This window comes from Paenibacillus agri, from assembly GCF_013359945.1.
Taxonomy (GTDB): Bacteria; Bacillota; Bacilli; order Paenibacillales; family Paenibacillaceae; genus Paenibacillus_AQ; species Paenibacillus_AQ agri.
Genome location: NZ_JABWCS010000205.1, coordinates 1 through 57,671 on the forward strand (window position 1 = coordinate 1; position 57,671 = coordinate 57,671).

A 57,671-nucleotide genomic window follows, 5' to 3' on the forward strand; every position below is an offset into this window, starting at 1 on the left:
AGTTGATGCTTACGAAGATAGCTTTGACTTCGTCAAAGCCAAGTTGATGCTTACGAAGATAGCTTTGACTTCGTCAAAGCCAAGTTGATGCTTACGAAGATAGCTTTGACTTCGTCAAAGCTTTAAGGTGGTGAAATCATGGCAAGAAGCATGCTTGATATTAAACGTCAAATCAAAAGCGTTAAGAACACCAGACAGATTACCAAAGCGATGGAGATGGTAGCTGCCTCCAAGCTCAGAAAAGCGCAGGAGAAAGCCGAGGCTGCTCGTCCTTATTCAGAGAAGCTGAAAGAGGTCGTTACGAGTATCGCTTCCGGTTCGGATGGTATTCAGCATCCCATGCTGATCTCCCGTCCTGTTAAGAAGACAGGATACCTAATCGTTACTTCGGACAGAGGTCTGGCTGGTGGATACAACGCCAATATTTTGCGTAAGGTGACTATGCTCATCGCAGAACGCCACAAGTCGAAAGACGAGTATGTGTTGTTTGTTATTGGCCGCAAAGGCCGTGACTTCCTGCGCCGCCGTGAGTACCCGATTATCGAGACGGTGACTGAGCTTTCTGATACACCGAAGTTTGCGGACATCAAGTCCATTGCCAACTCGTCTGTTCAGAAGTTCGTAGATGGTGACTTTGACGAGCTGTATGTATGCTACAACCGTTTCGTTAATGCCATCACTCAGGTTCCGACCGTTGATCGGTTGCTGCCGATGGAAACAGTGAGCGAGAAAAAGAGTCATGAAGCCAGTGCGAACTATGAATACGAGCCTTCTCCTATGGGCGTTTTGGAAGTGCTGCTTCCGAAGTATGCCGAGACTCTGATTTATAGCGCAATACTGGATGGCAAAGCCAGTGAGCTGGGTGCGAAGATGACAGCGATGGGCAATGCAACGAAGAATGCGTCGAAGATGATCGGGGATCTTACCCTTACGTACAACCGTGCTCGTCAAGCGGCAATTACACAGGAAATTACCGAGATCGTAGCCGGGGCAAACGCGCAGTCTTAAAATATATAGAGTGTTAAGTAGTACTTAACATTAGCTTATATTTTACGAGAATCGGGTGCCGTATAAGCGATACGCGGTATCGCTGCCTTTTAGAGCGTAAGTTCTGTAAGGACGGCACTGTCGTTTCTCCTTAATGTAATAGCTTTCGAGGAGGGAAACTAAGATGAACAAAGGACGCGTTGTAAGCATTATGGGTCCGGTTGTGGATATTGAATTTGAACGCGGCCAATTGCCCGAGATATTCAACGCCATTAAAATTGTGACCAGCTTGGAGAATGACCGCAAGATCGATTTGACGCTTGAGGTTTCCAACCATCTGGGTGACAATCTGGTGCGTTGTATCGCCATGTCTACTACAGACGGGCTGGTACGCGGGCTGGAAGCTATCGACCAAGGAGGACCAATCTCGGTTCCTGTTGGCGAAGTGACACTGGGCCGTGTATTTAACGTACTCGGAAATCCGATTGATAACGGCGCAGAGATCGTAGCTGAGCAAAAGAACCCGATTCACCGTTTGGCTCCGACATTCGATGAATTGTCCACGCAAGCGGAAATTCTGGAAACTGGAATCAAGGTTATCGACTTGCTTGCTCCTTATGCTAAGGGCGGTAAGATCGGTCTGTTCGGTGGTGCCGGTGTAGGTAAGACCGTAACAATCCAGGAATTGATCAATAACATCGCTCAAGAACACGGTGGTATCTCCGTATTTGCGGGCGTGGGCGAGCGTACTCGTGAAGGGAACGACTTGTACCATGAAATGACGGACTCCGGCGTTATCAAGAAAACAGCGATGGTGTTCGGACAGATGAACGAGCCTCCGGGTGCACGTCTGCGCGTAGCACTGACTGGTCTGACCATGGCGGAATATTTCCGTGATGTGGAAGGCCGCGACACGCTGCTCTTTATCGACAACATCTTCCGCTTTACTCAAGCGGGTTCCGAAGTATCCGCCTTGCTCGGGCGTATGCCGTCCGCCGTTGGTTACCAGCCTACGCTGGCAACCGAAATGGGTCAATTGCAAGAGCGTATTACCTCGACGAAAAAAGGTTCCGTTACTTCCATTCAGGCTATCTACGTGCCTGCGGATGACTATACTGACCCGGCTCCAGCTACGGCGTTTGCCCACTTGGATGCTACAACGAACTTGGAGCGTAAAATCTCCGAGAAAGGGATTTTCCCAGCGGTTGATCCTTTGGCTTCCAGCTCCCGGATTCTTGCGCCTGAAGTTGTTGGCGATGAGCACTACAATGTGGCTCAAGGCGTGAAGCAGTTGCTTCAACGTTACAACGAGCTTCAAGACATCATTGCGATCCTCGGTATGGATGAGCTTAGCGAAGAAGACAAGGTGATTGTAGGCCGTGCTCGTAGAGTGGAACGCTTCTTGTCTCAGCCTTTCCACGTGGCCGAGCAGTTCACCGGCTTCAAAGGCAAATACGTGCCGATTAAAGAAACGGTTCGCAGCTTTAAAGAGATTCTGGACGGTAAGCATGACGATCTTCCGGAAGCCGCTTTCCTCTTTGTAGGTACGATTGAAGAAGCAGTCGAAAAAGCGAAATCATTGTAACCCTGAGCTGAGTTAAGGCTCTCGATGCAAGCTTTACTATGGTAAAGCTTTTAGGAGGAATGGAAGTGAACACTTTTCTATTGGAAATTGTCACGCCGGATCGTCTAGTCTACTCAAAACAGGTAAACAGCCTGACCGTACGTGGGGTAGAAGGCGAATTGGGTATTTTGCCCGGACACATTCCGCTTGTAACTCCACTCCAGGTTGCTCCGCTGTCTATTAAGGCGGATGGTGTGACGATCTCAATCGCCGTACACGGCGGTTTCGTTGAGGTGCACAAAGACAAGGTAACCGTGCTGGCTGAAAGTGCCGAGCTGCCTAAGGATATCGATGTTGAGCGCGCCGAGGCGGCTAGAGAACGGGCTCAGCGCCGTTTGCAGTCGCTTAGCAAGCAGGACGATATTGATCATCGCCGTGCGGAGTTGGCGCTGCAACGCGCCGTTACACGGATCAAAGTGTCCACTGGAAAAGGACAACAGTAGCAGTATGGCGGTCAAGCTTATGGGCTTGGCCGCCTTTTTGTATCTATCAGCTGGACAGCGAGTAAAATACTGGATTCAACTTGAGAGCATGATTTAAGGTCTTATGGAGGTTGTTAAAGTGAACATCTGGTGATATTCTAGGATATTGGAGCTATATTGTTTAAAAATTTGTAAAAGTACTGGATTCTTTTCACCTGCGCAAGTATGATATAAGAGTCGATTTCCGAGTAAGGTTACACGGGGGGTAAACATGAACGAAATGTTGACCGCGGATTTGTCTAGCGCAATCGGCCGCAGCGGTTTGGTCTCAATGGTTGTATCTTTGCTCTGCGTTGTATTATCTTGGTGGGCTTTGCAGAACCTTAAGCTCGATCTCATCATAAGATATCCCAAGAGCCCGCAAAGCAGGCTGCTGCATTTGTTGCTGGCGATTGTTCTGGGCCACTTCGTGGCTGGGTTCCTGCTGGATTATCTGGGCTGGAGCTCGCAGATCCGCCATATGTTTTAAGACGTAAGGGTTTGGTTATTAGTTCGTAGGTCAGAAGTTGCAGTGTGATATCGAATAATAACTTTTTATTATGTCAACACTGAATTTTAAGGGATGTACTCGAAAAACAGGATGAAATGACGGAATATGCGATAATATGACAGTGGCACTTAAATTAAGATGAAAACATTTATTTCGAGAAATAATGGACGCGGAGGGAAACCGAAATGAGCAAATTTATCGTCCGCGGTGGCAACAGATTGACCGGGAGCGTGAAAGTTAGCGGCGCAAAAAATTCCGTACTACCGATCATAGCCGCCTCTTTATTGGCAGAAGAAGGAGTTAGCGTCATTGTGGACGCACCTCCGCTTGACGATGTAATGACGATTAGCAAAGTGCTGGAATCTCTGGGTGCAGGGGTTACATACCAGAACGATATTATTGAGGTCGATGCCAGAAGTATCTCCTCGTGTGAAGCACCTTATGAATGGGTGCGCAAAATGCGTGCTTCTTTCCTAGTGATGGGGCCACTGTTGTCCCGATTGGGACGTACAAGAATCTCTTTGCCAGGCGGGTGCGCAATCGGTACTCGTCCCATTGATCAGCATTTAAAAGGATTTGAGGCGCTTGGTGCAGAGATCAGTCTCGGCCAAGGCTACATTGAAGCGAAAAGTAACGGAAGGCTGCGCGGAGCCAAGATTTATTTGGATGTAGCCAGCGTAGGCGCGACCGAAAACATAATGATGGCGGCAGCTCTTGCCGAAGGCGTGACCGTAATTGAGAATGCGGCCAAGGAACCTGAGATTGTTGACCTGGCCAACTATTTGAACGGAATGGGCGCTATCGTTCGCGGTGCAGGCACAGGCGTGATTCGCATTGAAGGTGTTGAGTCTCTGCATGGCGTGAAGCATCATGTTATTCCTGACCGTATCGAGGCAGGCACCTACATGGCTGCTGCAGCGATCACAGGCGGCGATGTTTATGTAGAAGGTGCCATTGCCGATCACCTGGGACCCGTGATTGCGAAGATGGAAGAAATGGGTGTAACCATTATTCCGGATGAGAACGGTGTGCGTGTCATCAGCGACAAGCCGCTGAAGGCTGTTGATCTGAAGACTCTGCCGTATCCTGGTTTCCCAACAGATATGCAATCACAAATGATGGCGTTGCTGCTTCGCTCTGAGGGAACCAGCGTGGTTACCGAAACTGTATTTGAGAACCGTTTCATGCATGTGGATGAATTCCACAACATGAATGCAGAGATCAAGATTGAAGGCCGCTCTGCAATCGTTACGGGCAACGCTCGCCTCGTAGGCGCCAAAGTCTGCGCTACTGATTTGCGTGCAGGAGCCGCGTTGATTCTGGCAGGTCTTGTGGCTGAAGGAACTACAGAGGTATCCGGAACACATCATATCGACCGTGGGTATGTTCATTTGGCGGAGAAGCTGTCGGGACTTGGTGCGGATATCTGGCGTATTTCCATGGAAGACGCTGCTGCCGAGAAAGAAGAAGCCGCTAAGTCTGAGGCTTCCAAAAGCGAGACTTTCAAGAATGAAGAAGTGAAGCCCCGTTTTCAAGTTCAACCGACCTGGGTATAATTCGCACTAATTTGCAAAGATAAGCCAAGTGGCGTTCCTGCCGCTTGGCTTTTTTTGTCCGACTCTCTTTCTCTCAATTCCTGTTCTAGCAGTTGGCCGAAACTCATATCTATAAGAATCAGCCAGTGAAGCACAGGAAGGAGCCATAGAGATGAAAGATTCCCGTTACACCCGGCGCTGGAAGAATCCGCGCCTCATTTTGCGGCGCGCGGCGCCGTATGCGAAGCGCCTAGCGCCAGCCGCTTGGCTGGCAGCGCCTCTCCTGGCGGCGCTGCTGCTGCCTCTGGCCGTGGTTACACCGCGGCACGGCCAAACCCCGCCGCCTGCACCGCCGCAGCACACAGCGGCTCCGGCGGCGCAGGCCCCGGCTGCGGAGAACGTCCCGCAGCCGCAAGTCTCTGTCTATTTGTCGCGCAGCGGACAAATAGAGACACTGCCGCTGGAAGACTACGTCAGCGGCGTGGTAGCCGCCGAGATGCCGGCGGACTTTGAGCTGGAAGCGCTCAAAGCGCAGGCCGTGGCGGCCCGCACCTTCATTGCCCGTCGCCTCGTAGCCGGCGACGTCAGCGGCGTGCCCGTACCGGGCGCGAATGTTACCGACACAGTGAGCCATCAGGCTTACGTGTCGTCCAAGAAGCTGAAGCAGGACTTTACGCCAGTTCAGCAGGAGAAAATCCACCGCGCGGTTCTGGAGACCCGTGGTGTGATTATGACGTATAACGGACAGCCGATCACAGCCTCTTTTTTTGCTTCCAGTGGAGGATATACCGAGAATTCAGAAGAGTATTGGAAGGGAACGGTGCCCTATTTGCGCAGCGTAGCCAGTCCATGGGATAAAGAGATTACCCCCAATTATGCAGTAACCTCAACGTTCACGGTTCAGGAGCTGATATCCAAGCTGGGAGCGGGTAAGGGAGCTGTCCCGGCAATCAAGGATCTATCGGCGTCTGTCAAGGATGGAACCACTTCCCCGTCAGCGTTGCCAATGGAAGTGTTGTCTCTTACAACAGGGCACCGGATCAAGGAGATTTCGATCGGCGGGCAGGTGTTCACTGGCCGGGAAGTACGAGAAAAGCTGGGACTAAGGTCCAGCCAGTTCACTTGGAAGCGCAAGGGAGACCAGATTCTGATCACTACCTATGGCAATGGACATGGTGTGGGTATGAGTCAGTGGGGGGCGAACGGGATGGCTAAAGAGGGTGGAACGGCGACCCGAATTCTCAAACACTACTATACGGGGATCAACTTTGCACAACTCTCAACTCTTTTGAAAAAATAACTTGAAAGATACGTATAAAAGCAGATTGCCCGGTAACACTGGTTACTGAGGTGATAAACTATGAATGAACAAGACAAAAACAAAACAAACCATGATGAATCTCTCAAAAATAAGCAGGGAGATTCAGGTGCGAAACCTTCTTCATGGAACAGACTGTTATCCAAGCGGTGGGTATTCCCGGCAGTCTACACGGCGGCAGCGGCAATCATACTAACCTTGGTGTGGGTCTATCAGGACGCGGGTACTAAACCGCTGACTCAGGACACCGCCGCCGTTGTCAACAAGGAAGCCGGAGCGGACGAAGCGATTGCAGCAAACGGAAATCCCGATGCCATGGAAGTTGTGGCTTCAGCTGAAGACATTGCCTGGCCGGTGAGTAATCCCGGCGAGATCGAAGTGGTCAAGCCGTATTATGACGAGAACGGGACCGAAGAGAATCACGTAGAGGCGATGGTGCAATATAACGACACCTTTACGCCTAATACGGGAATTGATATCGCCCGTGAAGACAACAAGCCGTTTGATGTCAAGGCCGCACTAAGCGGTAAAGTGACTCGGGTAGAGAATCATCCGGTGAACGGTACAGTAGTGGAAATTACTTCTGCTGGCAACTTGAAGACAGTATATCAAAGCCTGGGCGAAGCCAAGGTGAAGCAAGGCGATGAGGTCAAGCAAGGAGATACTCTTGCTCCTGCCGGACGCAATGAAGTCGAGAAAACGCTCGGCAATCATGTTCACTTTGAAGTGTACGAAGACGGCAAGCTTGTGAATCCTTCCGATTTGCTGCCAGAGCGCAAATAATTATTTTTTCGAAAGGCAGGGGGCCAGGTGCCCTCTGCTTTTTTGCGTACAGGACTTTACAAGCCCTACAGTGGCCCGGTAATCATTGCCTGCTGACACGGACAATCAGGAGCGATCGTGCACTGTTTTACGGTTGTCCACCAAATAAAATGAGCCTCTCAAGGCTTGTCATGTCCTGAAAGCGCGAATATATAGGCCCGCCACTCATATAATGTACCAAACTATCCACAGTTGGGAGGCGGGAGCGTGCACGACTACATCAAGGAACGTACGATCAAAATTGGACGCTGCATCGTGGAAACTAGGCACACGGTCCGAACCATAGCCAAAGAATTTGGCGTTTCCAAAAGCACGGTGCATAAAGACTTGACGGAGCGTCTGCCAGAGATCAACCCTGATCTGGCCGATCAGGTGAAGCACATTCTCGAATATCACAAATCTATCCGACATCTTCGGGGAGGAGAAGCCACAAAGATTAAATATAAAAAGACCACTGGAAAAAAGCGTGAGGTTGCTGTAGCGTCAAAGCCATAACATTTTCGGAATTTTAAGGAATATTTAAGTTTTAACGCATTGTATACATCCCCTAAAGTATGGTATTTTTAAATTTGGTACTATATATGTTGAACTAAGGAAATAAGTCCAATTGCCTACTTTTTTCGTAGGACCGAAAATGGGCGTATCATTCTTTGGTTTGGTCTATATAATTTCTAATTTATTCTAAAATAACACTTTGGGGGCTCTTTCATTATGCTTAGCAAGGATATCGGAATCGATCTCGGCACGGCCAATGTGCTCATTCATGTTAAAGGAAGGGGAGTCGTTCTGGATGAACCTTCTGTGGTCACGCTTGAAAGTGATACGAAGAAAGTCCTTGCGGTGGGAGAGCAAGCCCGGCGGATGGTTGGCCGCACTCCCGGGAATATCATGACGATCCGTCCACTTCGGGACGGGGTTATTGCCGATTTTGAAATTACGGAATTGATGCTCAAGTATTTCATCGACCGTGTGGGCGGTCGCAGTTGGTACGCACGGCCCCGCATTCTGATTTGCGCGCCTACGAACATTACCTCTGTTGAGCAGAAGTCTATTCGCGAGGCGGCGGAACGCAGTGGGGCCAAGGAAGTATTCATGGAAGAAGAGCCAAAGGCCGCAGCGATCGGTGCGGGAATGGATATTTATCAACCAAGTGGAAACATGGTCGTCGATATTGGCGGCGGAACGACGGATGTAGCCGTATTGTCCATGGGCGACGTCGTTACCGCCTCTTCGATTAAAGTTGCAGGGGACAAGTTCGACGATGCCATTTTAAAATATATTAAGCAAAAGTATAAGCTGTTGATCGGGGAGCGCACCGCGGAGGACATCAAGGTCTCCATTGGTACAGTACGACCAAGCGGCATGCAGGCGGAACTTGATATCCGCGGACGTGACATGGTTAGTGGACTGCCCCAAACCTTAACCATATCCTCCAGCGAGGTGCAGGAAGCCCTGTGGGACCCGGTTTCTTCTATAGTTGCTGCTGCCAAATCGGTGCTTGAACGTACACCTCCTGAGCTGTCAGCAGATATTATCGATCGTGGCGTTGTTCTGACCGGAGGCGGTGCGATGCTGAATGGATTGGACGAGCTGCTGTCAGAGCAATTGCACGTACCTGTCTGGATTGCCGAAGATCCTATGCATTGTGTTGTTAAAGGGACGGGAATCATGCTGGATCATTTGGACAAGGTCGTTAAGAAAAAGTTCTAGGCAGCCGATAATAAAGGATAGAAGAAGACCTAGGAAGGGGACATCCTTTAATGCTAAGAGGACTGTACACGGCTGCTGCCGGCATGGTTACACAACAACGCCGGCATGATACGGCAACGCAGAATATCGCAAACTTGAATACAACGGGGTACAAGCAGGTTGACAGTGTCAGCCATGCGTTTCCTGATGTGCTGATTTCCGCCATGAGTAATGGCGTGACAAAGCCGATCGGACGGGTCAACACAGGTGTATTTGCAGAACAATCGATTTCCCAATATTTGCAGGGGGATTTGATTGAAAGCGGCAAACCGGTTGATTTTGCACTGGACACGAATTTACAAGTTGCGGACCCCGTTACAGGCGAGAACATTACGTTTGACGGATCAGGCAAGTATACCAGTCCCCAAGGAGAGGTAATCTACCGTCCCCAAGCCTTTTTTACTGTACAGGATAATGACGGCAACAATCTCTATACACGCAACGGCAGCTTCACGGTTACTCCGACGGGTAATGTTCTTAGTGCAGGCGGGTTCAAGGTGCTGGACGAACAAGGCAACCCGCTGGTCTTGACAGAACCGCAGGACAACCTTAAAGTGGACGGGCAGGGCAATTTGCTGGACCCTAGAACAGGACAGCCTTCGGGGACGAAGATTGGCGTCAGTGTCATCACCAGACCCCAGGAGCTGGTGCGTGATGGTAATGGTGTATTTCATGCGGAGGATGTCAACACTGCCGGTATCCGGTTTGCGAACAATGGAGATAACCTGAAGGTTCGTCAGGGCTTTTTGGAGAACTCCAATGTGGATGCAACTCAGGTGACTGTAGATCTGAACGCTGCTTACCGGGCATATGAAGCGAATCAGAAGGTTATCCAGTTCTACGACAGCAGCCTGCAGAAGGCCGTTAATGAAGTTGGCAGGGTATAGGAGGATTGATTCATGAATAACTCAACAATCAGTGCAGCGGTCTCCATGTCCAGTCTTCAGAAACGTCTGGATGTTATTGCCGATAACGTCGCGAATGTAGATACAGTTGGTTACAAGGGCAGACAGGGCTCCTTTGAGGATGTATTGACCCGTGTACAACAGCAATCGCCCGATTATAACCAGCCGGGACGAAATACACCGCTTGGCTTCAATATTGGGTTTGGGGTGCGTATGTCTCAGGTTGCAAACAATTGGGAAGAAGGCCCCTTGAAAGAGACGGGGAATCCGACAGACTTGGCTCTTCAAGGGAACGGAGTATTCGGTATTCAGGTGAACGGAGATACTGTATATACACGCCAGGGTGATTTTCACTTTACCCCGGATATCAATAATGCGGCGAATATGCTGCTAGTGGACAATCAGGGTCATTCTGTATTAGACACACAGGGGAACCCGCTTACGGTGCCCGCTGGCGTTATTGCAGCGATTGACGAGACCGGACAGGTGCTTACTAAGCAGCGGGAAGATGGTCCTGTGACGGAGGGTCCGCGAATCATGATTGCAGAGCCATTCAGCAAGGATGCACTGCAAGCCATCGACGGCAGCTATTATAAATTAGCGGATGGCATCACAGCACAGCAGGCTTTTGTGCAGAGGGCTGCGAATGAGGCAGCGACAGTTGGGGTGCGCTCTGGCTGGCTGGAGCAATCCAACGTGGATCTCAGCAAGGAAATGACTGAGCTGATGAAGATTCAGCGCACGTACCAGCTGGCCGCCCGGGCCTTGTCCTCCAGTGACCAGATGCTTGGCCTGGCCAATAACATGCGTGGGTAGGTGAAGTAATGAGTCGTCAGAATCACGATAAGCAGGAAGAAGAACGTACACCGGTGAAGAAGCGGGGCGTGCGGAAGTGGACCATTATCCAGTGGTTTCTGATTCCATTGCTGCTGGTGGCTGCCCTTGCAGGAGGGCTGGTAGCCGGGTATGTTGTATTAGGCAAAAAAGAATTCAGTGATGTGCTGCAGTGGAGCACATGGAAGCATGTCTATGATCTGGTTTTTGCTCCGTGACCGGAGTAATGTGGGAACTCCCTTGTTGACAAGGGAGTTTTCTTTTTTATACTGGAAAATGTATAATGATGGGGGACTAAGTGAACAAAAAGGACCCTCTCCACCAGGCTGCCGCGTACGGTGGAGAAAGCCCCTTATCTGAACCTCCACTTCTGCAGGTGGTGAAGGATAATATAGTTTTTGCCGAAGCAGACTGAGTTTATGCAGTCCGGCCTAAGAAAGTATGATTTATGTACGAGGCTGCAGCTGCAAGCTAGTGTAAACACGCGGTACATCCGAAAGGAGTTTTGTCATAATGTTGAATGTTAATGAAATTCAGGAAATTATCCCCCACCGGCCTCCATTTCTGCTGGTGGACAGAATTACTGAGATAGAAATGGGCAAACGTGCAGTAGGCATCAAAAATGTAACGGTGAATGAACCTTTCTTTACAGGGCATTTTCCCGGATATCCTGTTATGCCAGGTGTGCTGATCACCGAGGCGCTGGCTCAAGTGGGCGCAGTGGCAATTTTGGGTGTTGAAGCTAACCGTGGCAAAATCGGCTTCTTGGCCGGGCTCGACGGCTTCCGCTTCCGCGGTCAGGTAGTTCCAGGTGATACCCTGGTGCTTGAAGTGGAGATTACCCGCCTGAAGGGAAGCATCGGAAAGGGACAGGCCACGGCAAAAGTGGATGGCAAGGTTGTTGCATCCGGAGAAATTATGTTTGCATTGAATTGATACCCTATAAATGATATATGGAGAAGGAGAGATTCATATGACCCAATTAAGCCCGAAAGCTGCAGAAACGCTAGAAAACTGGTTGCAAGATCCATCTGTGGATGAATCTACAAAGGCGGAGCTGCGTGCGCTGGAGAACGACCCACAGGAGCTTGAGGAACGTTTTTACAGAGATCTGGAATTTGGTACTGGCGGTCTGCGCGGCGTTATTGGTGCGGGTAGCAACCGGATTAACCGTTACACGGTAGGCAGAGCAACTCAAGGCTTCGCTCAGTATATCCTGGAGCAGCACACTGGAGAAGGCCGTCCTTCTGTCGTCATCGCCCATGATTCCCGTCGTTTCTCTCCGGAGTTTTCTTTAGAGACAGCACTGGTGCTGGCAGGCAACGGGATTGAAGCTTACTTGTACCCTTCCCTGCGTTCTACTCCGCAGCTGTCTTTCAGTGTTCGCCACTTACAGGCAACCGGCGGTGTAGTAATTACGGCTAGTCATAACCCTCCCGAATACAATGGTTATAAGGTATATAATTCTGAAGGCGGACAGCTTGTCCCGCATGAAGCGGAGAAGGTCATTTCCTACATAATGGAGGTAGACTCCTTCGATACTGTGAAACGTATTTCTCAAGAAGAGGCTGAGAGCCAAGGATTACTGCATTGGCTGGGTGAGGAGGAGGATGAAGCCTTCACCGATACCGTTGCTGCGGTCAGTGTAGCGCGTGAGGAGATTGCAGCCAAGCTTGGCCGTGATTTCAAAATCGTATACACACCTCTACATGGTACAGGCAATCATCCTGTTCGCCGTGTACTGGAGAAAATCGGATTTACCCAAGTGCATGTAGTGCCGGAGCAAGAGCAGCCGGACTCCGAGTTCACCACGGTGAAATCACCGAATCCGGAGGAGCGTGAAGCCTTTACACTGGCGATCAAGCTGGGTGAAGAACTGAACGCTGATCTGCTGATCGGAACAGACCCTGATGCGGACCGTATGGGTGCTGTAGTGCGTGACAACGAAGGCAAGTTCGTCGTGTTGTCCGGTAACCAGTCCGGCGCGCTCATGATTCATTATTATCTGAGCCGTTTGCAGGAGCAAGGCAAGCTTCCGAAGAACGGTGCAGTGGTCAAAACCGTTGTAACAAGTGAAATGGGTGCTGCTGTCGCTGAGCACTATGGTGCAACCATTTTCAATACATTAACAGGCTTCAAATATATTGGGGAAAAAATGACCCAGTTCGAAGCATCCGGCGAGTATACGTATCTGTTCGGCTATGAAGAAAGCTATGGATACCTGGCCGGCAACTATGCGCGCGACAAAGATGCGGTTCTGGCGGCTATGCTAATCGCTGAAGCAGGGGCTTATTACAAAGCACAAGGCAAAACATTGTACGATGTCCTTCAAGAGCTGTACGAGCAGTTTGGCTACTTCCTGGAAAGCCTGGAATCACGCACTTTGAAAGGGAAAGATGGTGTAGCACAAATTCAGGGCATTATGAGCGACTGGCGCAGCAATCCGCCACAAGAAATTGCTGGCTCGGCTGTCAGTGAAATTCTCGATTTCTCTCTCGGTCTGAACGGACTGCCGAAGGAAAACGTTCTTAAATATATGCTGGCTGATGGTTCCTGGTTCTGCCTGCGTCCTTCCGGCACAGAGCCGAAAATCAAGGTTTATTTTGCAGTGCGGGGCGAATCGCTACAGAATGCTAAGGATAAGATAGCAGCTCTGTCCGAACAGGTTATGGCTCGTGTCGATGGGAAATAGGAAATAAAACAAGAAATTGGATTTCTCCTGGTGATCAAAGCCCGGGTATAATGTGGTAAAGCGGGGACTTGGGCCGGATAACAGGTACTGTTATGCTTAAGCCTCCATGAGCTTTGCCCGGTACGCCGGGCTTTTGATTTGTGAAGAGAGGTCTTTCAAGTGAAAGAGGAGGTACTTTTGGTGCAGCAAAAATGGCAGCGATGGAACATTTCTTCGAGAAAGTGGCTGTGGATAATAGTTGTGGTCGGCCTTATAGCTGCCCTGCCTGTCGTCTACGATCGCCTGGTAACGGAGAGATCATCGAAGACGGTGGAATTGGTATTTGATTATCGGGATCTGGTGGCAGTCTCCAGCTACCGGTCAAATCCGCAGGATTATATTTCGGAACAGCTGGATCGCCTGAAGGAAGCGGGCGTGCAAAGCATGGCTATCTATGAAAGCACGCTGGATGATTTTCGCCGGGCCCGCCGTTTGATGATGTGGGGGGCGGCAGATATCGCCAACCTGACGGATACGATTATCCCGGAAAATCAAAACTACACGTATATTCTTTTTACAAGCGCAAAGAATCATGATGCTCTGGCACCTCTGCTGCGTGATAAGTTCACGGAATTGGGCATTGCTACGAGAGACTGGAGCTTCCGTGGTCAGGAAGGACTTATTGTCGAGACGCCAATTGAAAATGCCTCGATGAAGCCTATTCAGCCAGACCCGATTACGCTCGAAATGCTGCATGCCAAGGGATTCAACATCGTACCCCGGCTTGTAGATTCCTTACCGTACAATGAAGCTTCCGTGAAAAAGCTGGTGGATCAATATGCACAGCTTGGCGTGAAACGGATTCTTTTCGAAGGGGAGTCTGTAAAAGGCTTTAAAGATGATGCAGAATTGCATAGCCTCACAGCCTTCGCGGACCTCCTTAAGCAACATGGAATCGGAATTGCAGCCATTGAGAATATAAAGAAACAGCAAAAGGGCTTCAATAAGCTTGCTTATATGCTCGATTATAATGTGACACGTCTGTATTCCCTGAGTGAGGCAGATTCATCCCTGAAGCCCGATGTTATAGCTGACCGGTTCGCTCTGGCCACCAAGGACCGCAACATCCGCATGCTGTACTTGAATACGATCTCGACAAGAGATACGTCTAAGGCGCAGATCTCGGATACGTTGGATAATCTGATTACGAGCCTCAGCGAGCCTGGAGGCGCAGTCGATAAAATCAAGGATAACGGTTTTACGTTGGGACAGGCGACAGCGTTTGATGTTCAGCACTCGTCTTATCAGCGTTACCTCAAGCTGGTGGCTGTGGTTGGTGCCCTGGCGTTGGTAGCGTTGATGGTCTCGTACTTTATACCATGGCTTACGCTCCCTGTCTGGGTACTGGGGCTGGTGGCAGGTGCGGGATTGAGACTCTTGCGTCCTGAGCTGTTTGAGCAGGCCTTGGCACTTGCTGCGGCCATTAGTGCGCCAACTGTGGCGACTGTGCTCGCCATTCGTAAAATCAATCAAATGGGCCCTCCAGTCCGAAGCAGCGAAGCTGGAAGCAAATTAAGCAAGAATAGCAGCACCTATGCTGTAATGAGTCCTCAGCGGCGCCTGACACACAGCCTGGTCTTGTATGTGAAGACTGCGTTGATTTCCCTAAGTGCGGTGCCTTTCGTGATTGCTCTGCTTAACAATATCACCTACAGCCTGGTCTTGAATCAGTTCCGCGGGGTTAGCTTGCTGCATACTGCACCAATCGGACTGGTGGCGTTGTACGTGCTCCTATATCGTGGAGAGTTTACCTTTAACAAAACAGGTAAGCTGCTGCGTACACCGATTACACTACTTTGGGTAATTGCAGCCGGGGTTATCGGAATTGTCGGCATGTACTACTTGAGCCGTACGGGTAACAGCGGCAGTGTAACGCCAATTGAGAAAGTCTTCCGTACGTTCCTGGAGAACACTGTCGGTGTTCGTCCTCGGAATAAGGAGTTCCTGCTTGGGCACCCGTTGTTTATTCTTGGGGCATTCCTGGCCTTTAAATACCGGAATGCAGCCTTCATTATGATCGTGGCTGTTATTGCACAGCTCTCGATGGTCGATACCTTTGCACATATCCATTCACCGGCCCTGATCTCACTGGTGCGCGGTCTGCTCGGTCTTGGACTGGGATTGATCATTGGGATTATCGCTGTTATTGTTTGGCAAATTGGAGAAGGGTGTTGGAAAAGATGGTCGCCACTCCTCAAACGATAGTTATTTCGGGTTATTACGGTTTTCAAAATAGTGGGGATGAAGCTGTTCTGCAATCCATTCTGAATGCATTGCAGAAGCAGTCGGCTGCTACTGGTGTATCTATTGAACCTGTGGTTTTGTCCATTAATCCTGAATGGACGACAGCCAATTATGGAGTAAAGTCCGTACACCGGATGAAGCTGAAAGAGGTACGGAAGGCGATTTCGGAAAGCTCCGGCCTCATTAGTGGAGGAGGAAGCCTTCTCCAGGATGTAACCGGCAGTAAGACGATTCCTTATTATCTGGGTATTATCAAGCTGGCCCAATGGATGGGGAAGCCGACCTTCATTTATGCCCAGGGCATTGGCCCGGTTAACCGCAAGCTGTTCCATCCTTTGATCAAATCAGTTTTTCGTAAATGTGCTTATATTTCTGTGCGGGACGAGCAGTCCCGCCAGCTTTTACACACGATGGGGCTTGGAGGAAAGACTGTTGAGGTTGTGCCGGATCCGGTTATGGGATTATCATTGCCTGAGGAACAAGGCGGACAGGCTACTGACGTAGCGGCAAGAAAGTTTGCCGATGCTGCTGCTAAGAGTAGTTCTGCCTACGCTGAAGATTCCGAAGCAGGAAACGAAGTTACTTTACCGGTAGTCGGAATATCGGTGCGTTATTGGGAAGGGGACCGTGCGGAACTGAAGGCGATTGCGGGTGGCTTGCTGAAAGCTGCTGAAAAAACACCGCTGCATTTCAAATTCCTGCCCTTCCACCATCCATCTGACAATGAGGCCTCCCGTTATGTCATGGATCAGCTTAAAGATGTGGCATCAAAGGGGAGTAAAATCAGTATTTGTGAGGATACGCTCCATCCGCTGCAAATGCTGCGTGAGGTTGAAGGGTGTGATGTGCTGATCGGTATGCGGCTGCACAGCCTAATCTACGCTGCAGGCAGACGTGTGCCACTGATTGGCATCTCTTATGATCCGAAGATCGATCATTTTCTGGACAGAATCAATTGCCAACCAGTGGGAGCAACGACCACGCTGGATAGCGAAAAGGTGGCTGCCCAGGTTCTTGAGCTTCTGGAAAACGGAAGTGACTGGAGACTGGAACGGGAGGCACTTATTGCTTCTCTGGTCAGTGACGCCGAGTCTCCGGCCCGGCACATTGCACAATATTTACACCGCAAAGGGTGATATAGAGTGAAAGCAGACAGTGTGATACCTACAGTACCCATTTTCGGTATTCGGGTATCCAAAGTAGATATGGCCGCAACGGTCTCCTATCTGACTGAGGCTGTGCAATCGCGCAAGCCGCATCAGGTCATTACCGCCAATCCAATTATGGTTATGGCAGCGTTGGATGATCCGGGCTATATGAAAATCATGCAATCCGCAGAATTGGTTGTACCTGATGGTACAGGCGTTGTATGGGCAGCCAATTACTGCCATCAGCCTGTAGCTGAGCGTGTCGCGGGTTTTGACCTGTTACATGAATTGCTGCATGCTGGGGAAAAATATAACTGGAAAGTATATCTCCTGGGATCTACTCCCGAAGTGATTCAGGAGACAGCAAGCCGGTTGAAGTCCAGGTTTCCTGGAATTGTCATCGTAGGTTACCGTGATGGATTCTTTGGTCTCGCCGAAGACGATGGTGTTATTGCTGACATCCTTGAAGCGGCTCCGGACATGCTGTTTGTTGCCCGTGGTGCAGACAGTCAGGAACCTTGGATTGCCAAGTACAAATCAAGGCTGGCGGTACCGATCATGATGGGAGTCGGAGGAAGCTTCGACGTCATTTCTGGCAAAAGCCGCCGGGCGCCTGTAGCTTTTCAAAAAATGCGTATCGAGTGGCTATACCGTCTTCTCAAGGAGCCTACTCGGTACAAAAGAATGCTTGCCCTGCCGAAATTCGCAATAAAAGTGATGCGCGAGAAAGATAAAGTAACAAAAGTGGAGTAAAATGATGATTTTCGCCGATAAAGTAGGATAATTAGCCTAGAAACGGAATTGGAATTCTCTTTTGGAACAGCGTATAATTCAATGCGGTAGAGAAATGGGGGTTGACTGATCAAATGTTAATCATATACATCGCCGGATTTATCGTCTGCATGGGCCTAGCGTTGTGTCTGACACCGTTGGTGAAGAAGTTCGCCATCAAAATCGGTGCAACGGATGTGCCGAATGCCCGCAAAGTGCATACGAAGATTATGCCTCGCCTTGGCGGATTAGGTATTTTTCTGGCGTTTGTGTTAGGCTTGCTTGCCGTATTACCGTTCATACCGTATGAATTTACTACGCGGGAGGCCAACTTCATCAAAGCGTTGCTGAGTGGCGGCGGACTGATCGTTCTTCTTGGAGGACTGGATGACCGTTTCGAACTATCGGCAAAGGTGAAGCTACTGGGCCAAATTGCCGCAGCCTGTATCGTTGTATTCGGCTTCGGAATTACTGTTGACTTTGTAAACATTCCTTTTAATAATACGTATTCCTCATTGGAAAGCTGGATTGCTATTCCACTGACAATCTTCTGGATTGTAGGGGTAACCAACGCCGTGAATCTGATTGACGGATTGGACGGGCTTGCTGCCGGTGTATCCGGGATTGCAATAGCAACCATTGCTGCAATGGCATTTATCATGGGTAATATCATGGTTGCGCTGCTGTGCTTACTGCTTCTCGGCAGTATTGTGGGCTTCCTGTTCTTTAATTTCCATCCGGCCAAGATCTTCATGGGAGATGCGGGTTCCCTGTTCCTGGGCTTCAGCCTGGCGCTTCTGGCCCTGCTAGGGTTTAAGCAAATCGCTGTCGTTTCGTTCATTACCCCGCTGTTGATCATCGGAGTGCCACTGTCGGATACCTTCTTCGCCATCGTACGGCGGAAGCTGCAGAAGAAGCCGATCTTTGCACCAGATAAAGGCCATTTGCATCACTGCCTGCGTGAACTTGGATTCAGCCATCGTCAGACGGTGCTGATTATCTACGGCATTGCCACCTTCTTCGGAATTCTGGCAGTCATCCAATCCTCCGCAGCTCTGTATGAGGCAAACTGGGTTACCTTCGTCGTCATCTGTGTAATGTTGTTCTTCCTGCAGATCGGCGCCGAGATTACCGGATTGGTGGGTAAGACCAAACGTCCGCTGCTTAACTTTATTTTAAGAATGCGCATGAAACTTGATCCGGAGAGAAGTTCTAAGTCCTGATTAAGAATTATAGTGAACTTTTAATTATTTGTTCTTAACATTAAAACTCACCCGATTTCGGGTGAGTTTTTTACTGTTTTGCTAAAAATATCACTTACATGAACCGATATAGAACAGAGTGATGCTTTACCAGAACCCCTATTCAAAGGAGAGATATGCACATGCAACGCTTTAAGAGACCATTCGTATGGCTGCTGCTGGCGGCTTTGCTCGTTACCATGTTCCCAGGTCGGTACACACCCGTTGCGACAGCAGCAACAGCATCCACGACTTACTTTAGTCCGGATGATCTCCTGCTGCGGAACACGATTTCCCTGAAACAGGACGTTGTGAAAACTCCTGGTGATACTACCGATCCAGAGGGTCTAATCAGCCGTACCAGCGCCTATAAGACAAGCAATCAGACGCTAACTATTACAGGTACCTACTCACAAGTTACATCGACTACGATGAAGGTTGTGGTTGAACAGCTTACGCAAGACACCACCGGGAAATGGGTTACAGACCCTACGCGCTTGACCACCGGTACTGTTACTCCTGACACCAACAGTCCAAACAACCGCTTTACAACAAGTGGAGTTGTTCTATATCCGGGCTATAACAAAATTACGTTCTCGGGAAACCAGGGTAACCTGCAGCGCTCCGAGTCCTTTTACGTACTTTATGATAAAGTGCCGTTTATAACATCTCTTAAAGTTTTGGGTGGTCCGGCAGCCTTGGATCTGAATGAAGGCACACAGGTAGTTGTTCCTGTTTCTTCTATTACAATTCAAGGTAAAGTAGCCAATGCTACAAAAGTAAGTGTAGCAGTCAATGATGGACCTGTCCTGCAGACATCACTTCTTGAGGATGGCACGTTCTTCACTCCCGCACTGACTATCAAGCCGGGACTCAGCAAAATCAAAATCACTGTGCAAAATGCTTCAGATTCCATAAATATTGACCGGACGATCTATTTCTTTGACAAAAACCAGCCGTATGCTTCATTGAATATTGTTCATGGCGGTGTGGAATATAACCTTTTGAACAATACACCTACGTTGACCGCACCTGACACAACGGCAGCTCTGAAAGGTCAGATTCTTGTACCCTATAGCGCCACTTCTTTTTTAACAGGGGCTAAGTTTACTATTAATAAAGGAACAACTAATGCTGTTGTTCTTCCAATCGATAATGTTGCAAGTGAAGTCGTCATTCCTGGACCGAATGGTGTCACGCCAGCTTATAAGCTGGTTGAATTTACAACAAAGACTGAGCTAAATATTACTGCAGGCTCCAATGACTTCACTTTGGCTCTTGATTATGACCAATACAGTACATCGTTGGTGAACTCTTATAAGTATTTGCTCAATGAGACAGTAATCGACGATATCTTCTATCTGCCAGGTTATACGGGAACTGGGCCTCTAACCAATATCTCTAAGCTCCCTTTAAACGGTCAGCAATTGGAGAAGGACAATTTCTACATTCTCGTTAAAACTAATAGAGCAACTACAGCTGTTCTTACGGCTAATTACTTGCCTTTGAGTAAAGCGCCCCTAGATTTAGCTCCAGTTCCGGTGGCAAACCTAGGGCAAAACGAATACGTATATCACATTACCAAGTTTGCTAACGGACAGCAAAAGGTGCAATTTAAATATACAGGATCTCAATCCTTCTATAATGCTGATATCTCCTATGTATCCAAGAATTATATTTACGTGAATAATATTCAAGATGGACAGACTTATGAGTTTAATTCCAATACTAGTAACAAGCTCACATTTGAAGGTGAATATCTTGGGTTTGAGAACATTCAAAGTGCCCAAGTACAGATCAATGGTATCGATAGTGCTTCTTTACCAACAGAGGTAAAATTTGATCTGAGCAATGTTAGTCTAGCTAAACCAACATTCAAGTTCACCTTACCTATTACGCAGTCGGGACCTTTGGTATACGGTGAGAATAAGATTGTATTTACCGGCGTATCTAACAGTGGAGGAAATCAACGTACAATTACAAAAGAACTGCGTATCTATATTATTGATACCAATGTCTCTAACCTGACTCAATTTCATCCTTCGTTAGGAGAGGGACGTACACCATTTACAACTAACTCCTTGTCTAATGAGACGGAGCGCAATAAAATTCTGGCGCTCCCGCCTGAGTTTGTATACAAGGATGAGAAATATACTACAAATCAGGAGAAATATGATCTCGTTCTGCGTGGTGGCGGTGCGACGATTTTGAATCTCTATCGCGGTTCGGAATTAGTTTTTACATCGGTAGGCAAAGCGGATATGCTTCAAGATGATCCCAGACCACTTTTTCCCGAAACTGATACAACAGGACTTATATACGATTACTATGGTAGTGACAAAGATTTCCTCCTGCGCTTGCGTGACATCAAGTTTGATGCGCCTGGAAGTCATGTTTATTCTCTTGAACTGATCAACAAGACAGGTGCCAGAACGACACAACGTCTTGAAGTAACTCGTGAGGTATTGCCGTACCGGGTTCTAGCGCCAGTTCCGACAGTGGGAGATAAAATCATTGTGAACAAAAACTTTGTCCGCTTTGATATTGAAGCCGAGGGCGCTACCAAGGTAATGATCGACAAATTCGAAGCAGTGAAACGTAATGACCTTCAGAACCGCTTCACTTATGATTATGTTGGTCTGAAGCCTGACAAATCTACGTCCATTAAGATTCAGATTGTACGTAACGGGACGACCATCAATGATACAATCCAAGTTTATTATGCAAGTGCAACCCAAATCGACACGCAGTACATGGCTGAAAAGGTTGCAACAAAATACAGTGTTTTCAACAAGGGACTTGAGCTTTCCTTCCCTAAAGGAACCCTTATGAAAGGCTTTGCCAGTTCAGGGGCTGCCAAGTACTATCCAGATACAAAATTGTTGTTCGGGATTGTAGATCCTGTTGATGGTGTCGTTGAACGTGTCAATGATTACGGGAATATCATCAACGTCAGTGCTGCGGATGCCAGAACACCTGAAGGGAAGAGCCCGCTTGTAATTCCTCAGGAACTGGTTCTTCGGTTCACTTCGACAGCCAGCACGAACAACTTTTCAAGAGTTTCAGATATTTATTGGCTTAATGGTGGTCTAGGAGAAGTAGGTACAAAAGGAACAGCAAATTATGTACCGGCTACAAACGGGATCGCTCCGTACTCGATAGAAGGATACTTTACGCAGTATAGTCAAACTCGTAAAATCGTTCCTTCCCAGCGCGGTGAGCTCAAACTGAGCTTTAGCCCAAGTGTTGTGGATGAAGTGGGATCTACTATAACAGTATTCCGCTACACAGACTCCGGAAAGTGGGAGAATGTTGGCGGGGAAGTGGATACCAAGAATCATACCGTAACTGTTCCATTTGATGAATTTGGTTATTACACAGTGATGAAGCTACGCCGTGGCTTTACGGACATTACTAATCATCCGTGGGCGAGAAATATACTGAATGGATTATACTCAAAGGGGATCATGACTAATCTTCGTGCAGACGCCTTTGGAGCTGATGACACGACAACTCGTGGGGAGTTCGCAACCCTACTAGTGAAAGGTTTGAATATACCGCTAAGTTTTAATCCAAACCAGCAGACATTCTTTGACATTGTGCCAGAGGCCGTATCAACGACCTGGGATTTTAAGCATATTGAAACAGCAGCCAGAGCGGGTATCGTTACAGGACTGAGTGATGGTTTCTTTGGGCCAGATCAGCCGCTGACCCGCGAACAAGGTGCTGTGATGATTGCGCGTGCCCTGAAACTAAAAATGTCTATGAACGACAACAAGCTTCTGGCAAGCCTCTCCAAATCATTTGGTGATACCGCTAATATGGACTTCTATACGCGACCAGCTATTGAGGCTGTATCGAAGGCCAAGATCATGGAAGGGACACCAGTGACTATAACGGGACAGAAGAAACCTACCTATAATTTTAATCCAAAAGGTAAGTTAACCCGTGCTGAGGCAGGGAAAATTGCCGTAGAGCTTTTGAAAAAGAGCACTAGCATCTTCCCGAAGACCTTTAACTAAAATCATTCTGCAACAAAACGGCCAATTCCGCGAAGGTATTTGCGAATTGGTCGTTTTATTTTTCCATATTTGGAGTTTGACAGACCATGCCTGAGCCTACATAATTAAGTAGCATTAATGAATTTTCCATTCATACTGCGTTTTTCTGGGGAATAGCTTAACTTACCAGCTACGTTCACTTTGTAATCTGCTCCCATTTACGATACAATAACGTAGAAAATATTATTTTCTGAAAGGTGAAAGCCATCGATGAAACCGATTTTATCAAAAGCTCAACTGGATTACATGAAAGCCAAGAATATGTTTGAGAATAGAGCTAAGGTATTGGAGAAGGAAATTGCAGCTAAGCGTGCGCTTCAGGAGATTACTCAGGAAGTTATGGAAGAGCTTGTACAAGCCACTGGCTTCCATGATGCGTATAACGAGCTTGTTATTGCTGAGAACGCGCTAATTGAATGGTCTCACTCTACAATTAAGCATGAGAAGAGCTACCGTGAGAACCGTGCAGCAATTGATGCTATGTATGATAATGTGAATTCTAGCCCAGAGAAACGCCAGGAGCTGATTCAGCTCTCAATGAAGATTCGATAAGCTTATGTATAGAACAGGGCGCTTATGCGCTATAGGGTGTCTAGCCAGTCCACAGTGACTATGTTAGACACCCTATTTGTTATCCGCCTGAATTCCTTTCCTATAATAAATAAAGGAGTTTCAGATAGTGATCTTAGCAAATATTACTTAATGACGTCTTGAAACTTGCTATGCTATACTGTTTTCCGTAGCCACCCATCATTAGAAATAGTTAGTAATACATACATATGTAGCTTCTATTGGGGCGGAACCGGAAAGAAAATTCGAAAATATTTTTTAGAAACCGCAACTTTTCCAAACCTTCTGCGTTTAAGGTGTAGAGTCACTTACACAGAGCACGCACTGAAGACAGTGTTCGATCCTAAAGCAATTTATCCAAATGGAAAAATTAGCTTTACGTGACTTGAGGCACATTGTATAATACTTAGGTAGAATTAGGAATCTAGTATTGTCATGCCTTCAACTCGTTTACCAGTTTCTGTGATACCCGTCACAGACATTATTTATACTTAATTTGCTCAACTCGGGAAAGGGGGTGCATCGGCTAATGAGTGACATGAGCTACCCAACTAAAGAAAATTCTCAGTTCATGAATGTCCAAGGAGGAGAAAAAAAGGTTATGAAGAAAATTTTATCCGTAGCATTATCTACAGCAATGGCATTCTCGATGTTTGCCTCTGTAGCGTTTGGTGACGCAGCAGCAACTCCGCAACAAAAGTTTGACGCTTTGGCAGCTAAAGGTATCCTTAACGGCTACCCAGATGGTAAAGCTCACCTTGAATACGATCTGACTCGCGCTGAGTTCGCTAAGATCGTTACTAAATTGTTCGATCTGCCAGAAGTAACTAACAAATTGTCTTACAAAGACAAAGGTTACAACGCAACTAACTGGGCAGTTCCTTACATCGAAGCTGTTACTGCAGCTAACCTGATGGAAGGTAAAGATACTGTTAAAGGTATCTTCGACTACAACGGTAAAGTAACTGTTGAAGAAGTAGCGACTGTATTGTTCCGCGCATTGAAGCTGGAAGCTCCAGCTACAACTGACAACTCTGCATCTGCATGGGCTAAAGGTTATGCTCAAGCGATCATCGACAAAGGGTTGGTTGCTCAAAACACTGCATTCAAAGCAAACGCTACTCGTTCTTTGGTAGTAGAAACAGCTTACGCGGTTGACCAATTGAGCAGCACTCCAGTGTTGACAGTTGCTTCTGCTGAAGCTCTGAGCCCAACTAAAGTAGTTGTAACTTTCTCTGACAAGACAACTACTACTGTTGAATTGACAACTGCTCTTGTAGCAGGCGTTGAAACTACAATCAACTTCAAGCACCAAGAGAAAGACTACACTGCTAAAGTAACTTTGCAAGCTCCTAAGGTGGTTTCTGTAGAAGCTCCTAACGCTAAGCAAGTAGTTGTTAAGTTCAACCGTGCTGTTGATATTGACACTGTTGTAGAAGGTAACACTTTGATCGAAGGCGTAGTGAAAATTACTAAAGTCGGCGAGCAAAAAGACTCTGCAAAAGACTCCGCTGTAACTTTTAATGACGACAGAACTCAAGCAACTTTGACTCTGCCGAATATTGACTTCTTGAAAGGTCAATACACTGTAGTAGTGAGTGATGCTGTTAAGACATCTGCTGGCGAAGCAATTCCTGCATTTACAAACTTGCTGAATGTTGCTGACACTATTGCTCCAACTGTAGTTTCCGTTACTTCTGTTGCGAAGACAACTACTAATAAAGTATACGTTAAATTGAGCGAACCTGTAAAAACTGCAGGATTAATTGCTTATGTTAACGGTGGTGCGGCAACTGTAAGTCGTGACACATATCAACCGCTTGATGAAGTTACGCTAACTACAAGCACTCTTAACAGCGGAACAACTTATGATGTTTCCCTGACTAATTTGTCTGATTATGCTGGAAATTTGGCAACACCAAATCCTGTAAAAACATCTGTAACAGTTACATCTGATGTGCAGGCTCCTGTTATTCAAAAAGTAACAGCTATTGGTGATAAAGCAGTTGAGGTTGTATTCAACAAAGCAGTTGACTATAACTCTCTGGTTGGTAATGTGCGTTTGCTTGATGCTAATGGTGAAGGCAAAGGTGTATTCACAGTTAATTCCACTAGCGATTCTAAAGTGTTTAAAATCGTTTCTCCACTAACATCGCTTCCATCTTCCGGAACATTTACAGGTAGTATTGTATTTGGAGCAACTGTACGTGATACTATTGGAAATAACTTGGGGACTGCTGTAACTCAACCAATCACTTTCAACAAAGATACTGTAGCTCCAACTGTAGTTAATGTTACTTACAAGAGTGGTGCGGGTCTGGTTGTTAAGTTCTCTAAAGAAGTAGCTGCTAACGGTGCTGCAAATGGTTTGACACTTATAAATGATTCCACTGGTGTTGGTAGAGCTATTAGCCCAGTTCCAGCTTCTGTTTCAAAAGATGGAAAAACTTTGACTTATGTAACAAACGGAGCAGTTGTTGGTGCTCATACACTTCGTCTTCCTGAAGGTCTGGTAACAGATGTAAGCTTTGCGAAGAACAAGTTGGCCGCTACATCTCTTGCTGTAACAGGAGGCGCTACTTCCACAGATAATGAAAGACCTAAAGTAACTAGCATTGTCTACAAAGAAGAAACTTCAACAGATTATGTTGTTGCAGTAACTGTTACTGATAATGTTGGAATTAACGTTGCAAGCCTGCGTGAGATTAACAACTATACTATTGATAGTAAGGCTTTGCCAGCAGGTACTTTCATTACACTTGAGCCTGCCGCGGACAATGCTACTACTCGAGTAGCTTTGCTCAACATTCCTAAGACTGCAATCAATGAAACTAAAGATTACAAGTTCTTGGCTAATGGAGTAGCTGATACAGCAGGTAATGGCGTTGAATCTCGTAATGAAATCCCAGTTCGTCTGTGGGATAGAGTAGCTCCTAAGCTTACTGCTGCTTCTGTATCTTCTTCTGATTCTGCAGTATTGATTGTAACTTTCTCTGAAGGAGTTAAGAACATCACTGCTGCTGATCTTGAATTCCGCATCAACGGAGATAAAGTTGCCGCAGCAACCTTCACTAATGTTGGAACAAGTACTGATAAATGGTATGTAACATTCAACAAAATTGATAAGACTGCAGGTACTCAAGACCTTAACGCCAACAACATTAACACTATCACTGTTAAGGTTAGAGAAGATGATGCTACACTTAATTACGTGAATCCTATTAAGGATAACGAAAATAATAAGGTAACAACTGGAACAGAAGTTAACGGTAAGTAATCTCCGATTACTGAAGCAAAGCATAGCCTCTTCGGAGGCTATGCTTTTTTTATAGCCAATTCAGATCTTATGAGGAGGACATTGATGAAACCGGTATGGAAAGCTTCACTCGCAGCGCTGCTATTGATCGGCGGAATTTGGGCTGGGTCAGTAATGAATATTACTGCCGAAGGAGCTGGTGTGGGCTCACAGCCTGGAACAGCAGATGATCCTGTAGTGACCAAGAGTTATGTAGACCAACAAATTCAAAAAGCTTTGCAAGGTGGTACAGTCGTAGCGCCTACTGCCACAGTGGCTCCCACAGCTACAGCCATTGCAACTCAAGCGCCTACAGCTACACCAACCCCAGCTAACACAACAAGTAACGAGTCCGTTATTGTTGATGTAAAACCAGGACAAAGCTTAATTGCTTCAGCTGGTGCAGAATTTATCGTACGTGCAGGCAAGGCGGTTATCCTTTCACAGGATGCCAACGGTGTTGCTGATTTAACTGATGGTAAGGATTTGGGTAACGGAGTATCCGCGCCCACTAACCACTTATTGTCCTTCCCTCGCGATGGACGAGGCATTGCTGTTCAAGAAGGACAAACACTCGGGCTCGTGGTCATGGTACGTGGTGGATATACTTTGAAATAACAAAGAATCAATCCCTATCCGTTATTTCATTATTTCTTCTTATATTAATCATGCCCATATATAGAAACGACTATACTTTAAAAATTATATATAAACGCTTTTTTCAAGCGGCACTCTTTTCCTGCATTAACAAACATTAAGCTGATTGAAGGTATGACTGCATGCACACAATAAACCTGTATTCTTACAATATGCAGGAGGTGCAGCACATGGCACGTAATAATCGTAAAGTCGTACCTGAAAGTCGGACAATGCTAAAGCAATTGCAATATGAAATTGCAGCGGAATTTGGACTATACGGTTCATACTATGGTGGCGGAGCGGATACGGAGTTTGCGTCCGAACTGGGCTTTGCAGGATCATCTTCACGAAGTCAATATCTGGGGCATTTAACTTCCAGAGATAACGGCTCTGTTGGTGGAGAAATTACGAAGAGACTCATCCAGCAAGCGCAACAATCATTGTTATAATCCTAAATTCCCAGGGTACCAACGAAACCGAGCGGAATTGACAGCTTCTTTTAAATAAGATAATATGACTTCTGAGGAAAGCAATCGACCTTTTCCCTGTGGAAAAGGTTCATTTTTTTGAAGACACACACATTTTAGCTGCTTTCTAATATATTCTTATGGACTATTGAGCTGTTAAAAGATTCATATAATTGGTATGGGAGGTTGATATTCATGTCTATCAAGGGACGCCACTTATTCACTTCTGAATCAGTAACAGAAGGACACCCGGATAAAATCTGCGATCAGATTTCTGATGCTGTACTTGACGCTTTTTTGGCGAATGATCCAAACGCCCGTGTTGCCTGCGAGGTGGCTGTAGCCACTGGTCTGGTTTTGGTAATTGGTGAAATCAGCACTAAATCGGAATATGTAGATATTCCAGCTATTGTGCGTAACACGATTAAAGAAATTGGCTACACTCGTGCCAAGTATGGTTTCGACTATAATACTTGTGCTGTCCTGACTTCTCTAAATGAGCAGTCCGCAGATATCGCCCAAGGGGTTAATGCTGCACTGGAGAATCGTGATCCTGCACAGGTTGCTGAAGAAACTGCTAACATTGGTGCAGGCGACCAGGGCTTGATGTTCGGCTTTGCGACCAATGAGACGCCAGAACTGATGCCACTTCCAATTGCGTTGTCGCACCGGATTGCTCGTCGTTTATCTGAAGTTCGTAAGAACGGAACTTTGAACTATCTGCGTCCAGATGGAAAAACCCAGGTTACTATTGAGTACCAGGATGATAAACCTGTACGTGTAGACGCTATAGTTGTATCTACACAGCACGCAGAGGAGATTTCTTTGGAGCAGATTCAAGCGGATATTAAGGAACATGTAATTCTGCCTGTGGTTCCTGCTGAGCTGCTGGATGGAGAAACTAAATACTTTATCAACCCTACGGGTCGCTTTGTAATTGGTGGACCACAAGGTGATGCTGGTCTGACCGGTCGTAAAATCATCGTCGATACTTACGGCGGTTACGCACGTCATGGCGGAGGTGCGTTCTCCGGTAAAGATCCAACTAAAGTAGACCGTTCTGCAGCATATGCAGCGCGTTATGTAGCGAAGAACCTTGTAGCTGCTGGTCTTGCTGACAAATGTGAAATCCAACTGGCATATGCCATCGGTGTAGCAAATCCTGTTTCCATTAACGTAGATACATACGGTACAGGTAAAATCAGCGAGGAAAAACTTGCGAAGCTGATCAGCGACAACTTTGATCTTCGTCCAGCCGGTATTATCTCCATGCTGGATCTGCGTAAGCCGATCTATAGACAAACTGCAGCTTACGGACATTTTGGACGTACGGATGCCGATCTTCCTTGGGAACGTGTAGATAAGGCTGAATTGCTGAGATCCTTGTCGGGCATCTAAGTCAAAATTTGACTATGCAGCCAGCAATCTATTTACTGCCAGCAATCATATTCTGATCATAAAACACCCCAAAATTGCTACTTCAATTGAAGTGGCGATTTTGGGGTGTTTTTTTGTTCGAACACGAGTAATGATGATGAAGCCTCATGAAATAGCGCTACTAAACTTTGGAAGCACTTCAACCGAAATATAAGAGTATATGCGCTTTGATAAAAATGTGAAGTACGGCTTGAGAGGAGTTATCGAAAGATGAAAAGGAAAATCTCCATGTGGACGGCATTGTTTTTAGCAGGAGAGTTATTATTGGGATCGGTCAGTACATCATTTGGAATTGGGAGTTCGGCAGTGTATGCTGCTTCTGAATTCGGAATTAATGTCTCCCCGGGACCGGGGGCAGCTTTTGTAAATGTAAATACTACACTTAGATTGAGCTTTGACAGGGTGGTTAATCCTCAAGCTGGGGAAATTAGCATCACCCCCAAGGGCGCCAGTACGCCTTTTGTAACGATTCCTATAGGCAGTTACGGATTAATAGGTACTTCCAAGGATTACGAGCTCAAATGGGGAGCTGGACAACTACTGGCCCCGAATAAGACCTATACAGTTACTATACCGAAAGGCGTGTTTAAAGACGCTGATGGCAATGAATCAGGACTTACTGTTTGGGATTTCACAACTGCTCCCGAGTCCAATAAAGAGATTACAGCCAGTGAGTTCTCTCCTGCGAATAATGCAAGAGTAGATGCTGGCACTTTGGCGCAGATCAGTCTGAGGCTTAATAAGAAGCTGCTACCAGGCGGTGGATCTGTTAAGCTGATCTCCTCAGCCGACAATTCAACGGTTCAAAGCTTTAAAATGGTAGACGGAGAACCCGGTGTGGATATAAAGAGCAGTGCGGACGCTACTTCAGTCACTTTAACCTTGGCTAATAAGCTGAAGGTAGGGGCGAATTATTATGTATTAATTGATGCCTATGCATTCAGGGATGATGATTTCAGAACGTTTGCAGGGATCTCGGACGGCAGTGTCTGGGCATTTTCAACCAAGGCAGTAGCAGATTTCCCGGTAACTCCTTATCCGGCTAACGGTGCGGGAGAAGTATCTACCACAGGAGCGCTTGCACTTACCTTTGACCGTCCGATGAAGCCAGTGTCCGGAGTGATTACAGTGGCTGCCGGCGGGGTCCTTGATGGTAGAACCAGATGGCTTGATGTAAATTCTACCGGGGTCACCGGCGGAGGCAGCAATGTGATTACGTTAAATCCGGCTTCTACAGCATCTCCACTGCTGAACGGTACTGCTTATACAGTCACAATACCTCAGGGTTCTTTTTACGATCAGGACGGTAATGTGTTCCCGGCTTCAGGTCCATACACTTGGAGCTTTACGACAGTCTCCCAGGCAGGACCTAGTGTATCGTCACTAAATCCATCTGACCGCAGTGAGGGTGTGGCAATCAACAAAACATTTGCAATTACGTTTAGCCGGGATGTCAATTTCAATGGCTCGATAGCTAATGGTGTCTCTTTATATAAGAGCAATGGAGTCAAAGTTCCAGCTTCCGTTACTAAAGGCACTACGGCTAGAGAGTATCTCATCACGCCAGCAGCAACATTGGATGGAGATACAACCTACTATATTGATATCGCCAAGGGTGCTTTTACCGATGCTACAGATTCTAAAATTCTATACGATGGTTTAAGCGGAAAAAGCTCCTGGAGCTTCCGTACCGCAGTTATTGATAAAACAGCGCCACAGCTATCAAGCTCACAGCTTGAAAATAACCGAACAATTCGGCTGAGGTATAATAAATCGCTGAATTCTTCGACTGGACTATTGACCTCAAGCTTTACAGTGACCGTAAATGATGAGAAACGGCCCATCGATAGTGTCTATATTCAGGGTGACAGTGTTTTTGTAGTGCTAAGCACTGGTGTAGCTGTAGGCCAGGTTGTTAAAGTCACATATTCCGGCGGATTGCGGACGATACAGGACACCAGTGGGAATGCCGCCAGTACCTTTTCTTCCAGAGAGGTAACGAATACTGTAGAATCTTCGATGCCAACACCCAAGGATGGAAGAATCTCGGGTCGATCGGTGGTACTTAATTTTAATGATACCCTTAAATCAGTAAATTCCTACGCATATAGCCAGTTCGCAGTAACAGCAGATGGATATTCGCTTGGAATCAGTTCCATCAGCTCTAGCGGGAATACTGTATATCTGACAGTAAACAGTGACGCAGGGAATGGTACGGTAGTCCGGGTATCGTATAATGCGTCCTCGTATCCTTTACAAAATCAATTTGGACAAAATATAGCGGATTTCAGTGAGTTTTTTATCCGGAATACCAATGACACTATTCCTCCAGAATTCCAAGGTGCCACAGGAGCTGGAAATAAAATTACGTTGAGTTATAATGAAGGGCTCTCTACCACAAACCTACCGATGAATAGTCAGTTTTCTGTGCTTGTCGGAAATACGCCTAACTATGTAACCAATGTAGCTGTCAGCGGCTCACAGGTCATCTTGACGCTACAGAGTGCTTTGGCAGTAAACAAGGACGCGACAGTTTCATATGTACCAGGCACATCGGGAATCAGCGATCTGAACGGTAATCGTGCGGCCTATATTAACCTGCAGCCGGTGACGGTGTCGTCAACCACCGCTGTGAGTGAGATTACCAGCGCGACAGTCGATGCGGACGAACTTATTGTGACATTCAATAAGAATATGCAGGCTTCATCTACCTTGTATAATAATCAGTTCGGAGTGAGAGTCGATGGCAGCACTGTGGGCGTGCAAAGCTATGCTTTGTCTGGTACAACATTGAAACTTGTTCTCTCAACGGTTGTAAAAAGCGGACAGAAGGTTGATATGTCCTATATGATTGGTTCAGGATTGATCAAAGATCTTAATGGGAATAGCCTTGCTTCTTTTAATGGTTTGACTGTTCAGAATCTGACAGGGACTACGTCAGGAAATGGTAATCGTCCAGCTTACCTGGGAACACTCGCGGCCAGTGAGTTCGGAATGGAGTATGCGCTCTTAAAAAGCGATTCTGCATCTGTAGCCGATGATCGTTCTTTGTATAACCAATCTGTTAAAAGATACAGTCTGACATCTGATCGTGTAGCTGCCAGTTATGAGTATTTAGATAAGGCAGGAAGCCCGATACTTGCTTTTGAGGTGCCTGCTACTGAACGTTCAGCTTATGTATCCATTCCGCTGAAGCCTTTGCTTGATGCGGTAAACCGGAACAAAAATGCTAAGCTCATTATCCGTTTCGGTGAGAACCTCTACAGTATTGCACTTAGTGATATTGATATGAACAATCTTGTTACCACCTTGATCGCAGATGCCAGCAGCGTTTCGTTGGTACTAAGGATGGAGAGCGTTCCAGGAGGAACCTTCGCTCCGTTTGAACAAAAACTTCAAGGCCAAGGATTGCAACCGATCACGGGTTTGATGGATGTTCGAATGACCGCTGTAACAGGCAGTAATTTTTCCAATTCACAGCCAGTCAATGTAAAAGGGGAGTATACGGTCCGTACGACAGCATCTTTAAACAGTGCCCAGACTTCGGCGGCTCGCTTGGATCTGACTTACTATGATGCCGTGTATCTGCCTACCAAAGTCAGCAAGTCCGGAAATTATACGCTGCTCCGTGCCCTTATCCCAGGTAACCTGGTTGTGGGAACGTTTTTGTCCACACGGACCTTTACTGATATGGGCAATCATTGGAGCAATAGTGTTGTTGCAGAACTTGCAGCAAAGAACATCATCGATAGCAGCTATGGCTCTACTTTCAAACCGGGGCAGAAGATTACACGAGCCGAATTCGCGGTGATGCTAAGCAGAGGACTAGGACTCCAAGGAGACCGTGATGCCGCAGGACGCTTCCGTGATGTTCAGCCATCTACGCAAACAGGCGATTATATCGGTGCTGCAGCTAAAGCAGGTATTATTACCGGGAATACAGATGCTACTTTCCGGCCGAATGACTATATCACCCGTGAGCAAATGGCTATTATGATGATACGCGCCATGGAGTACACTGGAAATTATATTACGCTTACTGGTACTCCTTCAGGAGCGCTGAGCATCTTCAAAGATAAGGCCAAAATTCAGAATATGAGTGCTGAATTTGTAGCCAAAGCGGTTCAAGCTGGTATTATTCTCGGTATGCCAGGAGGAACATTCCTGCCACAGGGTAATGCCACCCGTGCGGAAGGTGCGGTTATGCTACAGCGGATGCTGAGCAAAGCGGGATATTTGTAACAACTGAATATTGATGAAGAAGAGGTTAAATTTGTGTCAAGCCCGGCTCATAGAGTCGGGCTTTTTTTGTAGGCACAGCCATAAAATAATTCGCCACTGTACGAACATTTGCCGCTGCGAAAGCTCTTAATCTCGCAATTTTCGCAACTTTTCGGGCTAAATCAAGTCTATTATTGATGTATACTAGGAAAATAGGACATGGATTTCCAGACTTTGAGAATAGAATCGAAGAGTAGAATAAGAGATGGGAGAGTTATTCTGAAATGAACAATGCTTTCACGGGTAAGCAGCGTAACGAGTCTGTGCAGGATAGAAGAACAACGACTGCAAAGAGATGGGTCGCCGCCTCATTGGCAGGCGTGCTTTGGATCATGCCGGTAATCGGTAGTGAAGCCATGAGTCCATGGACAGCGAGCAATGCTTCTATTGCAGCTGCGGCAACGGCACTAACAGTCAACAAGCTCAGTGAGGATGTTATTACCTCTGGAGCCGTTATGATGAAGTATAAATATACAGCTGTACGCTCGGGAAAAAGCGCCTCCGGATTAGCAGATGTGATCCGTGTCGACCTGAGCAATCCTTATGTTTCCCTGGATGTCATGACCGGCAAGGGCGGTACGCTGACCACTCGCCAAAGCACTGGTGGTATGGCGAAGGAGACGGGCGCAGTTGCAGCGGTAAACGGAGATTACTTTAATACTGGAGGAGAAGGTTCTCCCATTGGAGGTCAAGTATCTGGTGGAGTGCTTGTGTCGACCCCTTCCCAGCTGGATGGCATGTATGCTTTTGCCGTGACTAAAGACCGGAAACCAATTATTGATGAGTTCAGTTTCCAAGGGACGGTATCCTCGGGGGATGGAAGTCAATTCCCGCTCTCAGGTGTCAACAAAGGGGCCTATAATCCGGAAGGCGGCACTTCTACCTACAGCCATGCGAATGCCCTGTACATATATACTGATGTATGGACGGCGCTGGATCGGCCTAAGAATAGTTCTACTACTCCGACAGAGGCGCTGGTAGAGAACGGTGTAGTCACTAAACTCTCTGAAAATGCTGCGCTGCCGATAGCTGTTCCCAAGGGTGCTTTCATTCTGCGTGGACATGGACAAGCAGCCAAGTTTATGATGGATCATTTGACAGTTGGTCAACCCGTAACCAGTACTTATTCCCTTATTTCTAAAACAACACAGCAGGCTTTGGACCCGAGCACGCTGCAAACGATGATCGGTGGACATACGATTCTCGTAAATAACGGGAAAGCCTCGGCGTTCTCCCGCTCTACGAGCAGTATCGACGGTACTCGTGCCCGTACGGCACTGGGTTATTCCCAGGATGGGCGCTATGTGTATGTAATAGCTGTAGAGAAGAACAGCAACAGCACCGGAATGTCACTCAGCGAGCTTCAGTCCTTCATGACCAATATTGGCGTCTGGAAAGGACTTAATCTGGACGGTGGCGGTTCGACAACCATGGTAGACCGGCCTCTTGCCGAAACCTCGACTACGCTGACTTTTAATACAGAGTATGGTACAGAGCAGCGGAGTATCGTTAATGGACTCGGCGTGTACACCTCTGCGCCTCAAGGTGAAGTAAAAGGTATTAAGATTAGTGGGAACACTACATTGCTGATCGGTCAGAAGGCGACTTACTCTTTGAAGGGTTACGATACTTATTACAACCCGATTGATGTTGCAGCTGGAAATCCTACATGGAAATCCAGTGGTGACAGTGTGACTGTTAAAGCAGGTGAAGTTACAGCTGTGAAGCCGGGAACCGTTACGTTAACAGCAGCTAGCGGTGGAGCAAGTGCAGATACCAAGGTAACAGTACTGGGCGGAAGTGATCTGAACAGCTTAACCATAGGCACCCCTACAGCGCCTCTAACAGCCGGAGCTTCGGTCTCGGTTCCAGTAACAGCTGTTACGAAGAGTGGGGCGTCCGTGGCAGTTCCAGCTTCTGCATTGAAGTGGGAATTTGTTGGTTTCAAAGGCAGTGTACAGGATGGCAAGCTGACGGTAGCCTCTGTGGATGAAGGTGTCACTACCGGTTATGCGATTGCCCGATATGATGGTTTCAGTACCGCAGTTGTACTCTCGAAGGCGGCGGCTACGCCTTGGGAGGATTTTGAGAATGTGAATTATCCAATCGCGTTCACTACTAATGCTACAGGTGTTAAGGGAACAGCAGCCGTTACGGACGGAGGACCTGATCGTGCAGGCTCGAAGGTGTTGTCCATGAGCTATGACATGACTGCCGGCAGTGGTAAAATGTATGCTTACGCCCAGTTTAATGGTACGAATGGCAAAGCAATTCCTGCAACAGCTACCTCGATGTCCGTTGATGTCATGGGTGACAAGAGCCTAAACTGGATGCGGGCAGAAATCGTGGATAATAGCGGTGCAACGGTGTATGTCGATCTGGCTAAGGTGATTGACTGGACAGGATGGAAGAGTCTGAACATCGATCTAACAGGTTCAGGCATCAAATTCCCGGCGACACTTAAACGCCTTTATGTGGTGAATGTAGAAGAGGGACAGGATGAACGCTCCAAGACAGGAACGGTAGCTTTTGACAACATCACTTTTACGATGCCATCGCTATCGAGTGAGGCAGGTCTTCCGAAAGGAACAGCGTCAATGAGCATCGGCTCCAAAACGGTTACTGTGAACGGTCAGAAAAAACCGATAGATGTGGCTCCGATTGTTAAAGACAACAGTACCTATGTACCGATTCGTTATGTACTAGATGCCTTTGGAGGGACTGCAACATGGGATCCTGTTAGCAAGAGAATTCTCGTACTACGCGGATCGAAGGTACTCGATCTGACGCTGGGCAAGAAGGAATACGTCTTGAACGGAAAACGTCAAAGTGCTGAAGTGGCCCCCTTACTCCTTCAAGGCAGGACTTTAGTACCGCTTAGATTGGTTTCTGAACAATTGGGATTAACCGTAAAATGGGAACAGAACACGAAGACCGTAACTATCGAATCGTGATATGTTAATATAAAGGCAAGCCTTTAACAACGATCCGATAGAAATGGGGCAAGCATCCGTGGAATTTCAAGCCGATGCGATAGATCGCGTCATCAAGAACACCATCGACGTGATGGAGAGCAGCAAGTATCAGATATATGAAATCCTGCAGGTAGCGCGTGACGAGCTTGTTGCCCTCACTAAAGAACTGCAGCGTGTGATGGAAGAAACGGATGAAACATTGCAAAAGGTAGACAAGCTGGAACTGCAATACCACCGCTCCCGTATCCGGCTGACGGAAGTCAGCCGTGATTTTGTCCGTTATTCGGAGAAGGATATACGTATTGCCTATGAAAAAGCTACGGAACTTCAGCTTGAGCTGATGATGACACGCGAGCGGGAGGCTTATCTGCGAACCCGCCGTGATGAATTGCAATTGCGTGTCCGCAGTGTCGAAAATTCTGTGGAACGTGCGGAATCGATTGGTTCGCAAATGAGTGTAGTCCTGGAATATTTGTCTGGAGAACTGGGACAAGTGACCCGAATTGTCGAATCGGCGAAGAATCGCCAGATCATTGGACTCAAAATTATTCTGGCCCAGGAAGAGGAACGGAAGAGAATTGCCCGGGAAATTCATGACGGTCCCGCTCAAATGCTGGCGAATCTAGTCCTTAGGACGGAAATTGTTGAAAGAATGCTGGTAAAGCAGGAATTTGGGTTGGTGCAGGACGAAGTATTAGACTTGAAAGGGCAGGTTCGTTACAGCCTGGAGGAAATGCGCAAGGTTATTTTCAACCTTCGTCCGATGGCGCTCGACGATTTAGGACTAATTCCGACATTGCGGAAATATGTGCATGATTTTGAGGAGAAGACGAAGATCCGTACCTCTTTTGAGACTAGAGGCAAGGAGTATCGCCTTTCTTCAGCCATGGAAGCGGCGGTCTATCGCCTTGTCCAGGAAGCACTGTCCAATGCTGCGAAGCATGCCTACCCTAGCTATGTATTGGTGGAGATCACCTATCAGGCACAATTAATGAAGATTGTGGTAAGAGATAATGGATTGGGGTTCAATGTGCAAAAAATGAAGACAGAACAGGGCAGCCGGGAAAGCTTCGGCTTGCTGGGAATGCGCGAACGCGTGGAGCTTCTGGAAGGAAGAATGGAAATTGAATCAGCCGAGAACCAGGGCACAACAATCGTAATTCACATTCCGACGAATGTGGAGAAGGGAAAGGAGTAATATAATGGAGAACCAGAGCTCTGAAAAAATGGCTATAAAAGTGCTTTTGGCGGATGATCATCAGCTTTTTCGTGAAGGACTCAAAAGGATTTTGAACATGGAGGAAGATATCGAGGTCATTGGAGAATGTGGCGATGGCATTCAGGTCCTGGAATTTTGCAATGTCAACAAGCCGGATATTGTCCTGATGGATATCAATATGCCAGTTGAGAACGGCGTGGAGGCTACGCAAAAGCTCCGGGAGATGTTCCCTGATGTGAAGGTTATTATTTTATCCATTCATGATGATGAGAGCTACGTGTTTGAGACGCTGCGCAAAGGCGCCAACGGGTATTTGTTGAAGGACATGGAAGCAGAATCACTGATCAATGCTATCCGATCGGTATGCGGCGGCCATGCTTTTATCCACCCCAAGGTAACTGGTAAACTGATCAATCAACTTCGTCGTATGACTTATCTGAACGAAACGGGTGCAATGGCAGAGACAACAGTGAAGGAAGCTGGTGTTAAATTCGTTGCCGGGGACAATAATCCGCTGACCCGCCGTGAAGCCGAAGTACTGCGTCTGATGGCAGAAGGCAAGAGCAATAAAATGATCGGTGAATATCTCTTTATCAGTGAGAAAACCGTCAAAAACCATGTCAGCAGTATTCTGCAGAAGATGGAAGTGGATGATCGTACACAGGCTGTAATCAATTCGATCAAATACGGTTGGGTAACCTTGTAAACCATCTAATGTTTTAATAGAGCGTTTTGGAGGATTTACGTATCTGGGACTTACGTTACATAGTATTTTAAATGTCCGGTAGTCTGGTGTCAGTATACCAAGGTGATCGGAAGAATAAGAAACTGTTACGCCTGTCTTTGCCCCCTGGTTGTTGTCTGCAAAGATGAGGGTATGATGAACCAGGGGGCAGCAGCGTCCGGGAAGCAGGCTTGTAACATGAAAAGATGTGGGCTGTCACCGACCCCTACGTACCGGCATATATTGTCGGTATACAGAGGAGGTGCATCTCCATGGTAGCCCAATTAATATGGATTGCGGCGGTTTATTCATCCGCTGTAGCCCTTGTTCACGTGCTGCATAACCGGGAGAAGTCCCGTCAGGCACGGGAATCCGGAAAGTGGATTCAATATATTCTTATCACCCGAAATCACGAATCTGTGGTGGAATGGTATATTCGATCATTGACGTTTCATGCTTTTCTTACAGGAAAGCCCTTACGAGTACTTGTGATGGACGATAACTCCAGTGATACAACAATGGGGATCGTATCCAGGATGGCCAGGGGCGGCTGCTCCCTAGAATTGGCAACCGCTGTGCCTGCTCTCGGCCAGGAAGAAATGTCGAAATCGCGGGGAATTATTCTGGATTTGCGGTTGTCCGGGCAAACTGTCCGATGGCCTATGATGCAGCTGGATGGAAGTAGGGGATCAAAATCAAAGCATGGCGATATTTAAATAACTATGTAAGCAATGGGTGAAGCACACTCTCCGGTAAATAGGGGAGTGTGCTTTTTTGTATGTCTTGAGAGGTCCAAGGAGAGAGAATGAAGTGGAACGAAGGGGACTTGGGATTGAAAGAGACGAGAGCGTTCGGCTAAAAGATTCCGGAAGAAAGCTCCCGTTGTAGCATAAGCTAGCCGGACTTCAACTGCTAGAGCAACTAACAAGAAGAAATATGGAGACAACAGCGACTGTCAGCCCAACTATTCGACTGAAGTGATGACCAAACCTTATGTTCGAATTTAAGGTTTGTTTTATTTATAGAAGACTACTTCTGAGCTTTAATGAAGGAGGAATTGTGATGAAAGCTGCAACTTATGCTGTGGAGTGTAATGGTACATGGAGGGTGTGGATTTCTCTGGCACCAATTGTGGATTTCTGTTGGTGGGAAGGTCGGGAGGAGAAATTCGGAGGTTGGAGCCATAACCAAGGGATGGAGCGTTTGGTTCTACTTACGCTCGAAATGCCATTGGGTTGGGCCGTGCTCTTTCGTGACCGATTCCGGTCTGATAAACATATGCATACTTGGAGCGCTAGGGAGTGGAGTACATACATAGAGGATATTCTTCAGGCTGAACTAAAGGCAGAGGGTGACGGTAATGGTAATGGTAATGGTAATGGTTATGGTTATGGTAATGGTGATGTCATAAGGTATTCGGGGCGGCTGTTAACCGGAATTTCGATGTGGGAATGTGAGGGTAATAGGTGGAGATTGACGGGCCGTGGTTGTAACATGGGAGTTAGTGATGATAACAGAACGGATGAAGGCCAGGCTTTCTTGAGAAGTGAGCAGCGGAAAGCTACCAATGTAACTTCATTCGGAGATGAGCGGACGGAAGTTCTTAAATGGAACAGCAATTTTAGGGATCGGAGTGATAGAGAAGAGGAGATTTTCCTTGGAGAAAGGATTGAGAATCTGGCTCTGTTGGCAAGACAAGCAGAACAATTGGTACATGGGGTGTCCGGGCGATCCCTGCTTGAAGCGGAGCTGGAAGCGTTGCTGCTGGATCAAAGCCCGGAATTATGCGCTCCTTGGCGCCGCGCTGCCCAGCTGGCGCATTTGCAAGGGCGGCTGAGTATTGAAGCCGCCGTCGGCGAGGACGCGCGTGGCGGAGCCGCGCGTCAAGGGCTGCGCCAGCTCCCGTTGGTCGCTGGCGCTCTGCGTGCGGCTGCCGCCTGGCCGCCGCATCTGGGCTTCCGGCGCGGCTTCGCCCCGCGCCGCGCCCTCCCGCGCTGCCGTCGCTGCGGCAGCGCTGCCACTGCCCGCACGCCCTGTGCTGCGTGCGGGCTCTCGGGCTGCGCCTACTGCGAGGCCTGCCTCGCACTTGGGCGCAGCCGGGCTTGTACGCTGCTGCTGCGCAGCGCAGCGACCCCGGCCGTGCAATGCACGGCCAGCTCTGACCCCACCGTGGCGGCACGCCGGTGGGGGCTTAGCGCGGCCCAGGCGGGAGCCGCCGGGGCTGCGCTGGCTTTTTTGGCGGAGCGGCGGCAGCGCTCCGCGGTCCCGAGCCCAGAGCACTCTACAGTCCCGGGCTCCAAGCGCTCCGCCGTCCTGGGCTCCAAGCACTCTACAGTCCCGAACTCCAAGCGTTCCTCTGTCCCGGGCCCAGAGCGCTTCCTGCTCTGGGCAGTGACAGGAGCGGGAAAAACCGAAATGATTTTCCCGCTCTTGGAGGCCGTACTCGGCGCCGGAGGCCGGGCGCTCGTAGCAACACCGCGGCGCGATGTTGTGCTGGAGCTGGCGCCGCGGCTAGGACGGGCTTTCCCCGCGGAGAGCCTCGCCGTGTTATACGGCGGCAGCACAGAGCGCTGGGTGGGTGCCCGGATGACGTTGGCGACCACCCATCAGCTGCTGCGATTCTATCACAGCTTCGATCTCGTTATTATAGATGAGCTGGATGCTTATCCCTATCATAACGATCCGATGCTGGCCTATGCGGCAAGGCAGGCATGTAAGCCGGACGGATGCTTCATCTACCTGTCTGCCACGCCGCCAACGGACATGCAGCGTCAAGTCAAATCAGGGAAGCTGGCCCATGCCAGGGTTCCGGTTCGTTTTCACGGGCATCCTTTACCTTTACCACGGCATTTGGCTGCGGACCCGGTGAGAATCTGCCTGAAACGGGGCGCTTTGCCGAAGAAGCTGATTCAAGAGCTGCAAATATCGCTGAATCGCAACGCACAGATTTTTCTATTTGTATCCCGAATTGCCCACATCGAAGGTTTGCTGGTGCTTCTGCGCCGGCGTTTCCCGAGTGTAGTTATAGAAGGGACTTCCTCTCAGGACGCAGCAAGAGGGGAGAAAGTGATGGCGTTTCGTGACCGTAGTATCTCGCTGCTCGTCACCACAACGATTCTTGAGCGCGGGGTAACCGTGCCTCAGAGCGATGTGTTTATCTTAGATGCTGACAGTTCTCTTTTTGATGAGGCTTCACTTGTTCAAATGGCTGGCCGTGCCGGGCGCTCCAAGGATGATCCAGCGGGGAGAGTCTTCTTCATCTCTCCGCAGTGGAGCCGTTCGCAGCGCGGGGCCATCGCCCAGATCCGCACCATGAACCGAATTGCCCGTCAAAAAGGTTACATTCGTAAGGAGAGTCTCCAATGAGTATGCTGTCACAATGGTTGAGAAAAGCAGAATTACTGCTGGCGCCTCCCTTAACCAGGTGTCTGATCTGCGGGAAGAACAGTAAGGGATCATCGCCTTTGCCCGAAGTCTGTTCAAACTGTGCTGTCACGATACCGTGGATACAGGTTCCCCGCTGTACCACATGCGGCAGGCATGTAGGCTGCCCGGATTGTACGCGATCTAATGAACCGACTCCACTGATCTGCAACCGTAGTGCCGTGGCTTATAACGAGGTGATGCGTGAATTGATAGGACAATATAAATACAGGGGAAATGAGAGATACACTCTTCTCCTCGGCTTAATGTTAGACAGAGCCTATGGTTTGCTGAAGGCGGAGCAGGAAAGAGAAAGACAGGTCCAGTTAAAAGGACAGAAAAGGAACACTCTCTTTTCCTATCTTGGCTATAAAGGAGAAGACACGTGGCGAGCAGATCTCCTGGTTCCCGTTCCGGTCAGCGGGGCCAGATTAGTTGAGCGGGGTTTTAATCAGGCAGAACGTTTAGGCCATGTGTTGTCCTCGTGTAGGGGCATTCCGCAACTTGCCTTGCTGCTTCGCACTCATCATACGGGAAAGCAAAGCTTTAAGAGCCGGGCCGAGAGGCTATCAGACATGAAGCATGCCTTTGCCATTGACCCCGGGATGAAGGATAGATTCGCTGGCTGGCTACAGACAAGACTTAACCCGAATGCTCCTCTGCGCATTATTATAGTAGATGATATTTACACTACAGGAAGTACAATACGCGCCTGTGCTGAGCCCCTGCAGCGTCTTGCAGACGAATGTGGCGTAGCTGTGGAAATTCGTAGTTTGACTCTGGCCCGCTCCTAAGGAACTAATTCATCGTATTCCTTTGCAAGAGATAGACGAATGCTCTTCAATCATGTAATCTAGGAGCATAAGAATTGTAATGTTTGCACAAAATGTATGGGAGGAGCGGCTGCTTGTTATGAATCTAGACAATTGTCCAAGGTGCGGCCGGTTATACGTCAAGAATCTCATGGAGTTATGCCAGCCCTGTATCAAAGAACTGGAGCATGAATATGAGATCTGCGTAAATTACTTGCGAGAGAATAGAGGAACTAACATTCAGGAATTGTCGGATGCTACGGAAATCTCCATCAAAGAGATCACCCGTTTTATTCGAGAAGGACGAATATCCATAGCAAATGCCCCAAATATGACGTATCCTTGCGAAGTATGCGGAACCCTGATTCGAGAAGGGCATATGTGTGACAGCTGCCGAAATCGTCTGCGGAAGGATCTCTCTAATGCTGCCAAGGAGAGCGCCGCTGCGGATGCCTCCAGACACACGCACGAGGGCGCATACCGCGCTATAGATAAACTTCGCAACCCTTAAATCTGCAAAAAAACGTTTGCAGCTATAAAGAATGTTTCAACACACGCCGATAAACTTAGTAAAGATTATCGGCTTTTTTATTTTAGAAAGAAGGTGGCAGTTATGAAAATTAACGAGACCGGACGAATTAACGCGATTAACCCCTATCAACGGAGTGCCGAATCGCAAAGGCAGGAACAAATGAAGAAAAATTCGCGCAAGGATGAGGCTACCTTTTCCGATGAAGCCTTGAAGCTCTTGCAAGCTCAGAACAGCAGCAAGGTAGATGCTGACCGCGCCGTTAAGATTGAAAGCTTGAAGCAGCAGGTCTCCGCTGGAACTTATCAAGTAGACGCAGCCAAACTCGCAGATAAACTCGCCCCTTATTTTAAGCAATCCTCCGAGAATTAGGTGAATTCATCCATGGCATTGACAACATTGATCGAACTGCTGGAGCGGCTGGACGAGGTGCATATCCAGATGCTGGATTTGGCCGCTACCAAGAAGCAGGCAATTATGGAGAACAAGATTGAAATGCTGATTCAAATTATTAATAAGGAATCCAAGCAGATGAAAACAATTGAGCAGTTAGAAGAAGAACGTGCGCAAGCGATTCATGCATTTTTGCAGGGTGCAGGCATTCGTTCGAATCTTAAACTCAATCTGTCCGAACTGTCGCGACTTGTGTTCGATCTAGATGACAAGCAAAGGCTGTTACATATTCAGAAGAAACTTGCTGGAACACTTCAGCAGTTGAAAGAAGCCAATGCGCTTAATCAACAATTGATCCAACAATCGCTCTCTTATATTGATTTTTCAATTGAAAGCATGTCCTATTATTCAGAGACCGAAGCAACTTATCATCATCCGGCAGAAAAATCAGGTGGAGTACAGCGCTCCGGACTGTTTGATACCCGTGCCTAATTATGGAGGAATAAAAGATGACCTCGACATTTCATAGTATAGAAACCGCTAAGCGAAGCCTGAACACCCATACAGCTGCACTAAATACAACTGGGCATAACATCTCTAATGCTAACACAGAGGGATATTCCAGACAAATTGTAAAAATGAATGCTTCTCTCCCTATGGAAGCTTATGGTTTTTTACGCACAACTGCAGCCGGACAAATGGGTACAGGTGTTGAATTCAACTCCATTGAGCGTGTAAGACAAAGTTTTTTGGATGATCAGTACCGCAATGAAAACTCTAACCTTGGTAATTGGAACATTCGTCACGATTCTTTACAGAAACTTGAATCTATAATGAATGAGCCTTCGGATACTGGCCTCCGCAAAGTTCTAGATAACTTTTGGAATGCTTGGTCTGACTTGAGTAAGGATCCTGAGAATATTACCAATCGTAAAATTGTAAAAGAGACTACTCAGGCGCTTACAGACGCTATGAACCAGGTTAATACACAATTGGATGCTTTAACTTCAGACCTTACTAGTAACATTACTTTAAAAGTTTCTGAAACCAATTCATTATTGCAGACGGTAGCTGATCTTAATTCTAACATCATCAAGTTGGAAGGATTAGGTCAAAACCCGAATGATTTGCGTGATCAGCGTGATCTAGCCATTGATAAGCTCTCGAAAATCGCCAATGTTCAGGTTAATCAGCTCAGCGATGGGTATCAAGTGACACTGGGTGGCCAGTTAGTCGTCACAGGTAATGAGGTAACTCCTGTGACAGCTGACGGACTGAAAGCAGCCTATGATAGCGGGACGCTATCAGGCGGTGAAGTAGCTGGAATGTTCATGTCTAGAGATAAATATGTTACAGACTATAAGAATCAAATGAACCAGCTGGCTGATTCAATCGCGAACGGGGATGTAGAAGTAGTACTTCCTGCCGGGTCAGTTCTCCCAGAAGGTACGGTTTTGAACGGAGTTACCTATTCTGGCGCCGGCAGAACGCTGGCAAGTGATACTAAGGTGACTGTTAAAGGTATTAACGGACTCCTTCAATTAGGATATACGGTTAGTGGTGCTACCCCTCAGAAGGGATTGCCTCTCTTCACATCTAAGGATGGCGGCCCAATTACTGCAGGGAACATTACATTAAATCCAGATATTCAGAAGGATCCTAATAAAATTTCCACTTCGATGCGAGTTGAGAACCCTGGTGCGCCTAATGAGAAGGTGATCATCGGTAACAACGACATGGCATTAATTATGAGTGGGTTAAAGACGGCCAAGTTTGATTTTGGGACTGCATTGTCTGCACCAGGTACTGTGGATGACTACTTCAGATCGATTGTAGGACAGTTGGGTGTTCAGACCCAGGAAGCGGAGCGTCAAAGCAAAAATGCACAGGAACTAACCGAACAGGTTGAACTGAGCAGACAGTCCGTTAGTGGCGTATCGCTTGATGAAGAAATGTCCGACCTTATAAAGTTTCAACATGCCTATAGTGCAGCATCTCGGTTCATGACTGCCTTTGATGAAATGCTTAATAAGCTAATCAATGGAACTGGTCGGGTAGGTCTCTAATCTAAGTAAAGGAGGTCAATGATATGTCTATACGGGTTACCCAAGGTATGATGAGTATGCAGACACTCAACAATCTAAACAAGAATTATAGTAACATGAGCAATATAGAAAATCAGGTCTCCACTGGTCGCAAAATCAATAAGCCTTCTGATGATCCAGTTGGGGTTACGTATGCTCTTCGCTACAGAGCTGAATTAGCATCTAATGATCAGTTTAAAACTAATACAGATGCAGCTGTCAGCTGGCTGGATTTTACAGATACAACGATGCAGCAAGCTTCTGAAGTGATGAAACGGTTGAAGGAACTGACCGTACAGGCATCAAGTGAAACGGTGCCTCAGTCCGGGCTGGATGCGATCAAGCTGGAAGTTGAACAATTGAAAGAACAAATGGGTAATATCGGAAATAGTCAAATTCGTGGTAAATATATTTTTAATGGTCAAAATTATGACCAAGCTCCGTATCAGCTGTCCAGCACTGTAACTAACTTTGCGCAGATTGATACAGACCAAGGAGCAGTGAAATATTCTATTGGCGATCAGTCTACTTTTCAGGTGAATACATCCGGATATGATTTTTTTGGAAGCTCAACGGACAGTGATAATACCTTCAAATTGATGGATGATTTGATTACAGCGCTTGGAAATGGAGATTATGCAGGTATAGGTGCCCAATCCAGTAAAATCGAATCTAGAACTGTTAAAATGCAGGCTAGCCTATCAGAAGTAGGTGCGCGAACAAACCGTGTGGAACTAGTTCAAGAGCGTCTAAAGGATCAGGAGCTTAATCTGACCACGATGCAATCAAAGACTGAGGATGCGGATATTGCGAGCCTTATGATCAGGGCAACGACTGCACAAACTATATATGAGGCGGCTTTGAAATCATCCGCACAAATTTTACAACCATCATTGATGGATTTTATGAGATAGGCTTGATTCTTTGAAACTATAATGAGAAGCTATGGACAAGTTAGCGGTCCATAGCTTCTTTTGTTAGTATGCCTAGGAGGATGAGATAATGACTCAAGGACATGTGATTCAACATAATTCTAATGATACAAACGAACCTATTTATTTTTTTTCAAAAGGCCTGCCAGGATTTGAACAATTAAAAGAATTCTCACTTAAAGAACACAACGATACATTTAGCTTACTGAGTGCAGTAGATCAACCGGAAGTAACTTTCATTACGGTTAATCCCTTTGAGTTTTATCCAGATTATGAATTTGTTCTTCCAGAGGACACTATTAAAGAGATTAAAGTGAATGATGAAGAACAAGTTTCTGTGCGATGTATAGTCACTTGGCATAGCGATCGATTAAAAGTGTCTGTGAATCTGCTGGCTCCACTTATTTTTAACACTGTTAATAGTAAGGGAAAACAGATAATACTTCAGAACACAGCGTACACAACAAGACACCCTTTATGGTTAGATTCTGCAGAAACTGGTAAAGGCGGTGAGTCCTGATGTTAGTGCTGACACGTAAAAAAGGTGAATCGATCGTCATCCAGAATGATATCGTTGTTACTGTATTATCTGTTGAGGGTGATATCGTGAAAATCGGCATTTCAGCTCCTAAGGAAATTGATATTTATCGTAAGGAAATCTTTGATGCCATTCAGCAGAACAACCAAAATGCGGTCATGGACCTGGAGGCTGTTCAGAAAGCTATGTTGGGCTTTAAAGATTAGATCTGATTGGAAATATTGCTTTTATGGGAGAGAATAGGTATGGGAGTATCGGCTGCTTTGATTGTGAAGGATTCTGAGCGCTGCATGGCACGGTGTTTGGACAGCATTCTTGATGCTGTAGATGAGGTAATAGTGGTGGATACGGGATCTTCAGATAGAACCATAGCTATAATAGAGTCTTATCAAAATAAACATGATCACGTCAAGTTATTTCAGTTTGATTGGATAGATGATTTTTCAGCAGCTAGAAATTACTCTTTATCTAAAGTAACTAATGATTGGGTGTTTGTAGTGGATTCTGACGATGTGTTGCCTGAACAGGATCAGCCTAAAGTTAGAGAACTTGTTAATAAAATGAGCAAGACGAATGAGCAAGCGGTTTTTGATATTGTTTATGATAACACAATTGATGGGGTTATTACTGAATCCATACCTAACGGATATGTACGGTTATTTCCAGCTGGTTTGAGATACGAAGATAAAATCCATGAACAGATTTCGTTTGGTAATTTAAAGAGGATCCAAAGCGATATTCATTTGCTTCACGATGGCTATGATTTCAACATAATAGATTTAAAAGAAAAAAAGAAGCGTAACTTAAATATGCTGATTGAAAGTCTGAAAGAAGATAATGAGAATGCCAGGTTATGGCTCCATTTAGGGAGGGAGATGAGTGTTGTGGATAAGGAGAAGGCTAGAAGATATTTAGATATTGCTGAAACCAAAGCGAAGAGTGCTGAGCTTATAAAATGGATACGGCATTCTAAAGAGGATCTGAAATAATTAAATAAAAAACGGAGAAGATTTCTGCAATTACTCTAAACAATCTTCCGTTTAAAGTCGATATATATTTTAGAGCGGTAATTCTTCAGGGCGGCCGACCTGTGAAGACGCTAATACCACATGGACGTGGGAACAATACAATTTCAGGGAGGAAATATCAAATGATTATTAACCACAATATTCCGGCTTTAAACACACACCGTAACATGGGTCTGAACACTGCAGCTACAAGCAAGAACATGGAGAAATTGGCTTCCGGTCTGCGCATCAACCGTGCAGCTGACGATGCGGCTGGCTTGTCCATCTCCGAGTCCATGCGTGGTCAAATCCGTGGTCTGGAGCAAGCACAACGTAATGCTCAAGACGGTATCTCATACGTACAAACAGCTGAAGGTGCAATGAACGAGGTTTCTTCGATGCTGACTCGTATGAAAGAACTGAATGTACAAAAGAGCAGCGGAACTTACAGTTCCAATGACAAAAACAACATCAATGAAGAGTTGTCGGAACTTGGTAAACAAATCGACAATATCATGACTAAGACTACCTTTAATGGTATCAGTATTACCAAAGGTGCTACAATTACAGTTAATGATAAAGCAACAGGTTCGATCACAATTGGAACTATTACTACTGATAGCTTCACTAGCCTGACTTCCAGTTCCGGCCTTTCTGACATTGAAGATGCAATTAACGCGGTATCGACTGAACGTGCTAAGCTGGGTGCTGTTCAAAACCGTCTGGAGTACACTTCGAACAACATCGGTACTACAGTAGAGAACTTGTCTGCTGCAGAATCCCGTATTCGTGATACTGATATGGCTAAGGAAATGGTTGCTCTGTCCAAGAACAACATCTTGTTGCAAGCTTCGCAATCGATGCTTGCTCAAGCGAACTCTGCTCCACAAGGTATCCTGTCTGTGCTTCGTTAATCTTTATCGCTTTTTGCAAAAAGGCCTTGAATTTTCAAGGTCTTTTTTGCTTTTTCTTCTGCATCTCGACTACATATTCCCTGCTCTTTATCCGATATATAGAATAACGAACTTGAATCAGCCAGATGATTGCTCAACATATTTGGGGAGGTAAAATTTTGAGCAAGATTATACCGAATAACACTTCTGCAGCAATACCGGGAAATGTCATTTCATCGAAGAGTGGCAACGAAAAAGAAAACTCATCAATGCTTAGTGAGGCGAATATTGAAACAGCGGGTTTGCCTGTTGAAAGAGAACAGCTTATTCAGCAATTAGAAAAGGCTATAAGAGCTGTACAAGGCCCCGAGAAATCATTTGAAATATCGATTCATGAGCAGACGCATGCAATCATGGTTAAGGTATTTGACAAACAATCAGGTGATTTAATAAGAGAGATTCCACCAGAAAAGTTGCTAGATGTAGCTGCAAATATGATGGAACTAAGTGGACTAATTGTAGATGAGAAGATATAAATGAGGAGGTTAATATGAGAATTAGCGGACTTGCATCAGGTATGGATATTGACTCTATGGTAAAGCAATTAATGACAGCTGCAAAAGTTCCACTGGATAAACTAAATCAGCAGAAACAACAGCTGGAATGGAAAAGAGAAGGGTACCGGACAATAAGCACAACCCTTGTTAGCTTTAATGAGAAATTATCTACTTTCAATAAATCAGATGCTATTAATTCCAAGAAAGCAACGGTAACTGGAGCGTCTAACGTAACTGCAACAGCTACAGGTGCTGCAACCAACTCAGTGTTTAACATTAGGGTAAACAGTTTAGCGAAAGCTACTTCTATAGCTTCTAATGACTACAAAGATGTAGATGGCAATCCTACTGGTACTTCTAAAAATGCGGGTATTTCTTCTTCACAGCCCATATCGGCTATATATTCAGGAAACGAAACAAGCATAACCATAGGGAGTGGAGTCAGTGGCGAAACTGCTGCCACAATTACATTCTCTCCTACAGATACGATAGATTCAGTTATTAATAAGATCAACAATAATAAAGATGCAGGTGTCACTGCAGTATATGATTCTACAACAGGTCGAATGTCAATTACCCGAAAAGAAACTGGGAATAAAGATATTGTCCTGACAGGCGCACTGTTCAATGAAGGATTTGAGTTTAATGCACCGAAAGTAACACAAGGTCAAAATGCATCAGTTGAGATTAATGGTATTACAACAACCCAGTCTTCTAATCGATTTACTATTAATGGTGTGGAGATTGCTTTAAATGGAACTACACCCACAGGGCAAACAAGTCAAATTGAGGTGTCCCAGGATGTAGATAAAATGATGTCCACGATAAAATCTTTTGTGGAATCATATAATGCAACAATAGCAACGCTAAATCAAAAAACATCAGAGGAACGTTTTAGAAAATTTTTGCCTTTAAGTACAGAACAAAGAGCAGCTATGAAAGAGGATGAGATTACTCTCTGGGAGACAAAGGCTAAAAGCGGTATGCTGAGTGGTGATTCAATAATAAATAAAGCCTTAACTGACATGAGAATGGCAATGATCGGTAATGTAACGATTAACGGCAAAGAAATGAATATAACACAAATAGGTATAACAACGAGCAATTACAGTGAAAAAGGAAAACTGATATTAGATGAAACAAAGCTGCGTAATGCCTTGGAGTCTAATCCAGAAGATGTATATGCATTATTAGGGCAATCTGATACTTCAACAAAAACGGGATTTACGGCAACCGACGGATTGTTAAGTCGTTTGAAAAAGATCGATAATATAGCTCTCACTTCTATGTATGAAAAAGCGGGGACTTCAAAGATAAGTAGTGATCTGACAACTCCGTTTATTGTTTCCAGTCAAATGGGGGACCAGCTGAGAAATTTTGAATCACGAATCACAGATTTAAATAGAAGACTTACTATGCAAGAAACTCAGTATTACAAACAGTTCACAGCTATGGAGAAAGCTATGAATAAATTCAATAGTACGTCCTCAGGCTTAAACAGTATGTTATCTTAATACAAGGGAGAGAGTTTTTTGATTACATCACCCCACCAAAAATATCAACAGACCCAATTGCATACAGCATCACCAGCCCAACTTCTGCTGATGCTTTATGATGGAGCGATTCGCTTTTCTAGAGTAGGGATATCTGCAATCGAAGAAAAGAATTATGAGAAAGCGAATGTGAATTTATGTAAGGCCCAAGCAGTAATTCATGAGTTAATTGCAGCGCTAAATTATGATTATCCAATTGCGAAGACGCTCTATCAAGTTTATGAGTATATGATTCATCAGCTTATTAATGCTAATTTGAAGAAGAATACCAAGCCGGCAGAAGAAGTAGTAAGTTATCTTTTGGACTTAAGGGAAGCCTGGGATACTGCTAACAAGTCGTTGAATGCGGCTTCTGAACAGCCCAAATGAATACTGTAATAGATACTTCGTTAAAGCAACTTGAGGATATAACAGCTATCTTACTTCAAAGAATTGATTTAGTTAGCTATGAAGAACTATCTACTTTTGCTGATGAACGGGAACTATTGGTTCAACATATTACAGACTCTCAAGAATCTATTTCGAGTGGGCATGTTACACGATTAAAGGAACTACAGAAATATGATCAAGTAATCCTTTCTAAAATGGAAGAATATAAAAATGAAGCGAGTAAATGGTTGTCTAGGCAAGGGGCAATCAGGGAACAAAAAAATGCTTATGGCGCCTCTTACAATGTTGATAGTTTTTTCGTAGATCATAAGAAATAATAAAAGGTTGGGGTTATTCATATGAAGCGACTAAGCGTTTGTATGATTGTTAAAGACGAAGAGGAGCTGCTGCCCCGCTGTCTAGAGAGTGTAACAGGTATCGCAGATGAAATTATTATTGTCGACACAGGATCAACGGACCGTACCAAACAAATTGCAGCTGCATACTCTGCACAGTTGTTTGACTTTACCTGGATTAATGATTTTTCAGCAGCTAGGAATGAATCCATTCGTCATGCAGCAGGGAAATGGGTATTAGTGCTTGATGCTGATGAATATTTGGCCAAGGAAGAGTATGATGAGTGGAACCAGTTTTTAGAGAATGAAGAGCCTCAAAACCACCTTGCCTATACTTTACCAGTCATCAACTTCACGGGAGATAGAGATTCGGATGATGAAATTAGCACGGCACCAATAACACGTTTATTTCCTAACTTTAAAGGGATATTTTTCGAAAGACCTATTCATGAGCAATTGACCAGAGGCAATCAAGGTGAGCTTTATCATAAGAAAGTCTCTATGAACATTTATCATACAGGTTATCAAACGAAAAGGTTAATTGAAAAAAATAAACATGAACGTAATATGACTATTTTTAACACTATGAAGAAAAATGATAGAATGAGCGAATACGATTGGTTTACCTTGGGCAACCAGTATCGGTATGGAAAGAACGTGGAAGAGGCTATTCGATGTTACGAGCGTGCATTAGTTGGTGATTCTTCCAGATTGGCATGGTATCCACATTGCTTAATTGGGCTAATTAGTTTGTACTTCCAAGAAAACCGTCTGGAATTGGTTGATAGGTTGACGACTAGTAAGTTAGTTACATTTACTGATTATGCTGAGTACCATGCGATTAAGGGAATTCAATATGAAACAATGGGCTTTTTCAATCAAGCGGAAGAGTGTTATCTTGAAGCCATTCGGATTGCAGAACAACGGGCTAAGAAGGAGCAAGAAATCTGGCTTGTTGATCCGATGTATAGCTTTGAGACTCCTGTACAGCAGTTAGTAGGAATATACTTTAGATTTAATGATAGTAAGCAGGCTATCTATTGGTTGTCGAGACTCCTTCAGAAGAATAACAAAAATCCCCAAGTGCTATTAAAATTAGTAGAGTGGTTATGTCAACATGAACAACAGGACGAAGTAATCGGATTTTTAAACAAAATTTATGATGTTACTAATATTGCTGACTGTGAATTGTTGTTCAAAGTCTCTCTTGTATTGGGGCAAGGGGAGTTGGTACGTTATTATTCCAGTCTTATGGATACGCTAGATAATCTTAGTCCGTTAGATCAATTGCGTTATGTGATCATAATGGAGGATCAGGAAACTTGGTTCAATTTTTCTGACTGGAATCAATCTGAATATGAAAATCAGTTGCAATTTTGGACGCAGGTTGCTGTAGGCGCTATTAAATGGAATCAACCAGACAAACTTGAAGAGATTTCTAAAAAGTATAATAAGAATATAGGTGACTTAACAACCATTATAGTCTCCTTTATACAAGGTAATTCGGAAAAGAATGATGAATTACTAATCAAATATGCGGACACTTTATTTTCAGTGGCTAAACAGTTGTTCTTAATAAAAGATTATGAACTTTTCGATAAATTTATTCAGCAATTGAAAACGCCAGAACTAATTAATAGATTGGCTAATTATTTCTTTAATCTTGGTCTTACCGAGATGGCGATGAATTATTATTCTGCTCTTCTAAATGGACAACAATTGGATCTGACTAGTTTAGTTAACTTAGGGATGTATCATGCTAACCAAAACTATTATGAGGATGCAGTTGAATTCCTCGGTGAAGCTGTAAAGCAGGAGCCAGGTTCTAAGCACCTTTACTATTCATTAATTAAATATGCCGATAAAGAAGCAAAGTCTATTTATATAAATCAATTTAAAGCAGAATGTCCAGATTACATTAATATTTCCTTTGTAAAGGAATTTTTATAACAATAAAAACTATAGTGTAAAACACAAAAAGGCGTCCTTAATAGAAGGATCGCCTTTTCCATGTTTATTTTTGTTGCAGATTTGTTTTAATAGAGGTTGTAGATATATCAGGTGTTCTCTGGAGATATACAACTTCACAGCAAGCTTTAAGTTCATCGAATTCACCTTCCCAATCATCCCCCATAACAAACACGTCAATATTTAAGTTTGCGATATCTAGTGTTTTTTGCTCCCAATGGTGCTCTGGAATAACCTCATCGACGTACTTGATGGCTTCAAGCATCATTTTACGCTTCTCATAGGAGAAATAGGCTTCCTTCTGTTTGATGGCATTAAAATCATCAGTAGAAAGAGCTACGGTTAGATGATCGCCAAGCTCTTTAGCTCTCTGTAATAAAAGAATGTGTCCGTAGTGCAGGAGGTCGAAAGTTCCGTAGGTGATTACCTTTTTCATAATGGCCTCCTTTTCATGTTATCGAATTTAACTTTCCTTCTAGAAGCTGTGTCATTTCTTGACGGGAACTCAGCCGGAGCGCTTCCTGATAATGTTCGATGGCAGCTGTAGAATCTCCCAGGAGTTCATAGACATAGCCCAAATTGTACAAAAGATCTTCGTCCCAAGGGAAATGCTTATGACCAGCCTGGAAGGTATTGATTGCCTCTTGTGCATCGTTGTTTAATAAATGCAGCATCCCATTCATGGCGAAAATATCTGGGTCTGCGGAATTGCTCTCGAGATATTGTTGAATTGCTTCATTAGCCTGGGCAAGATTGCCTTGCTCAATAATGTCTTGGATTTTACGTTTAACTTGCTGTTGCATGTTTTGGTACTGTGCGGATTGTTCACGTCTTTGATAGATTAATTGGAGGTTATCCTGGATATATGTATCAATAAGTTCCCATACCCTCACGGAAGAATGCGCATCTTGATATTTATGGCATAGGTTCAATATTGTATTTCTCTCATTTTCATACCATGTAGAATTTTTAAGATAATGAGAGATGGTCTCTTGCAATTCCTTCTGTGTATCAATTTTAGGTCCTGGTGTCCAGAATTCATAAGGTTCTAACAACAACCCCCGATTTGTCTTGTATTCTTCTAGATCGGTAGGAAGAAATACTACAGGGCGATTTAATAAAAGATAGTCGATGTATACAGAAGAGTAGTCTGTAAGAAGCATATCAGCTGCATTCAGCACATCATAAAGATCCATACCGGCTGACTCTAATGTAGTGTCATTCAATGTGTATATTTTCTCATCAGAAAGATCTTGTAATTCCTTAGAGAAGAACTTTTCTTCGAAAGGATGGAGTTTGATAATTAACATGATGTTTTGCTCACGCAGGAATTTTAATAGCTGCTGCTTATTGAATTCTGACAATCCAAATAGATTACTAAAGTTTTTCCCACCCTCCGTTTTATCAGGGTTTATTATGGATTTCCGGAAAGTGGGCATGAAAAAGATAATATTCTCTCCTGAATCATTCCATTGAGGTAATATATTCATTAAATTCGCTCGACCGTTTGCTGTCAGCAAGGCGTCATTTCGTGGGACACCTGTAATATGGTACTTTTGAATCCGCGCTCCATTACATGCATTCATAGCTGTGTTATACAGGGTGGAGTAAGACGTGATTATATCGACATTAGACCAATAATCGTTAATTTTCTCATCCGTTGTAGTTTCTTGCCGATCCATTTTAGCCATACCTTTTAGAGGGAAACCATGCCACAATTCGATATTTACCTTGTCACTCTGGGTACCGTGTTCACCGTGGGTTGTAATGTAAACATCGCTGTGATTCAGATTACGATTGTATAACGCCTCTTGTGCTGTGAGTAATTCTAGATCATATTTGTTTCTCATCGCGTCTGTAGCTGCATGATATAAGTAATAATTATTGGAACCTGATGAAGAGGTATGAAACATAGTGATTTTGATTTTGTTAGAGATCATCTGTAGTCCTTTCGTGAACAGGATAGTTATCTTATATATTTATCGGTAAAAATACTTATAGGGTAAAGCAATATTCACTAATACATATTTAGAATATATTCAGTCGTTATATTTACTCAGAAGGCTCCATTATTTCGACAAAATAACCGATATAAATCTTAAAAGGTAATCATATATTTGGGGGCGCTTATTAATGCAAAGGACAAGTATCATTATGGTTGTTTTTCCAAATCAATTCGAATATATGAAGGCATCAATTGAAAGTATTCGTCGGTTTACCAAAAAAGGTTCCTATGAATTAATTGTCGTTGAAAGCGGTGGCTCTTTCGAGACGAGAAATTGGTTAGCTGAAGAAACGGAAATCAGATCCCTGTTTTTTGACCAAGAGCTTACCATGAGTCAGGCCTTAAATGAAGGAATTAAAATCTCTAACTGCGATTCTATATTGATCATGCATCAAGATACGTTGGTAACTGAGAACTGGTTAGATCTACTATTGGAGGAGCTTTATAAGAACGATAGTATTGGAGCAGTAGGACCTCTAACAAATTTTGCTGATGATGAGCAAGCTGACACCGTTCAGTTTTCATCAATGGAAGAGATGCTTGCATATGCTAAGGGTATAAATAAAGTGGGGTCAACGGAAGAGAGATTAACCTTATCCGGTTTTTGTCTGTTGTTCAAAAGGTCCTTGTTGGAACGTATAGGGGGACTCGATGAGCAGCTGGATGGGAACATAGCGATTATTGATTTTTGCCTACGTATTAAAGAGAGTGCTTATAACTTAGTATTATGCAGATATGTTTACGTACATCATTATGGTATTAACGAGATCAATAATAGCAAGGTTTTTCTTAGAAGATTTAAGTCTAAATGGGGCTTTAGTTCTTCAGCTCTTAAAGGAGAAACTAACGTCTTTCGTTTATTTGCTATCCCCAATGAAGCTGCCTGTAATGTCCTGGTTGTGGGTCCAATTAAAGGAATAAGCTCAACAACAATAAAAATAAAACAAATGTATCCGAATGCTAGAATTGAATATTGCGATAGTAAACAGCTTCCTGTTTTTAATAGCGCTGAGAAATTTAATTGCATTGTATTAAGTTCCTTCGTTGATCCTGAGTCTACGCTATCGCATGCGAAAGAACTGTTAGCAGTGCATGGTCAATTACTTATTGAGTTCTCCAATATTAATTACGTTGGGATAATAAAACGATTACTGTTGGGTGAAGGGTTAGAAGATGAGAAACGGTATTGGAAATTAGCAGATATACCCCCACTCTTTGAAGAGGCTGGATTTCAAGAATTGGATTTTGAATATGTGTTCGATAGTCTCAGTGAGCAAGATAATACTTTTATTGGGGATCTCGGTGAGTTGGTTGAGGAGTTGCCTCAAGAGTTCGAAATATCAAGTTTTTTGGTAAGTGGGCGATTGATTCCTAAAAATGAGTTGCTGCATGAACTGTTCGGTAGGTTACTTCCAAGTCCAAGTGACGAGGTTCTGTCTAACATACTGCGCTTTTCTACAACACAAATTATTGCTTCATTAGATAGCTATGATGGGCTCTCTGTGCCTTTGTTAAATTACTTAGGAATATCTAATTTTGAAAGAAAACAACTAGATGATGTTATACCGTATTTAGCAAAAGCATACGAACTTGAAAGGGATAACTCCTTAACACTTATTAATTTAGCTACAGTCATGCATTCATTGGGCGATGATGAAAAGGCCTTGAATTGGCTTGAATGCATTGGAGATAAGAGCGAGCAT

At 45.5% G+C, this 57,671-nt stretch carries 48 protein-coding genes (1 of these 48 running past the window's edge); 46 read left to right on the plus strand and 2 right to left on the minus strand.

The genetic code is table 11. The annotated features are described in order from the left end of the window. Positions 1–138 precede the first annotated feature (138 nt). From atpG to HPT30_RS11270, 45 genes are all read left to right on the plus strand, one after another. Positions 139–1,008: an ATP synthase F1 subunit gamma gene (gene atpG, locus HPT30_RS11050; protein WP_175371450.1), complete on the plus strand. Its 870-nt coding sequence runs from the start codon at positions 139–141 to the stop codon at positions 1,006–1,008. A 163-nt stretch (positions 1,009–1,171) separates the two neighbouring features. Beyond that, the gene (atpD, locus tag HPT30_RS11055) at positions 1,172–2,572 is read left to right on the plus strand and encodes a F0F1 ATP synthase subunit beta (RefSeq protein WP_175371451.1); all 1,401 of its coding nucleotides are present in this window, start codon (positions 1,172–1,174) and stop codon (positions 2,570–2,572) included. A gap of 65 nt (positions 2,573–2,637) precedes the next feature. Then, positions 2,638–3,054, plus strand: a complete 417-nt coding sequence (locus tag HPT30_RS11060) for a F0F1 ATP synthase subunit epsilon (RefSeq protein ID WP_175371452.1) — start codon at positions 2,638–2,640, stop codon at positions 3,052–3,054. A 250-nt stretch (positions 3,055–3,304) separates the two neighbouring features. Beyond that, on the plus strand, positions 3,305–3,562 hold the full coding sequence (locus HPT30_RS11065; RefSeq protein WP_175371453.1) for a DUF1146 family protein: 258 nt from the start codon (positions 3,305–3,307) through the stop codon (positions 3,560–3,562). Between the two features lie 206 nt (positions 3,563–3,768). Continuing rightward, positions 3,769–5,139 carry a UDP-N-acetylglucosamine 1-carboxyvinyltransferase gene (gene murA, locus HPT30_RS11070; RefSeq protein ID WP_066379045.1) on the plus strand — a complete coding sequence of 457 codons (1,371 nt, stop codon included), beginning with the start codon at positions 3,769–3,771 and terminating at the stop codon, positions 5,137–5,139. A 151-nt stretch (positions 5,140–5,290) separates the two neighbouring features. Beyond that, complete coding sequence (gene spoIID / locus HPT30_RS11075; RefSeq protein ID WP_175371454.1) at positions 5,291–6,418, plus strand: stage II sporulation protein D; 1,128 nt, start codon at positions 5,291–5,293, stop codon at positions 6,416–6,418. 60 nt (positions 6,419–6,478) lie between these two features. Beyond that, a complete protein-coding gene (locus HPT30_RS11080) occupies positions 6,479–7,219 on the plus strand; it encodes a M23 family metallopeptidase (RefSeq protein ID WP_175371455.1) in 741 nt (246 codons plus the stop codon). Positions 7,220–7,465: 246 nt separating this feature from the next. Further along, on the plus strand, positions 7,466–7,753 hold the full coding sequence (gene spoIIID, locus HPT30_RS11085) for a sporulation transcriptional regulator SpoIIID (RefSeq protein ID WP_019915029.1): 288 nt from the start codon (positions 7,466–7,468) through the stop codon (positions 7,751–7,753). A 216-nt stretch (positions 7,754–7,969) separates the two neighbouring features. Next, entirely contained in the window at positions 7,970–8,968 is a 999-nt protein-coding gene (locus HPT30_RS11090; RefSeq protein WP_175371456.1) for a rod shape-determining protein, read from the plus strand. Positions 8,969–9,018: 50 nt separating this feature from the next. After that, a complete protein-coding gene (locus HPT30_RS11095) occupies positions 9,019–9,894 on the plus strand; it encodes a flagellar hook-basal body protein (protein ID WP_175371457.1) in 876 nt (291 codons plus the stop codon). Between the two features lie 12 nt (positions 9,895–9,906). After that, complete coding sequence (locus HPT30_RS11100; RefSeq protein ID WP_175371458.1) at positions 9,907–10,728, plus strand: flagellar hook-basal body protein; 822 nt, start codon at positions 9,907–9,909, stop codon at positions 10,726–10,728. Between the two features lie 8 nt (positions 10,729–10,736). Further along, positions 10,737–10,964, plus strand: a complete 228-nt coding sequence (locus HPT30_RS11105) for a DNA-directed RNA polymerase subunit beta (protein ID WP_066379025.1) — start codon at positions 10,737–10,739, stop codon at positions 10,962–10,964. 295 nt (positions 10,965–11,259) lie between these two features. Further along, positions 11,260–11,682, plus strand: a complete 423-nt coding sequence (fabZ, locus tag HPT30_RS11110) for a 3-hydroxyacyl-ACP dehydratase FabZ (protein ID WP_175371459.1) — start codon at positions 11,260–11,262, stop codon at positions 11,680–11,682. A 37-nt stretch (positions 11,683–11,719) separates the two neighbouring features. Beyond that, positions 11,720–13,438, plus strand: a complete 1,719-nt coding sequence (locus tag HPT30_RS11115; protein ID WP_175371460.1) for a phospho-sugar mutase — start codon at positions 11,720–11,722, stop codon at positions 13,436–13,438. A 180-nt stretch (positions 13,439–13,618) separates the two neighbouring features. Beyond that, entirely contained in the window at positions 13,619–15,682 is a 2,064-nt protein-coding gene (locus tag HPT30_RS11120; protein WP_175371461.1) for a DUF5693 family protein, read from the plus strand. Then, positions 15,658–16,857, plus strand: a complete 1,200-nt coding sequence (csaB, locus tag HPT30_RS11125; RefSeq protein ID WP_175371557.1) for a polysaccharide pyruvyl transferase CsaB — start codon at positions 15,658–15,660, stop codon at positions 16,855–16,857. The genes HPT30_RS11120 and csaB overlap by 25 nt, the downstream gene beginning before the upstream one ends. A gap of 6 nt (positions 16,858–16,863) precedes the next feature. Then, a complete protein-coding gene (locus HPT30_RS11130; RefSeq protein ID WP_312876327.1) occupies positions 16,864–17,622 on the plus strand; it encodes a WecB/TagA/CpsF family glycosyltransferase in 759 nt (252 codons plus the stop codon). A gap of 113 nt (positions 17,623–17,735) precedes the next feature. After that, positions 17,736–18,863, plus strand: coding sequence for a glycosyltransferase family 4 protein (locus HPT30_RS11135; protein WP_175371462.1), 1,128 nt, complete (start codon positions 17,736–17,738; stop codon positions 18,861–18,863). A gap of 161 nt (positions 18,864–19,024) precedes the next feature. Further along, positions 19,025–22,903 (plus strand): S-layer homology domain-containing protein, encoded by a 3,879-nt coding sequence (locus HPT30_RS11140; protein WP_175371463.1) that lies wholly within the window; start codon positions 19,025–19,027, stop codon positions 22,901–22,903. A 249-nt stretch (positions 22,904–23,152) separates the two neighbouring features. Then, positions 23,153–23,494 (plus strand): hypothetical protein, encoded by a 342-nt coding sequence (locus HPT30_RS11145; protein ID WP_175371464.1) that lies wholly within the window; start codon positions 23,153–23,155, stop codon positions 23,492–23,494. Between the two features lie 547 nt (positions 23,495–24,041). Next, positions 24,042–26,789, plus strand: a complete 2,748-nt coding sequence (locus tag HPT30_RS11150) for an Ig-like domain-containing protein (protein ID WP_175371465.1) — start codon at positions 24,042–24,044, stop codon at positions 26,787–26,789. An 84-nt stretch (positions 26,790–26,873) separates the two neighbouring features. Next, a complete protein-coding gene (locus HPT30_RS11155) occupies positions 26,874–27,425 on the plus strand; it encodes a hypothetical protein (protein ID WP_175371466.1) in 552 nt (183 codons plus the stop codon). Positions 27,426–27,634: 209 nt separating this feature from the next. Next, positions 27,635–27,895 (plus strand): alpha/beta-type small acid-soluble spore protein, encoded by a 261-nt coding sequence (locus HPT30_RS11160; RefSeq protein WP_175371467.1) that lies wholly within the window; start codon positions 27,635–27,637, stop codon positions 27,893–27,895. 213 nt (positions 27,896–28,108) lie between these two features. Beyond that, positions 28,109–29,311, plus strand: coding sequence for a methionine adenosyltransferase (gene metK / locus HPT30_RS11165; RefSeq protein ID WP_175371468.1), 1,203 nt, complete (start codon positions 28,109–28,111; stop codon positions 29,309–29,311). 249 nt (positions 29,312–29,560) lie between these two features. Next, the gene (locus HPT30_RS11170; RefSeq protein ID WP_175371469.1) at positions 29,561–33,592 is read left to right on the plus strand and encodes an Ig-like domain-containing protein; all 4,032 of its coding nucleotides are present in this window, start codon (positions 29,561–29,563) and stop codon (positions 33,590–33,592) included. Positions 33,593–33,855: 263 nt separating this feature from the next. Beyond that, positions 33,856–36,585 carry a stalk domain-containing protein gene (locus HPT30_RS11175; RefSeq protein WP_175371470.1) on the plus strand — a complete coding sequence of 910 codons (2,730 nt, stop codon included), beginning with the start codon at positions 33,856–33,858 and terminating at the stop codon, positions 36,583–36,585. Between the two features lie 58 nt (positions 36,586–36,643). Continuing rightward, a complete protein-coding gene (locus tag HPT30_RS11180; RefSeq protein WP_175371471.1) occupies positions 36,644–37,804 on the plus strand; it encodes a sensor histidine kinase in 1,161 nt (386 codons plus the stop codon). 4 nt (positions 37,805–37,808) lie between these two features. Next, positions 37,809–38,531 (plus strand): response regulator transcription factor, encoded by a 723-nt coding sequence (locus tag HPT30_RS11185; protein ID WP_281364487.1) that lies wholly within the window; start codon positions 37,809–37,811, stop codon positions 38,529–38,531. 290 nt (positions 38,532–38,821) lie between these two features. Next, entirely contained in the window at positions 38,822–39,265 is a 444-nt protein-coding gene (locus HPT30_RS11190; RefSeq protein ID WP_175371472.1) for a glycosyltransferase family A protein, read from the plus strand. A gap of 346 nt (positions 39,266–39,611) precedes the next feature. Then, the gene (locus HPT30_RS11195; RefSeq protein WP_175371473.1) at positions 39,612–41,915 is read left to right on the plus strand and encodes an ATP-dependent helicase ComFA; all 2,304 of its coding nucleotides are present in this window, start codon (positions 39,612–39,614) and stop codon (positions 41,913–41,915) included. Continuing rightward, a complete protein-coding gene (locus HPT30_RS11200; RefSeq protein ID WP_175371474.1) occupies positions 41,912–42,766 on the plus strand; it encodes a ComFC family protein in 855 nt (284 codons plus the stop codon). Before HPT30_RS11195 ends, HPT30_RS11200 begins: the two co-directional genes overlap by 4 nt. A 118-nt stretch (positions 42,767–42,884) precedes the next feature. Continuing rightward, positions 42,885–43,295, plus strand: coding sequence for a TIGR03826 family flagellar region protein (locus HPT30_RS11205; RefSeq protein ID WP_175371560.1), 411 nt, complete (start codon positions 42,885–42,887; stop codon positions 43,293–43,295). A gap of 102 nt (positions 43,296–43,397) precedes the next feature. After that, the gene (gene flgM, locus HPT30_RS11210) at positions 43,398–43,685 is read left to right on the plus strand and encodes a flagellar biosynthesis anti-sigma factor FlgM (protein WP_175371475.1); all 288 of its coding nucleotides are present in this window, start codon (positions 43,398–43,400) and stop codon (positions 43,683–43,685) included. Between the two features lie 12 nt (positions 43,686–43,697). Further along, positions 43,698–44,198 carry a flagellar protein FlgN gene (locus tag HPT30_RS11215; protein WP_175371476.1) on the plus strand — a complete coding sequence of 167 codons (501 nt, stop codon included), beginning with the start codon at positions 43,698–43,700 and terminating at the stop codon, positions 44,196–44,198. A 17-nt stretch (positions 44,199–44,215) separates the two neighbouring features. Next, positions 44,216–45,772: a flagellar hook-associated protein FlgK gene (gene flgK / locus HPT30_RS11220; protein WP_175371477.1), complete on the plus strand. Its 1,557-nt coding sequence runs from the start codon at positions 44,216–44,218 to the stop codon at positions 45,770–45,772. 23 nt (positions 45,773–45,795) lie between these two features. Next, on the plus strand, positions 45,796–46,704 hold the full coding sequence (gene flgL, locus HPT30_RS11225) for a flagellar hook-associated protein FlgL (protein ID WP_175371478.1): 909 nt from the start codon (positions 45,796–45,798) through the stop codon (positions 46,702–46,704). A gap of 88 nt (positions 46,705–46,792) precedes the next feature. After that, a complete protein-coding gene (locus tag HPT30_RS11230; RefSeq protein ID WP_175371479.1) occupies positions 46,793–47,242 on the plus strand; it encodes a flagellar assembly protein FliW in 450 nt (149 codons plus the stop codon). Then, positions 47,242–47,466, plus strand: a complete 225-nt coding sequence (csrA, locus tag HPT30_RS11235) for a carbon storage regulator CsrA (RefSeq protein ID WP_175371480.1) — start codon at positions 47,242–47,244, stop codon at positions 47,464–47,466. The genes HPT30_RS11230 and csrA overlap by 1 nt, the downstream gene beginning before the upstream one ends. 39 nt (positions 47,467–47,505) lie before the next feature. Continuing rightward, positions 47,506–48,249, plus strand: a complete 744-nt coding sequence (locus tag HPT30_RS11240; RefSeq protein WP_175371481.1) for a glycosyltransferase family 2 protein — start codon at positions 47,506–47,508, stop codon at positions 48,247–48,249. A 161-nt stretch (positions 48,250–48,410) separates the two neighbouring features. After that, positions 48,411–49,181 carry a flagellin N-terminal helical domain-containing protein gene (locus tag HPT30_RS11245; protein WP_175371482.1) on the plus strand — a complete coding sequence of 257 codons (771 nt, stop codon included), beginning with the start codon at positions 48,411–48,413 and terminating at the stop codon, positions 49,179–49,181. 158 nt (positions 49,182–49,339) lie between these two features. Then, positions 49,340–49,696, plus strand: coding sequence for a flagellar protein FlaG (locus HPT30_RS11250; protein WP_246317035.1), 357 nt, complete (start codon positions 49,340–49,342; stop codon positions 49,694–49,696). A gap of 14 nt (positions 49,697–49,710) precedes the next feature. Next, positions 49,711–51,231 carry a flagellar filament capping protein FliD gene (gene fliD, locus HPT30_RS11255; protein ID WP_175371484.1) on the plus strand — a complete coding sequence of 507 codons (1,521 nt, stop codon included), beginning with the start codon at positions 49,711–49,713 and terminating at the stop codon, positions 51,229–51,231. A gap of 18 nt (positions 51,232–51,249) precedes the next feature. Continuing rightward, a complete protein-coding gene (fliS, locus tag HPT30_RS11260; RefSeq protein ID WP_175371485.1) occupies positions 51,250–51,639 on the plus strand; it encodes a flagellar export chaperone FliS in 390 nt (129 codons plus the stop codon). Beyond that, entirely contained in the window at positions 51,636–51,977 is a 342-nt protein-coding gene (locus tag HPT30_RS11265) for a hypothetical protein (protein WP_175371486.1), read from the plus strand. Before fliS ends, HPT30_RS11265 begins: the two co-directional genes overlap by 4 nt. Positions 51,978–51,998: 21 nt before the next feature. After that, complete coding sequence (locus HPT30_RS11270) at positions 51,999–53,945, plus strand: glycosyltransferase (RefSeq protein WP_175371487.1); 1,947 nt, start codon at positions 51,999–52,001, stop codon at positions 53,943–53,945. 64 nt (positions 53,946–54,009) lie between these two features. On the opposite strand, the gene tagD is transcribed toward HPT30_RS11270, so the two are convergent. Both tagD and HPT30_RS11280 read right to left on the minus strand, forming a co-directional pair. Further along, entirely contained in the window at positions 54,010–54,399 is a 390-nt protein-coding gene (gene tagD, locus HPT30_RS11275) for a glycerol-3-phosphate cytidylyltransferase (protein WP_175371488.1), read from the minus strand. A 13-nt stretch (positions 54,400–54,412) separates the two neighbouring features. Continuing rightward, positions 54,413–55,813, minus strand: coding sequence for a CDP-glycerol glycerophosphotransferase family protein (locus HPT30_RS11280; protein ID WP_246317036.1), 1,401 nt, complete (start codon positions 55,811–55,813; stop codon positions 54,413–54,415). Between the two features lie 283 nt (positions 55,814–56,096). Between HPT30_RS11280 and HPT30_RS11285 the strand changes: the two genes are divergently transcribed. Further along, a protein-coding gene (locus tag HPT30_RS11285) for a glycosyltransferase (protein ID WP_175371490.1) crosses the window boundary here: on the plus strand, positions 56,097–57,671 show its 5' portion. It continues 450 nt past the right edge of the window; 1,575 of the gene's 2,025 nt are visible here — the first part of the coding sequence; the start codon lies at positions 56,097–56,099; its stop codon lies beyond the right edge, outside the window.

Bases quoted from the DNA above. Each gene is read 5' to 3' on its own strand.
- atpG (WP_175371450.1), top strand. From the start codon at position 139: ATGGCAAGAAGCATGCTTGATATTAAACGTCAAATCAAAAGCGTTAAG.
- atpD (WP_175371451.1), top strand. From the start codon at position 1,172: ATGAACAAAGGACGCGTTGTAAGCATTATGGGTCCGGTTGTGGATATT.
- HPT30_RS11065 (WP_175371453.1), top strand. From the start codon at position 3,305: ATGAACGAAATGTTGACCGCGGATTTGTCTAGCGCAATCGGCCGCAGC.
- murA (WP_066379045.1), top strand. From the start codon at position 3,769: ATGAGCAAATTTATCGTCCGCGGTGGCAACAGATTGACCGGGAGCGTG.
- spoIID (WP_175371454.1), top strand. From the start codon at position 5,291: ATGAAAGATTCCCGTTACACCCGGCGCTGGAAGAATCCGCGCCTCATT.
- HPT30_RS11080 (WP_175371455.1), top strand. From the start codon at position 6,479: ATGAATGAACAAGACAAAAACAAAACAAACCATGATGAATCTCTCAAA.
- HPT30_RS11090 (WP_175371456.1), top strand. From the start codon at position 7,970: ATGCTTAGCAAGGATATCGGAATCGATCTCGGCACGGCCAATGTGCTC.
- HPT30_RS11095 (WP_175371457.1), top strand. From the start codon at position 9,019: ATGCTAAGAGGACTGTACACGGCTGCTGCCGGCATGGTTACACAACAA.
- HPT30_RS11100 (WP_175371458.1), top strand. From the start codon at position 9,907: ATGAATAACTCAACAATCAGTGCAGCGGTCTCCATGTCCAGTCTTCAG.
- HPT30_RS11105 (WP_066379025.1), top strand. From the start codon at position 10,737: ATGAGTCGTCAGAATCACGATAAGCAGGAAGAAGAACGTACACCGGTG.
- fabZ (WP_175371459.1), top strand. From the start codon at position 11,260: ATGTTGAATGTTAATGAAATTCAGGAAATTATCCCCCACCGGCCTCCA.
- HPT30_RS11115 (WP_175371460.1), top strand. From the start codon at position 11,720: ATGACCCAATTAAGCCCGAAAGCTGCAGAAACGCTAGAAAACTGGTTG.
- csaB (WP_175371557.1), top strand. From the start codon at position 15,658: ATGGTCGCCACTCCTCAAACGATAGTTATTTCGGGTTATTACGGTTTT.
- HPT30_RS11135 (WP_175371462.1), top strand. From the start codon at position 17,736: ATGTTAATCATATACATCGCCGGATTTATCGTCTGCATGGGCCTAGCG.
- HPT30_RS11140 (WP_175371463.1), top strand. From the start codon at position 19,025: ATGCAACGCTTTAAGAGACCATTCGTATGGCTGCTGCTGGCGGCTTTG.
- HPT30_RS11145 (WP_175371464.1), top strand. From the start codon at position 23,153: ATGAAACCGATTTTATCAAAAGCTCAACTGGATTACATGAAAGCCAAG.
- HPT30_RS11150 (WP_175371465.1), top strand. From the start codon at position 24,042: ATGAGTGACATGAGCTACCCAACTAAAGAAAATTCTCAGTTCATGAAT.
- HPT30_RS11155 (WP_175371466.1), top strand. From the start codon at position 26,874: ATGAAACCGGTATGGAAAGCTTCACTCGCAGCGCTGCTATTGATCGGC.
- HPT30_RS11160 (WP_175371467.1), top strand. From the start codon at position 27,635: ATGGCACGTAATAATCGTAAAGTCGTACCTGAAAGTCGGACAATGCTA.
- metK (WP_175371468.1), top strand. From the start codon at position 28,109: ATGTCTATCAAGGGACGCCACTTATTCACTTCTGAATCAGTAACAGAA.
- HPT30_RS11170 (WP_175371469.1), top strand. From the start codon at position 29,561: ATGAAAAGGAAAATCTCCATGTGGACGGCATTGTTTTTAGCAGGAGAG.
- HPT30_RS11175 (WP_175371470.1), top strand. From the start codon at position 33,856: ATGAACAATGCTTTCACGGGTAAGCAGCGTAACGAGTCTGTGCAGGAT.
- HPT30_RS11185 (WP_281364487.1), top strand. From the start codon at position 37,809: ATGGAGAACCAGAGCTCTGAAAAAATGGCTATAAAAGTGCTTTTGGCG.
- HPT30_RS11190 (WP_175371472.1), top strand. From the start codon at position 38,822: ATGGTAGCCCAATTAATATGGATTGCGGCGGTTTATTCATCCGCTGTA.
- HPT30_RS11195 (WP_175371473.1), top strand. From the start codon at position 39,612: ATGAAAGCTGCAACTTATGCTGTGGAGTGTAATGGTACATGGAGGGTG.
- HPT30_RS11200 (WP_175371474.1), top strand. From the start codon at position 41,912: ATGAGTATGCTGTCACAATGGTTGAGAAAAGCAGAATTACTGCTGGCG.
- HPT30_RS11205 (WP_175371560.1), top strand. From the start codon at position 42,885: ATGAATCTAGACAATTGTCCAAGGTGCGGCCGGTTATACGTCAAGAAT.
- flgM (WP_175371475.1), top strand. From the start codon at position 43,398: ATGAAAATTAACGAGACCGGACGAATTAACGCGATTAACCCCTATCAA.
- HPT30_RS11215 (WP_175371476.1), top strand. From the start codon at position 43,698: ATGGCATTGACAACATTGATCGAACTGCTGGAGCGGCTGGACGAGGTG.
- flgK (WP_175371477.1), top strand. From the start codon at position 44,216: ATGACCTCGACATTTCATAGTATAGAAACCGCTAAGCGAAGCCTGAAC.
- flgL (WP_175371478.1), top strand. From the start codon at position 45,796: ATGTCTATACGGGTTACCCAAGGTATGATGAGTATGCAGACACTCAAC.
- HPT30_RS11230 (WP_175371479.1), top strand. From the start codon at position 46,793: ATGACTCAAGGACATGTGATTCAACATAATTCTAATGATACAAACGAA.
- csrA (WP_175371480.1), top strand. From the start codon at position 47,242: ATGTTAGTGCTGACACGTAAAAAAGGTGAATCGATCGTCATCCAGAAT.
- HPT30_RS11240 (WP_175371481.1), top strand. From the start codon at position 47,506: ATGGGAGTATCGGCTGCTTTGATTGTGAAGGATTCTGAGCGCTGCATG.
- HPT30_RS11245 (WP_175371482.1), top strand. From the start codon at position 48,411: ATGATTATTAACCACAATATTCCGGCTTTAAACACACACCGTAACATG.
- fliD (WP_175371484.1), top strand. From the start codon at position 49,711: ATGAGAATTAGCGGACTTGCATCAGGTATGGATATTGACTCTATGGTA.
- HPT30_RS11265 (WP_175371486.1), top strand. From the start codon at position 51,636: ATGAATACTGTAATAGATACTTCGTTAAAGCAACTTGAGGATATAACA.
- HPT30_RS11270 (WP_175371487.1), top strand. From the start codon at position 51,999: ATGAAGCGACTAAGCGTTTGTATGATTGTTAAAGACGAAGAGGAGCTG.
- tagD (WP_175371488.1), bottom strand. From the start codon at position 54,399: ATGAAAAAGGTAATCACCTACGGAACTTTCGACCTCCTGCACTACGGA.
- HPT30_RS11280 (WP_246317036.1), bottom strand. From the start codon at position 55,813: ATGAGAAACAAATATGATCTAGAATTACTCACAGCACAAGAGGCGTTA.